At 73.8% G+C, this 57,385-nt stretch carries 51 protein-coding genes, 1 pseudogene and 1 riboswitch (1 of these 53 running past the window's edge); of the genes and pseudogenes, 17 read left to right on the top strand and 35 right to left on the bottom strand.

The features are described 5' to 3' along the window. Positions 1-29, bottom strand: partial view of an isopenicillin N synthase family dioxygenase gene (locus ACI790_RS00795; protein ID WP_456567871.1) — the 5' portion only. It extends 1,015 nt beyond the left edge of the window; 29 of the gene's 1,044 nt are visible here — the first part of the coding sequence; the start codon lies at positions 27-29; the stop codon falls past the left edge of the window. Further along, positions 26-859 carry a hypothetical protein gene (locus tag ACI790_RS00790; protein ID WP_456567870.1) on the bottom strand — a complete coding sequence of 278 codons (834 nt, stop codon included), beginning with the start codon at positions 857-859 and terminating at the stop codon, positions 26-28. Before ACI790_RS00790 ends, ACI790_RS00795 begins: the two co-directional genes overlap by 4 nt. A gap of 42 nt (positions 860-901) precedes the next feature. Next, positions 902-998, bottom strand: a riboswitch (guanidine-I (ykkC/yxkD leader). Between the two features lie 132 nt (positions 999-1,130). On the opposite strand from ACI790_RS00790, the gene ACI790_RS00785 reads away from it, so the two are divergent. The 3 genes from ACI790_RS00785 (at position 1,131) to ACI790_RS00775 (ending at position 3,159) form a co-directional block, all read left to right on the top strand. After that, entirely contained in the window at positions 1,131-1,550 is a 420-nt protein-coding gene (locus ACI790_RS00785) for a DUF1810 domain-containing protein (RefSeq protein ID WP_456567869.1), read from the top strand. Between the two features lie 86 nt (positions 1,551-1,636). Continuing rightward, complete coding sequence (locus ACI790_RS00780) at positions 1,637-2,671, top strand: glutathione S-transferase family protein (protein WP_456567868.1); 1,035 nt, start codon at positions 1,637-1,639, stop codon at positions 2,669-2,671. A 50-nt stretch (positions 2,672-2,721) separates the two neighbouring features. Continuing rightward, positions 2,722-3,159, top strand: a complete 438-nt coding sequence (locus ACI790_RS00775) for a hypothetical protein (RefSeq protein WP_456567867.1) — start codon at positions 2,722-2,724, stop codon at positions 3,157-3,159. 73 nt (positions 3,160-3,232) lie between these two features. On the opposite strand, the gene ACI790_RS00770 is transcribed toward ACI790_RS00775, so the two are convergent. Together ACI790_RS00770 and ACI790_RS00765 are read right to left on the bottom strand one after the other, a co-directional pair. Continuing rightward, positions 3,233-4,282 (bottom strand): LLM class F420-dependent oxidoreductase, encoded by a 1,050-nt coding sequence (locus tag ACI790_RS00770; RefSeq protein WP_456567866.1) that lies wholly within the window; start codon positions 4,280-4,282, stop codon positions 3,233-3,235. Positions 4,283-4,352: 70 nt separating this feature from the next. Continuing rightward, positions 4,353-5,888 carry a class I adenylate-forming enzyme family protein gene (locus ACI790_RS00765; protein WP_456567865.1) on the bottom strand — a complete coding sequence of 512 codons (1,536 nt, stop codon included), beginning with the start codon at positions 5,886-5,888 and terminating at the stop codon, positions 4,353-4,355. Positions 5,889-6,045: 157 nt separating this feature from the next. Between ACI790_RS00765 and ACI790_RS00760 the strand changes: the two genes are divergently transcribed. Together ACI790_RS00760 and ACI790_RS00755 are read left to right on the top strand one after the other, a co-directional pair. Further along, the gene (locus ACI790_RS00760) at positions 6,046-6,630 is read left to right on the top strand and encodes a hypothetical protein (RefSeq protein WP_456567864.1); all 585 of its coding nucleotides are present in this window, start codon (positions 6,046-6,048) and stop codon (positions 6,628-6,630) included. Next, complete coding sequence (locus ACI790_RS00755) at positions 6,627-7,547, top strand: hypothetical protein (protein WP_456567863.1); 921 nt, start codon at positions 6,627-6,629, stop codon at positions 7,545-7,547. The genes ACI790_RS00760 and ACI790_RS00755 overlap by 4 nt, the downstream gene beginning before the upstream one ends. A gap of 96 nt (positions 7,548-7,643) precedes the next feature. On the opposite strand, the gene ACI790_RS00750 is transcribed toward ACI790_RS00755, so the two are convergent. Genes ACI790_RS00750 through ACI790_RS00740 form a run of 3 tightly spaced genes read right to left on the bottom strand, consistent with a single transcriptional unit; the run spans position 7,644 to position 10,176 of the window. Continuing rightward, the gene (locus tag ACI790_RS00750; protein ID WP_456567862.1) at positions 7,644-8,225 is read right to left on the bottom strand and encodes a RipA family octameric membrane protein; all 582 of its coding nucleotides are present in this window, start codon (positions 8,223-8,225) and stop codon (positions 7,644-7,646) included. A gap of 17 nt (positions 8,226-8,242) precedes the next feature. Further along, positions 8,243-8,800 (bottom strand): hypothetical protein, encoded by a 558-nt coding sequence (locus ACI790_RS00745; protein ID WP_456567861.1) that lies wholly within the window; start codon positions 8,798-8,800, stop codon positions 8,243-8,245. After that, positions 8,797-10,176: a TRAFs-binding domain-containing protein gene (locus ACI790_RS00740; protein ID WP_456567860.1), complete on the bottom strand. Its 1,380-nt coding sequence runs from the start codon at positions 10,174-10,176 to the stop codon at positions 8,797-8,799. Before ACI790_RS00740 ends, ACI790_RS00745 begins: the two co-directional genes overlap by 4 nt. Positions 10,177-10,827: 651 nt before the next feature. Here ACI790_RS00740 and ACI790_RS00735 point away from each other — a divergent pair. Together ACI790_RS00735 and ACI790_RS00730 are read left to right on the top strand one after the other, a co-directional pair. Next, positions 10,828-12,198, top strand: a complete 1,371-nt coding sequence (locus tag ACI790_RS00735; RefSeq protein WP_456567859.1) for a TIR domain-containing protein — start codon at positions 10,828-10,830, stop codon at positions 12,196-12,198. A gap of 253 nt (positions 12,199-12,451) precedes the next feature. Beyond that, entirely contained in the window at positions 12,452-13,072 is a 621-nt protein-coding gene (locus ACI790_RS00730) for a hypothetical protein (protein ID WP_456567858.1), read from the top strand. 22 nt (positions 13,073-13,094) lie between these two features. Here ACI790_RS00730 and ACI790_RS00725 read toward each other — a convergent pair whose 3' ends face one another. The 7 genes and pseudogenes from ACI790_RS00725 to ACI790_RS00695 all read right to left on the bottom strand — a co-directional run bounded on the left by ACI790_RS00725 (position 13,095) and on the right by ACI790_RS00695 (position 21,802). Next, positions 13,095-14,150: a hypothetical protein gene (locus tag ACI790_RS00725; protein WP_456567857.1), complete on the bottom strand. Its 1,056-nt coding sequence runs from the start codon at positions 14,148-14,150 to the stop codon at positions 13,095-13,097. Continuing rightward, on the bottom strand, positions 14,147-15,178 hold the full coding sequence (locus tag ACI790_RS00720) for a hypothetical protein (RefSeq protein ID WP_456567856.1): 1,032 nt from the start codon (positions 15,176-15,178) through the stop codon (positions 14,147-14,149). The genes ACI790_RS00725 and ACI790_RS00720 overlap by 4 nt, the downstream gene beginning before the upstream one ends. Beyond that, positions 15,175-16,626, bottom strand: a pseudogene (locus tag ACI790_RS00715) (UGSC family (seleno)protein). Before ACI790_RS00715 ends, ACI790_RS00720 begins: the two are co-directional and overlap by 4 nt. Then, positions 16,623-17,702 carry an acyl-CoA dehydrogenase family protein gene (locus tag ACI790_RS00710; protein ID WP_456567855.1) on the bottom strand — a complete coding sequence of 360 codons (1,080 nt, stop codon included), beginning with the start codon at positions 17,700-17,702 and terminating at the stop codon, positions 16,623-16,625. Before ACI790_RS00710 ends, ACI790_RS00715 begins: the two are co-directional and overlap by 4 nt. After that, positions 17,699-18,835 carry an acyl-CoA dehydrogenase family protein gene (locus ACI790_RS00705; protein WP_456567854.1) on the bottom strand — a complete coding sequence of 379 codons (1,137 nt, stop codon included), beginning with the start codon at positions 18,833-18,835 and terminating at the stop codon, positions 17,699-17,701. The genes ACI790_RS00710 and ACI790_RS00705 overlap by 4 nt, the downstream gene beginning before the upstream one ends. A 62-nt stretch (positions 18,836-18,897) precedes the next feature. Next, complete coding sequence (locus ACI790_RS00700) at positions 18,898-19,635, bottom strand: enoyl-CoA hydratase-related protein (protein ID WP_456567853.1); 738 nt, start codon at positions 19,633-19,635, stop codon at positions 18,898-18,900. A 28-nt stretch (positions 19,636-19,663) separates the two neighbouring features. Further along, positions 19,664-21,802, bottom strand: coding sequence for an acetate--CoA ligase family protein (locus tag ACI790_RS00695; RefSeq protein WP_456568129.1), 2,139 nt, complete (start codon positions 21,800-21,802; stop codon positions 19,664-19,666). Between the two features lie 120 nt (positions 21,803-21,922). Between ACI790_RS00695 and ACI790_RS00690 the strand changes: the two genes are divergently transcribed. Continuing rightward, positions 21,923-22,645 carry a TetR/AcrR family transcriptional regulator gene (locus tag ACI790_RS00690; RefSeq protein ID WP_456567852.1) on the top strand — a complete coding sequence of 241 codons (723 nt, stop codon included), beginning with the start codon at positions 21,923-21,925 and terminating at the stop codon, positions 22,643-22,645. A gap of 9 nt (positions 22,646-22,654) precedes the next feature. Here the strand turns inward: ACI790_RS00690 and ACI790_RS00685 are convergent, their stop codons facing one another. From ACI790_RS00685 to ACI790_RS00670, 4 genes are all read right to left on the bottom strand, one after another. Beyond that, a complete protein-coding gene (locus tag ACI790_RS00685; protein ID WP_456567851.1) occupies positions 22,655-23,428 on the bottom strand; it encodes a fumarylacetoacetate hydrolase family protein in 774 nt (257 codons plus the stop codon). Further along, positions 23,428-24,216: an SDR family oxidoreductase gene (locus ACI790_RS00680; RefSeq protein ID WP_456567850.1), complete on the bottom strand. Its 789-nt coding sequence runs from the start codon at positions 24,214-24,216 to the stop codon at positions 23,428-23,430. The genes ACI790_RS00685 and ACI790_RS00680 overlap by 1 nt, the downstream gene beginning before the upstream one ends. Before the next feature lie 4 nt (positions 24,217-24,220). Next, positions 24,221-25,075 (bottom strand): fumarylacetoacetate hydrolase family protein, encoded by an 855-nt coding sequence (locus ACI790_RS00675; protein ID WP_456567849.1) that lies wholly within the window; start codon positions 25,073-25,075, stop codon positions 24,221-24,223. Between the two features lie 62 nt (positions 25,076-25,137). Beyond that, a complete protein-coding gene (locus ACI790_RS00670; RefSeq protein WP_456567848.1) occupies positions 25,138-26,028 on the bottom strand; it encodes a dihydrodipicolinate synthase family protein in 891 nt (296 codons plus the stop codon). A 135-nt stretch (positions 26,029-26,163) separates the two neighbouring features. On the opposite strand from ACI790_RS00670, the gene lhgO reads away from it, so the two are divergent. Beyond that, entirely contained in the window at positions 26,164-27,387 is a 1,224-nt protein-coding gene (gene lhgO / locus ACI790_RS00665; protein WP_456567847.1) for an L-2-hydroxyglutarate oxidase, read from the top strand. An 84-nt stretch (positions 27,388-27,471) separates the two neighbouring features. Further along, positions 27,472-28,659, top strand: a complete 1,188-nt coding sequence (locus ACI790_RS00660; RefSeq protein ID WP_456567846.1) for an MFS transporter — start codon at positions 27,472-27,474, stop codon at positions 28,657-28,659. 6 nt (positions 28,660-28,665) lie between these two features. Here ACI790_RS00660 and ACI790_RS00655 read toward each other — a convergent pair whose 3' ends face one another. The 8 genes from ACI790_RS00655 to ACI790_RS00620 are packed head-to-tail and all read right to left on the bottom strand — an operon-like array spanning position 28,666 to position 38,490. Then, entirely contained in the window at positions 28,666-29,562 is an 897-nt protein-coding gene (locus ACI790_RS00655; RefSeq protein WP_456567845.1) for a DUF1932 domain-containing protein, read from the bottom strand. After that, entirely contained in the window at positions 29,559-30,242 is a 684-nt protein-coding gene (locus ACI790_RS00650) for an RraA family protein (protein ID WP_456567844.1), read from the bottom strand. The genes ACI790_RS00655 and ACI790_RS00650 overlap by 4 nt, the downstream gene beginning before the upstream one ends. 40 nt (positions 30,243-30,282) lie before the next feature. Continuing rightward, positions 30,283-31,539 carry an MFS transporter gene (locus ACI790_RS00645; RefSeq protein WP_456567843.1) on the bottom strand — a complete coding sequence of 419 codons (1,257 nt, stop codon included), beginning with the start codon at positions 31,537-31,539 and terminating at the stop codon, positions 30,283-30,285. Beyond that, positions 31,532-33,736 (bottom strand): Ldh family oxidoreductase, encoded by a 2,205-nt coding sequence (locus ACI790_RS00640; protein ID WP_456567842.1) that lies wholly within the window; start codon positions 33,734-33,736, stop codon positions 31,532-31,534. The genes ACI790_RS00645 and ACI790_RS00640 overlap by 8 nt, the downstream gene beginning before the upstream one ends. Continuing rightward, positions 33,733-34,581 carry a DUF6282 family protein gene (locus ACI790_RS00635; protein WP_456567841.1) on the bottom strand — a complete coding sequence of 283 codons (849 nt, stop codon included), beginning with the start codon at positions 34,579-34,581 and terminating at the stop codon, positions 33,733-33,735. Before ACI790_RS00635 ends, ACI790_RS00640 begins: the two co-directional genes overlap by 4 nt. Next, positions 34,578-36,878, bottom strand: coding sequence for a TRAP transporter permease (locus ACI790_RS00630; protein ID WP_456567840.1), 2,301 nt, complete (start codon positions 36,876-36,878; stop codon positions 34,578-34,580). The genes ACI790_RS00635 and ACI790_RS00630 overlap by 4 nt, the downstream gene beginning before the upstream one ends. Beyond that, positions 36,878-37,453, bottom strand: coding sequence for a hypothetical protein (locus ACI790_RS00625; protein WP_456567839.1), 576 nt, complete (start codon positions 37,451-37,453; stop codon positions 36,878-36,880). The genes ACI790_RS00630 and ACI790_RS00625 overlap by 1 nt, the downstream gene beginning before the upstream one ends. 17 nt (positions 37,454-37,470) lie before the next feature. Continuing rightward, positions 37,471-38,490, bottom strand: a complete 1,020-nt coding sequence (locus tag ACI790_RS00620; RefSeq protein WP_456567838.1) for a TAXI family TRAP transporter solute-binding subunit — start codon at positions 38,488-38,490, stop codon at positions 37,471-37,473. A 207-nt stretch (positions 38,491-38,697) separates the two neighbouring features. Between ACI790_RS00620 and ACI790_RS00615 the strand changes: the two genes are divergently transcribed. The 3 genes from ACI790_RS00615 (at position 38,698) to ACI790_RS00605 (ending at position 41,499) form a co-directional block, all read left to right on the top strand. Beyond that, positions 38,698-39,420 (top strand): GntR family transcriptional regulator, encoded by a 723-nt coding sequence (locus ACI790_RS00615; RefSeq protein ID WP_456567837.1) that lies wholly within the window; start codon positions 38,698-38,700, stop codon positions 39,418-39,420. Between the two features lie 35 nt (positions 39,421-39,455). Beyond that, positions 39,456-40,214, top strand: coding sequence for an SDR family NAD(P)-dependent oxidoreductase (locus ACI790_RS00610; protein WP_456567836.1), 759 nt, complete (start codon positions 39,456-39,458; stop codon positions 40,212-40,214). A 70-nt stretch (positions 40,215-40,284) separates the two neighbouring features. Then, entirely contained in the window at positions 40,285-41,499 is a 1,215-nt protein-coding gene (locus ACI790_RS00605; protein WP_456567835.1) for an MFS transporter, read from the top strand. 28 nt (positions 41,500-41,527) lie between these two features. Here ACI790_RS00605 and ACI790_RS00600 read toward each other — a convergent pair whose 3' ends face one another. The 5 genes from ACI790_RS00600 to ACI790_RS00580 all read right to left on the bottom strand — a co-directional run bounded on the left by ACI790_RS00600 (position 41,528) and on the right by ACI790_RS00580 (position 47,420). After that, a complete protein-coding gene (locus ACI790_RS00600; protein ID WP_456567834.1) occupies positions 41,528-42,601 on the bottom strand; it encodes an acyl-CoA dehydrogenase family protein in 1,074 nt (357 codons plus the stop codon). Further along, on the bottom strand, positions 42,601-43,761 hold the full coding sequence (locus ACI790_RS00595) for an acyl-CoA dehydrogenase family protein (RefSeq protein WP_456567833.1): 1,161 nt from the start codon (positions 43,759-43,761) through the stop codon (positions 42,601-42,603). Before ACI790_RS00595 ends, ACI790_RS00600 begins: the two co-directional genes overlap by 1 nt. A gap of 141 nt (positions 43,762-43,902) precedes the next feature. Next, complete coding sequence (locus ACI790_RS00590; protein ID WP_456567832.1) at positions 43,903-44,208, bottom strand: hypothetical protein; 306 nt, start codon at positions 44,206-44,208, stop codon at positions 43,903-43,905. Between the two features lie 127 nt (positions 44,209-44,335). Beyond that, a complete protein-coding gene (locus ACI790_RS00585; RefSeq protein WP_456567831.1) occupies positions 44,336-46,600 on the bottom strand; it encodes a SpoIIE family protein phosphatase in 2,265 nt (754 codons plus the stop codon). Positions 46,601-46,619: 19 nt separating this feature from the next. Continuing rightward, entirely contained in the window at positions 46,620-47,420 is an 801-nt protein-coding gene (locus ACI790_RS00580; protein ID WP_456567830.1) for an alpha/beta fold hydrolase, read from the bottom strand. 263 nt (positions 47,421-47,683) lie between these two features. Between ACI790_RS00580 and ACI790_RS00575 the strand changes: the two genes are divergently transcribed. Then, the gene (locus tag ACI790_RS00575) at positions 47,684-48,457 is read left to right on the top strand and encodes a hemerythrin domain-containing protein (RefSeq protein ID WP_456567829.1); all 774 of its coding nucleotides are present in this window, start codon (positions 47,684-47,686) and stop codon (positions 48,455-48,457) included. Positions 48,458-48,763: 306 nt separating this feature from the next. Next, positions 48,764-51,085, top strand: coding sequence for an ATP-binding domain-containing protein (locus ACI790_RS00570; RefSeq protein WP_456567828.1), 2,322 nt, complete (start codon positions 48,764-48,766; stop codon positions 51,083-51,085). A gap of 110 nt (positions 51,086-51,195) precedes the next feature. On the opposite strand, the gene ACI790_RS00565 is transcribed toward ACI790_RS00570, so the two are convergent. From ACI790_RS00565 to ACI790_RS00555, 3 genes are read right to left on the bottom strand one after another with little or no spacing between them, the layout of a single operon-like run. Further along, the gene (locus ACI790_RS00565; RefSeq protein ID WP_456567827.1) at positions 51,196-52,425 is read right to left on the bottom strand and encodes a cytochrome P450; all 1,230 of its coding nucleotides are present in this window, start codon (positions 52,423-52,425) and stop codon (positions 51,196-51,198) included. A gap of 40 nt (positions 52,426-52,465) precedes the next feature. Then, positions 52,466-54,073 (bottom strand): SIR2 family protein, encoded by a 1,608-nt coding sequence (locus ACI790_RS00560; RefSeq protein ID WP_456567826.1) that lies wholly within the window; start codon positions 54,071-54,073, stop codon positions 52,466-52,468. Between the two features lie 5 nt (positions 54,074-54,078). After that, positions 54,079-54,741, bottom strand: a complete 663-nt coding sequence (locus ACI790_RS00555) for a hypothetical protein (RefSeq protein WP_456567825.1) — start codon at positions 54,739-54,741, stop codon at positions 54,079-54,081. Positions 54,742-54,857: 116 nt separating this feature from the next. Here ACI790_RS00555 and ACI790_RS00550 point away from each other — a divergent pair, with 116 nt between their 5' ends. Both ACI790_RS00550 and ACI790_RS00545 read left to right on the top strand, forming a co-directional pair. Continuing rightward, positions 54,858-55,706, top strand: coding sequence for a DUF1206 domain-containing protein (locus tag ACI790_RS00550; protein WP_456567824.1), 849 nt, complete (start codon positions 54,858-54,860; stop codon positions 55,704-55,706). Next, entirely contained in the window at positions 55,703-56,581 is an 879-nt protein-coding gene (locus ACI790_RS00545; protein ID WP_456567823.1) for a DUF1206 domain-containing protein, read from the top strand. The genes ACI790_RS00550 and ACI790_RS00545 overlap by 4 nt, the downstream gene beginning before the upstream one ends. On the opposite strand, the gene fabG is transcribed toward ACI790_RS00545, so the two are convergent. Next, positions 56,578-57,348 carry a 3-oxoacyl-ACP reductase FabG gene (gene fabG, locus ACI790_RS00540; protein ID WP_456567822.1) on the bottom strand — a complete coding sequence of 257 codons (771 nt, stop codon included), beginning with the start codon at positions 57,346-57,348 and terminating at the stop codon, positions 56,578-56,580. The two genes, ACI790_RS00545 and fabG, sit on opposite strands and share 4 nt — an antisense overlap. Positions 57,349-57,385: the final 37 nt, after the last annotated feature.

The following is a 57,385-nucleotide window of genomic DNA, read 5'->3' as shown; positions in this document are numbered from 1 at the left end:
ACCTCGGTGAAGTCGGTCAGGCTGGTCATGCCGATCTCTCCTCTGGGTGCGGGAACTGCATCGGAACTCGGGAAGGCTGCTGGACGGGGAGCGCGGCGGGGTCGCCCTCGACGGCGCGGATCCGCCAGCGGCGGCGCACCGGAGCGCCGTCGGGCGCGTGGTCGAGGGCCTGCAGGCCGTCGCCGCCGGCGCTGAGCGCGAGGGTGGCGCCGGCGCGGCCGGGCAGGCTGGAGGCGGCGAGGACGACCCGGCCGTCGGCCGCGACCGCGCCGAGGGCGACCTCGGTGTCGAAGGCGGCGAGGGTGCGGGCGCGGGACCCGGACGCGACGACGTCGGCCAGGGTGCCGCCGGGCGGCAGCTGCTCCCGGCGCCCGCGGGCCCAGCCGACGTCGTCCCCGACGCGGACGAGCAGCGCGGGCGCGCCGGTGTCGACGTCCTCCAGCTCGGCGGCGCACACGGGCTGCGCCGGCTCCCGGCGGGTGGGCTGCCACCGCTCGAGGTAGCGGGCGTGCCGGCCGGTCTCGACCAGGTCGGCGCCGTGCGGTTCGAGGAGCCCCTCGTCGGGGAAGCGCTGCGCCGGCTGGAGGTCGACGGTGCGCTCCCAGCGCGTCCACCGCCCGTCGGCGCACAGCTCGCCGGCGAACCCCTCGACGGCGGCCAGCGCGGCCAGCTCACCGGCCGCCAGGTCGCCCACCGGGCCGGCGTCGGGGATCCCGGCGGGCAGCCGCAGGTCGACGTACCGGCGGCCGGCCTGGAGCCAGACCACGGAGGTGGTGCGGTCCTCCGACCCGTCGGGGCGGATCAGCAGGCTGCGCCGCCACCGCCCGACGAGGCGGTCGTCCGGGGGAACGAGGGGCACGGGCGCTCCGGGAGTCGTCCGGACGCGGACGTCCGGAGCCAGACCTCCCGGGCTTTTGTCCCGCCGTGGAACGGAGCCGGAGCCCCGCTGCACCTCTCGGACCAGACCCGCGGACGGCGGAACCCTAGGTGCGCCCCGCCGCTGGGCGGGTCGGGAACCATGTCACCGGCCGCAGATGTCGTCGCCGGGGCCCGCCGGTGAAGATCCTGTTTCGTCTGCCGCCCCGGGGTGCCCGGGGCGGGTTCTGCCGCGGTGCGGCACCCTGGCACCGGTGAGCGATGCCTTCGACCTGCGCCGGTTCGTCGACGCCCAGGCCCAGACCTACGACCAGGCGCTGGCCGAGCTGCGCGCCGGTGAGAAGCGCACGCACTGGATGTGGTTCGTCTTCCCGCAGATCGCCGGGCTGGGGCGCAGCGGGATGGCGCAGCGGTTCGCGCTCTCCGGGCCGGCGGAGGCCCGCGCCTACCTGGAGCACCCGACGCTCGGCCGCCGGCTGGTCGAGTCCGCGCGGGCGCTCACCGCGCTGGACACCGACGACCCGGTGCGGGTCATGGGGTCGATCGACGCGCAGAAGCTGCGCTCGTCGATGACCCTGTTCGCCCACGCCGCGCCGGAGCAGCCGGTGTTCCGCGAGGTGCTCGACCACTACTTCGGCGGCGTCGAGGACGAGGCGACGACCAGCCGGCTCTGACCGCCGCCGCGTGGCGGCGAGGATGGTCACCGGAACGCAATCGACCGCGGCGTGTGAGCCCCGAGCGCGCCGGGCACGGTTCAGCGGTGAGCCAACAGAGCAGTGGATCCGGTTACGTCGAGGCGGAGTACTCGCGCGACTCCCAGTACATCTCCGACCGCATCACGTCCGACGGCACCGGCCGCTGGCCGGTCGAGGCGGGGCGGTACCGGCTGGTCGTCGCCCGGGCCTGCCCGTGGGCGAACCGCTCGGTGATCGTCCGCCGGCTGCTGGGCCTGGAGGACGCCATCTCGATGGGGATGTGCGGGCCGACCCACGACGAGCGCAGCTGGACCTTCGACCTCGACCCCGGCGGCCGCGACCCGGTGCTCGGTTACGAGCGGCTGCAGGAGGCGTTCCTCGCCCGCGACCCCGAGTACCCGCGCGGCATCACGGTGCCGGCGATTGTCGACGTCCCGAGCGGCGCCGTCGTCACCAACGACTTCCCGCAGATGACGCTGGACTTCTCCACCCAGTGGACCGCCCACCACCGCGAGGGCGCCCCCGACCTCTACCCGGAACACCTGCGGGACGAGATGGACGAGGTGATGGAGCGGGTCTACACCGAGGTGAACAACGGGGTGTACCGCTGCGGGTTCTCCGGCTCGCAGCGCGCCTACGACAAGGCCTACGACCGGCTGTTCACCGCGCTGGACTGGCTGAGCGACCGGCTGGAGCACCGGCGCTTCCTGATGGGCGGGCAGATCACCGAGGCCGACGTCCGGCTGTTCACGACCCTGGCGCGGTTCGACACCGTCTACCACGGCCACTTCAAGTGCAACCGGCAGAAGCTCAGCGAGATGCCGGTGCTGTGGGCCTACGCGCGCGACCTGTTCCAGACCCCGGGGTTCGGCGACACGATCGACTTCCCGCAGATCAAGGAGCACTACTACGTCGTCCACGCGGACATCAACCCGACGCAGATCATCCCGAAGGGGCCCGACACCTCCGGCTGGCTGATGCGGCACAACCGCGAGCAGCTCGGCGACCGGCCGTTCGGGGACGGCACCCCGCCCGGTCCCCCGCCGGCGCCGGAGCAGGTCCCGGTCGACCACGGCCCCGGGGGCATCGCGCACCGCTGACCTGTGGACAACGCCGGAGCAGCACCCGCGTAGCTGGCACGGTGACGGGCATGACGACGCCCTCGCTCGCCGACGCCCCCGTCCGCTCCGCCGGCGACCTCACCGACCGTTGGCACGCCGTGCTCGGCTCCGCCGAGTTCCGCGCCCGCAGCCTGTGGCTGACCTGGTTCGGCACCGACGGCCGCCAGCTGCCGGTGGTCGTGCCGGTCGACGACCTGCCGCGCGCCCCCGATCCCGCGGTGCTGGTCGGGCTGCGGGAGGTGCACGCGTCGGTCCTCGGCGACCAGCTCGGCGGCGCCGGCCACCTCGCGCTGGCGCTGTGCCGGCCCGGCGGGCCGGAGATCACCGCGGACGACGACGGCTGGGCCGAGGCGCTGCGGACGGTGCTCGACGACGACCGGGTGGCCGGCTCGTGGAGCCTGCACGTGGCCGCCGGGGGCAGCGTGGTCCCGCTGGTCGAGGCGCCGTCCGGCGTCTGGCCCGGCTGACGGGGCCCCCGCCGGCGGGACCGCGCACCGCTGTCCCGCCCTGGCGGCGCTGCTCCGCCCTCGGGCGGCGCGCTCAGGCCATGGCCTTCAGCTGCTCGATCGCCCGGACCCGCTGCGCGTGGTCGGCGGCGAGCGGCACGGCGTTGAGCGTGGTGACGCCGGCGTCGGCGAAGGCGGCGACCCGCTCGGCGACGTAGCCGCGCGGGCCGACCAGCGAGACGCCCCGGACGAACTCCTCGGGCAGCGCGGCGGCCGCCTCGTCCTTGCGCCCGGCGAGGTAGAGGTCCTGCACGGTGGCGGCCGCCTCGGCGTACCCGTACCGCACGGCCAGGTCGTTGTAGAAGTTCTTCCCGCGCGCACCCATGCCGCCGACGTAGAGCGCGATCTTGGCGCGCACCTGGTCCAGCGCCGCGGCCTGCTCGGCGGCGTCCTCGCTGATCAGCAGCTGGGTGTCGGCGGAGATCTCCAACGGCCCGAGCTCCGGGTCCCGCCGCGCCGTACCCTCGGCCAGCGCCTCCCCGAACGCCGTCGCGCTGCCCTCGGGCAGCATGAAGGCCGGCTGCCACGCCTCGAAGAGCTCCGCGGCGAGCGCGACGTTCTTGGGGCCGATAGCGGCCAGCAGCATCGGGATCCGCGGCCGCACCGGCTCGTTGATCAGCTTCAGCGGCTTGCCCAGCCCGCTGCCGCCGCGCTCGGGCGTGAGCGGCACGTCGACGTGCTCCCCGTGGTGGTCGACCTTCTCCCGGCGCCACACCGCGCGGCAGACCTCCACCACCTCCCGGGTCGTGGCCAGCGGGGCGGTGTAGGGCACACCGTGGAAGCCCTCCACCACCTGCGGGCCCGAGGCGCCGATGCCGAGGGTGAAGCGGCCGCCGGAGAGGAAGTCCAGGCCGGCGGCGGTCATGGCCAGCAGCGTCGGCGTGCGCGAGTAGATGTTGAGGATCCCCGACGCGATCTCCACCGTCGTCGTCTTCGCGGCGAGGTAGCCGAGGTGGCTGACGGCGTCGAAGGAGTAGGCCTCGGCGACGTAGACCGTGTCGAGACCGGCGCTCTCGTACTCGGCGATGACGGCGGTGGTCCGGTCGAACCCTCCGCTGTAGGAGATGGGCATGCCGATGCGCACGGGGAGCTCCTGCCGACGGGGACGGGTATCTGCAACAACCTAGCGAAACCCGCTGTCCTCCGTCCTGGCGTCAGCGCGGGACGGCGATCCAGCCCTCGGACTCGCGCAGCGGGTTCTTCAGCACCTTGCCGCCGGCGTTGCGCGGCAGCGGACCGTCGAGCACCCGCACGAACTGCGGGCACTTGAAGTCGGCCAGCCGCTGGCGGGCGAAGGAGCAGAGCGAGGGGACCAGCTCGTCGGCGGCCACCCCGGGCCGGGGCAGGACGACGGCGCCGACCTTCTCCCCCATCACCGGGTCGGGGACGCCGACGACGGCGACCTCGAGGACGTCGGGGTGCTCGGCGAGGGCGTTCTCGACCTCGACGCTGTACACGTTCTCGCCGCCGCGGTTGATCATGTCCTTGGCGCGGTCGACGATCCGCACGATGCCGTCGGTGATCGTCGCGAGGTCACCGGTGTGCAGCCAGCCGTCGACAAAGGTCTCCGCCGTCCGCACCGGGTCGCCCCAGTAACCGGCGACGACGTTGGGCCCGCGCACCAGCAGCTCCCCCACGCCGGTGCCCGGATCGGGCCTGTCGAGGCGGACCTCGTTCACCGGCGTCGGGAAGCCGACCGCGTCGGCGTGGGTCTCGGCGTACTCGTGCGGGAGGAAGGTGGCCAGCGCCGAGGTCTCGCTGAGGCCGAACCCGTTGCCGAGGCGGGCGGCGGGGAAGGCCTGCCGCAGCCGGTGCACCAGCTCGGGGGCGATCGGCGCGCCCCCGTAGCTGAGCGTGCGGACGGTCGAGACGTCAGTCGTGGCTAGGGCCGGGTGCCGCAGCACCAGCTCGTAGATGGTCGGGACGCTGGTGACCAGCGTGATGCCGTGCTCGGGGATCGCGGCGAGGAAGGCACCCGGCTCGAAGCGGGGCATCAGCACCGACGTGCCGCCCAGGGAGATCTGGGTGAGGAACTGCGAGTTGCAGCCGGTGACGTGGAACAGCGGGACCGAGATCAGGGTCGCGTGCCGGACGTCGGGATCGCGGCTGAGCTCGCGGCAGCGGACGACGGACTCGATGGTGCTCAGGAAGTTCTCGTGGGTGGTCATCGCCCCCTTGGGGCGGCCGGTCGTGCCGCTCGTGTAGAAGAGCGCGGCGACGTCGGTGTGCGCCGGGTCGGGCAGCTCCCCGGGCTCGCCGTCGGGCAGCGGCTCACCGGGGCGGACGACGTGGGCGGCCCCGCAGTCGGCGAGGATGTACTCCGCCTCGGCCGGGGCCAGGCGGGTGTTCATCGGGACGACGACGGCGCCGGCGAGCTGGGCGCCCCAGAAGGCGAGCACCCAGTCGACGCCGTTGCCGAGCTGGACGGCCACCCGGTCGCCGGTCTGGACTCCCGACTCGCGGAGACCGCCCGCGACGCGCATGGCCCGCTGCCAGAGGTCGGAGTAGGTGAGCTGCCCGCCGCCGAGCTCGACGATCGCGGTCCGGTCACCGCGGGTCGTCGCCTGGGCCAGGAGGAGCCGCACGAGGTTGACCGGCAGGCCGGTGTACCGCCGGATGCCGTCGGCGCCGGTCTCGATGCCGCTGGTGTCGAACGGGTGGGTCCCCGTCGCGACGTCGTCCGTGCCCATGCGTCCCCCAGTTCCGGTGAGCTGATCGCCCCGGCCTGGGATTGTGCGCCGGTGAGCCAGGTCTCGTCGGAGGGGGCGGTCACCCGATCCGGCGGTAGCGCCCGGCTGTCCACAGTTACGGAACCGGATTAGGCCGCACCCTGCGTAGTCTCCCGCTGTGCGTGATCTCCGCGGGGGCCTGATCCGGACGACGCTCGGCTGCCTGCTGGCCGGATCGATGGTGCTGACGGGTTGTGCAGCGAAGCAGGAGGCGAACACCACCCTGCCCCCGACCAGCGCCGCCCCGACCCCCGAGCTGCCTCTTCTGGGCCCGGCGGACTTCCCGGTCCCCGACGAGGCCCGCACCAAGGACGCCGCCGGCGCGGAGGCCTTCCTGCGCTACTACGTGGAACTGCTGAACCGTCAGCAGGCGCTGCCGGCCGGACAAGCCATCCGCGACCTCAGCCCGAAGTGCACCACCTGCCTCCGGATCGCTCGCGCCTTTGAGGAAGCAGCGGCCGCCGGTTGGACATACCAAGGTGGCGAGCTGACGCTCAACGACGTCATCGAGCCGCGGCTAGATGGTGATACCGCCAAGCTGATCTTCGGCGTCCGTGTTGAGGCGTTGTCCATCCTTGACTCGGCTCGGGCCCCTGTGCCGAACGGAGAGCAAGCCCTGATGCCGAACGCCGGATCCGGGATGACACTGGCCTGGTCGGACCAGGATGAATCCTGGCTTGCTGCGGGTCTCACGATCGGATGAAGCGCGCGACCGCACGACTTCTCATTCTGTGCAGCGTGCTCGCGGTGTGGTTGTGCTTGCCCGTCGTGAGTGCCTCCGCCTGCATCAGTATTACGGGATGTTCGTCCGAGACCAACGACGGCGCCGTAACTGTCACGTTCGAAGGCGCCGGAGTGGCGGAGGTCGTCGGCGCGAATGACAGCCAGGCTGCGCAGTTCGCCTGGCGACTCATCGACCGATGCCTCGCAGCCGCCGAGACGGTCAACTACTGCTCTCCGAACGACGTCCGCACTTGTCCCGAGCAACCAGATCGGATCATCAGATACCTGGTCGCCCAGTGGCGCCCCATAGTCAGCGACGACGGCACCGTTCGTGAGTCACCTGATACCGAGGACTCAGTGGCGGCACCGCTGGGTTCACAGCCCGGTTCGCCCCTTGGTGACTGGACCTTCGAAGGCGAAGGCTGTTACGACGTCACGCCGCTGAACCCGCCGCCGTCTCCAGCCGAGGTGTTCAGCTACTTCCAGCGTCTGCCGCTCCCCCAGCTCACCACTCGGCACCAGCCACCCGGCGACGGTCTGGCCGGCCTGCCGGTCATCTTCTACACCGACTCCCCCACCACCCAGACCTTCACCGTCGACATCCGCGGCTTCACCGTCGTCATCGAAGCGACCGCCGAGCAGTTCACCTGGCACACCGGCGACCCCACCGGCTCGATCACCACCACCGACCCCGGCCGGCCCTACCCCGACCAGACCATCGAGCACTCCTACCGATCCGGTAGCTACACCGCCCACCTCACCGTCACCTGGGGCGCCACCTTCACCGTCGACGGCAGCGCAGAAGCCGACGTCCCCGGCACCACCACCACCGACGGCCCGCCGGTCACCTTCGACGTCCTGCAGGCGCGGACCGTTCTTACCAACCCCTACGACTGACCGCCTGAGCAGTGACAGCAGGGGGCAATTACCGCCGGAAAGTGGGCCGGCCTCGGACGGCCAGATGTCCAGCCGCATGTCGCGCGGCTGCGTCGGTCAGGACTCCGTCACGAGGGTCGCTATAAGGGCCGTAACGAAGCCCGCGACGTAGGCACCCGCGTAGATTCCCGGAACCCACGGCTCGACGTGGGTCAGCGGCCAGTATTTGGCCCGGTCGTCTCCCCGGCCCAAGGCATGCCACTCGCCCTGCCAGGGCGACGCAGGCAATCGCTGTTCCAGTGCCGCGATGACGACGAACTTGCCCGCATTCAGCTGGCGGTACGACCGAACCAGCCAGAACCATGCCAGGCACAGTGCAAGGAGGAAGGCCAAGGGTAGGGCGAGTAGCAACACCGCCGCCTCCGGCGGTTTCCTCCAGAACACGCCGATAAGAACCAGCACCGCGGTGTTCAGGCTGAGGAAGAAGGTGTTGGCTAGAGCGCGCCGGGCGCTGATCCGGTCGGCCATCTCCACGTAGAGCCGGTACTGCTCCAGAACGGCCGCCTGGTACTTCTCGCGGTGTTGGGCGTAGCTCTCGGTCCCCACACCGGGATTCCAGAGATACGCCGCGACTTCCTCGACTGGCACAGGCTTGGCGGTACGGAAGTACCCGCCGCGCGGCCTCTTCTCGTCGGCCACTGTCCCTCCTTCCGACGTCACGTTCGAGAGAGCACGGCCGCCAGGTAGACGGCGAGTTGCTGACCGAGCGCGTGGGTTCGGCCCGCTTCGTACAGCAGCGTCTCCCGGTTGCGGACCATGAACGGCAGGTCCTCGTACCGGGTGCGGCAGATCAGCACGCTTGGTTTTCCCAGTCCGTGCGCGACCCCGAGCTCATAGAGGACGTCCGGCTCATTGGTCGAGACGTCGGCTACGACGGCAGCACAATCGCGAAGCTGCTCGTGAGTGGCGGCCACTGCGTCCCCTCCGTGCATCAACCGGTCCACACGGACGGCCGTCCCTCCGAGTCGGCTCACCGCTGCCCGGATCGCCACGAAGAACACGTCGTCGAAGTCAGGGTCGAAGGGCATCGCGGCGAACACGGTGAAATCGGGAGAGCTGGCGACCTGACCGTCGCGGCCCGATGGGTGACCGCGGTCGTCCGTGTCGACGTCCACGTCCACCACGTTGCTGGCATGCCGGACGATTCCACCCGCGCCCGTCAGCCGTGACAACCAGGAGATCCCTCGGCGGGCGCCACCCAGGGACGTGCTCATGGGTCGCCGGCGAAGAGTCGTGCGATGTAGTGGCCGAGCCACGCGGGGTCGTTCTGCCGATTCCGGTGCGCGGTCTGCAGGCGCTCGAGGTTTTCCCTCGTCGTCCGGAGCTTCCATGCCGGAACCCCGAGGGAGAGCAGGCGCCGCAAGGCGCCCCGGGCCGTCGCCTCGTCCAGATTGACGACGGCGAGCTCCAGCACCGTGGCGACGTCCCAGTAGTCGGTCGATGCGAGCCCCCCTCTCGCCGCGACCGCGAAGGCCACGACTGGGGACAGCTCCCGCGCACGCTGATACGCCTCGTCCGTGCCCTTGAGCATCAGCAACGTGACGGCATTGACGCCCGGGTAATAGTCCCGCATGTCGGCCTGGAAGCCTCGTTCATAGGCGGCGATCGCGTCGTCCAACGCCTGTCCCGCGAGGAACGGATCCTGCTCGGAGAGCCGCTTGTGCCGGTCCTTGTGCCATCGACCGAGCAGACCGAGTGTCTCCGGGTCGGGACCCCGCTCGTCCAGGAGCGCCTGGAGCATCTCGATGGCACGGCGGTCATCTCCTGGTTCGTTGCGCCGAGTAAGCGCAAAGGCCCCCACCTGCTGGACCGCGGGGTGCCGAGCCACCTCATCGGGCAACTGCTCGAAGAGGCCAATCATCTCGTCGTACGCATCGACGTCGCGGTAACCGAGCAAGAGGTCGACGAGCAGGTCGGTGGGCACCCCCGCGGAGCGGCCCAACCGCGTTTCGATGTCCTTCAGCGCCGCGACCGCCGTCGATGCCGGTGTCAGCCTCGACGCCGAGCGAATCTCGTTGCTCAGCGCGGTGATCTGCCGTACGCGGTCTTGGAACGACTCGGTGACATCGTGCGGCAGGGTGACCCCGGGGTAGCTTTTGATCAGCTGAAACAGTGGGCTGTCCGCGGCCGTGTCCGTCAGTGCGGCATGGAGCTTGCCCACCAGCTGGTCGACGAGTTCAGCGCGCGCCTCCGGCCCGAGCCGGCCGCGCCGGTCGAGTTGGTACGGGACCGCGCGGATCGGCGCCAAGTCGAAGGGCAGCGCGCCGACGCGGGCGAAGACCGAGATGGTGGCGCGCGGCCTCGTGGCATGCCGGATCCCCAGTTCGTACATGACGTTGGGGCTGGCCAATGTGAGGTCGGCCAGGACCACTTCCGCCAAGAGCAGTCGTTCGAACATCGCCAGCTGGACGAATCCGCCGACGCGTTCCTCGTCGGCGCGGATCGCCTCGAGGCCCGCTTGCTCCGCCGCCGGACGGAACGCGCTGTTCCACACGTCGTCGAAGTCGATCTCGAGGCGACTGGCGGGATCCTTCTTCCGGCCGTAGGGCATGACAACAAAAACCGTAGAGAACCGCGCCTCGTCGCTCATCGTTCCCCCGCCTCCCCTGGCGCATCATGCCGCCCTCTCACGCGTCAGACACCTCGCCACACGCAGCAAATGGGCGATCCCCAGCCAAGCGGTCGTCGCATCCCCCGGGGTAATGACGCTGCGTTCTCAGCGGTTAACTCGCGGCTCCGCCACGCCGCTAGCTGCTTCTTGCCGTTGCTACATCTGCGTGCCCCCTATGCAATCCCTGCAGAGCCGCTCGCACAGTGACGGACAATGGGAAGTGCCCGGGGCGAACGGGGGCGTCGGTGTCCGAGACGTTGCTGACGGCCTTCAGCGTCGGTGGAGCCCTCGGGAGCTACCTTGGTTACCACGTAGGCGTCTGGCGGGCAGCCAGGCGGGCCGCTCGTGCCACCTACCGCACGCAGCGTGGACTCCGCTGAACCTTGGTGACATACCCCTGCGTTTCGTCTGGAGCCGGACGCTGCAATCTGAATACAGCAGCTGACATGCGCGTCGGCCATGGGAGTCGCCGCAATCCCCATCGAAGCCTCAGCCAGCCACGCGACAGACCGTCGGCCGTAGGCAGGCAGACCTGTGCAGTTCCCTGCGCCCGTCAGACGATCCGGCATGGACAACAACAGCTCACCGGGAGGAGCCTGTTGGCCCGGCGGCAGAGTGAGAGGCCTCCCAATGCCCGACAGCGACGCCAGCGGTGGGCGCATCTTCGTGAGCCACACAGGCTCCGATAAGCGTCTCGCCACGGCACTCGAGCACGCCATCGAAAGCCTCTGCACGGGAAGGATCCGGGTATGCCACTCGAGCCGTAAGGACAGCGCCGGCGGCGTGCCTACCGGGGTCGACTGGTTCGTCTGGATAGGGGAACAGGTCCGCGAGGCCGACCTGACCATCGCCGTGCTAACGCCAGCTTCGCTCGCCAAGCCCTGGCTGCTCTGGGAGACCGGAGCGGTCTATGGCGCCACCTACGCCGCCTCGGACGGTCGCGCCGAGCGTCCGCTGTGGCCGCTGCTGTTTAAGGTGGCTCCGGGACAGTTGCCCGGCCCGCTGGGGGCCATGAATCGACAAGCTCGAAGGGGAGACGACCCGCAGGAGATTAGACAGCTTCTGGAGGACATCATCGACTTCCTGCACGATCGAGGAAGACTTAGCTCCTCCGATCTTCGACAAGCAACTCGTCGCGTGGACGACACGCTGGACAACTACCTCTCGGCTATCCAGAGCGCGCTTCGCGACCTACCCATCGCACCGACCGAAGCGGCCATCCAGGAATGGTGCGCCCGCTTAGACCACCTGGCGGCCAAGAGTCGATTTTCGGAAGTCGACCACCTTAGGGACTGGCTAGACATCGCGTTCGGACGGGATGAAAACGATCGTGGACGACCTCTCGACTCACGTATCCATCGACGACTCGGCGAGCTATACCTGGCATGCGGCAAGTACAAGCAGGCGGCTGAACAACTGCGACTGACCTGGGATCTCGCGCCTCGCGACGTGTACGTGCTCCGGACACTGGGAGAGGCTGCGCTGAAGGATACGGATCTCGAGGCTACTGGCAGTTACATCGAGGAAATTGAGCGGCTCGATCGCCAGGCCTTCCAGCGCAATGCCGATTGTGCCGCCTTGAAGGGCAAGCTGCTGCGCCTTAAGGCGGACTTGCCAGGTGCGCGCGAGGTCTACGCCGCTGCGCTCAAGCAGAACCAAGACAGCTACTACCTCTACGACCTACTCGGACAGGTGGAGTTGCAACGAGGAGACATGCCGGCCGCCACGAAGGCGTACCGAGAAGCGCTGAACGCTGTAGGAAGGCTGGACGAACGATCGATGTGGGCGAGTGCGACTGCCGCGACCGCGTCACTTGTTCTCGGACAACAGGCTGCCATGACTCAGCATCTCGCTGCATTCGCACGCACCAGGCCGTCTCTCGACAGCGTCCGCGCCTTGGAAGGAGCGCTCGCTGCCTGCAACGATCACCTCCCGCCTTCTCTACAGGTGTCGCGAGACGCCTTACGAGTCCCTGGGCGTGAGGCGCTGCAGCCAGGATGACCAGCTACGTGCGCTCTTCATCTCGCAGCCACCACGGATTGCTGACAACCACAGCCGGGCAGACCATCCGAACGTGGATCCGGTGGAACCGGCCCTGTTTTTCATGCCTGTGCCGCCGGTGACGGATGTGCCAGACGGCTGCGCCGGCGTAACCGGTGCTTCCGGAACCGTTCCCAACCGGCATCAGCGGGAGGAGAGTAGGCATGGCGGCGACGCCGTCCGGGGCTCGCCTGCTCGCGAGAGGAACCGTCGCATGCACGCGCGCTCGACCACGATCTCCGGCACGCCAGCGAACATCGACAAGGGCCTGGTCTACGTCCGCGACCGCGTGCTCCCCGCCGTCATGGGGATGGACGGCTTCATCGGGCTGTCCATGCTCGCCGACCGGCACTCCGGCCGGTGCATCGTCACCTCCGCCTGGGAGGACAGCGCCGCCCTGAACAACAGCGCCGGCCAGGTGAAGGCGATGCGCGCCCGCGCCGCCGAGATCCTGGGCGGGCCGGCGGTCGTGGAGAACTGGTCGATCGCCCTGCTGCACCGCTCCCGCCCCGCACCGGAGGGCGCCTGCGCCCGCGTGACCTGGACCCGCGGCCGGCCCGAGGCGCTGGACCGGATGACCGACGCCTTCGGCGTGAGCATCGTCCCGCGGCTGGAGGACCTGCCCGGCTTCTGCTCGGTGAGCATGCTTGTCGACCCCGTCGACGGCCGCACCACCACCACCGTCACCTACGACAGCCGCGAGGCGATGCACGAGGCGCTGGACCGCGCCACCCAGCTGCGCCAGGACTTCACCCGCTACATGTCCGCGCAGGTGGTCGAGGTCGCCACCTTCGACCTGGCCGTCGCCCAGCTCCGGGTGCCCGAGACGGTGTGACGTGGGGGCAGCGGTGCGGTGATCAACCCGCTCCGCTGCCGACCGGCAGCACCGGCGCGGTCACCGATCGGGAGCCGCCCATCCACGTCGGCAGCAGCAGCATCTTGACCCCGGCTCCACCCGTCACGACGACGTGCACGTCGGCCGGTGACCCGGCCACGGTCAGTCCCTCCACGGCATAAGCGGGTACCCCGGCACGGAAGGCCAGCGACGCCGCCGTCTCCTGCAGCAACGCGCTGCCCTGCTCGAAGAGGAACTCCCCGATCCGCTCGTGCCCCCAGCCGTGCATCGCCAGGAGCTCCGCCGGCTCCGGCGGCAGCAGCAGGAACTGCTCACCGAGCGCCCCCCGCGCCGGTTCCCCCGACGCGAGCACGACACCGGCCATCGCCGCCGCGGCCGGCCCCAGCACCGACGGGGGCTGCCGGTAGTTCTCCCCCGGCAGGACCTCCACCGTGGCGCCGGCCCCGATCACCGTCACCGCGTCGACGTCCACCCCCCACCCGCGGCGCTGCGCGAGCGACGGCAGCGGCCGTGCGGCCTCCGCCGTGCAGCAGGTGTACTTCGCCGGCGAGCCGATCGTCGCCATGTCGGTCAGCCCGGCGGTCGCGCCCCCGATCCCGGCGAGCGCCATCGACACCGCCCGCCCGATGCAGGCGTTGGCCCGGTTCCCCGTGCCCAGGCCACCGGCTCCCGACGTCATCCCCAGCCGGGCGGCGACCGGGCCGTGCACGAGCACCGCCACCGCCGGCGCACCCGTCGTCGTCGAGATGCCGAGCAGGTTGAACGAGTCGTCCAGCGCCGCCCGGCAGGCGGACACCACCACCGGCAGCTCCGCCGGCCGGCACCCGGCGAGCACCGCGTACCAGGCCACCGCCCGCACCGTCAGCGCCCCGAACAGCGGCGGCACCAGACCCAGCTCCGCATCCGGCGCCCCGACGCCGGCCAGCATCTCCCGCAGCCGGCTCGCGGTCGGCGGGACGACCGGAAGACCGTCCCCGTGCCCCGCCGCCAGCAGGTCGGCCAACACCGCAGCCTGGTCGGCGTCGGCGTCGACCAGCGGCAGGTCCGGCCCGGTCACCGGGGAGCCGGCACCGCGCGCGACACGGCGGCCGTCGCCCCGAACGACGGGATCCACGCCGAGTGCTTGCCGGCGCCGCCGGCCACGAGGACGTGCAGCATGTCCGGTCCGGTGCTGACCGTGAAGAAGTCGCCGTCGGGCTGCACGCCCCAGTCCTCGAACTGGCGGTGGTTCTCCTCCGACACCTTCGACACCGGGATCCGCGCCTGCTCCCAGAGGCGTTCCCGCAGCGCCTCGACCGTCCAGCCGTCGCGGTGCAGCGTCGCCGCGTGCTCCGGTCCGAGCACCAGGAAGTGCGGACCCTTCACGTAGAGGTTGTTCGACCCCGTCTGTGCCATCGTCCCGGCGATGGTCATGAGCAGCCCCTCGGCGGTCGTGCTGCCGTGGTCGTTGATGTTGTGCGGGCCCTCGCACGCCGCCACGGTCACCGCCGACTCCCCCGGCTCGAACCCGCGGCGCACCGAGAACGGCTCGAACGGGCTCTCCTCCTCGTTCTCGCCGAAGCACCACGTGTACTTCGCCGGTCCGCCCTGCGTCGACCGGTCCATCGACCCCGGCCGGGCACCGCCGATGTGCGTGGTCACCAGCTGCACGGCCCGGCCGATCACCGCGTTGGCCCGTGTGCCCTGGCCGAAGCAGTTCGTGCCGCAGTTGATCCCCAGCGAGGTCCGCGCCGGGCCGTTCACCACGACCAGCGGTGCGCACGGGTGCGTCGTGGCCAGCACGCCGTGCAGGTTGTACTCCGGCGCCAGCAGGGCCCGGACCGCCGCCAGCACCACCGGCAGGTCGGCCGGCCGGCAGCCGGCCATCACCGCGTTCGCCGCGAAGCTCTCCCGGGTCGGCACCAGCCCGGACGGCGGCACCGGCCCCAGCTCCAGGTCGACGCCGTCGATCGCGGCGAGCGCCGCCGCCACCCGCTGCGGCGTCGGTGGCACCGTCGGCAGTCCGTCGCCCCAGCCGCGCTCCCAGGCGACCTCGTGCCAGTTCTCCTCGGTCACCCCGGGGAGCTCGACCACCTCCGCGCTCATCCGTTCCCCCGCGCATCGTCGGCCAGCGGCAGCAGCGCCCCGGCGGCGGCGTCGATCCGCTCCGCCAGCTCCCCCTCGTTCAGCCCGCCCACCGGGTGCGGCACCACGATGACGCGCGGCGTGACCCGCCGCGCCTTCGCCTGCGCCTCCACCAGCGGCAGGAACGTCGAGGTCACCAGCAGGGGTGCCACGACGCCACGCTTCTCCAGTTCCACCGAGTCGTGGAGACTCCACGACGAGCACGAGCCCTAGTCACCGACCGCCACCAGCACCATCTTGTAGCGCTGGGAAAGCCAGTCGATGACGTCCTTGTCGGCTGCGGCCGAGGCGTTGGGCTTGCTGGCGAAGCCCAGCTCGGGCAGTTGCCAGTGGGCCTGCAACCGGTCCCCCACCCCGCGCAGCAGCTCGGTGGCGTTCGGCTTGGAGTTGGAGAACAGCGCGACCTCGGTCCAGTCCGCGGTGCCGCCCGCCGGCGCGGTCGCCTCCCCTTCATCCGCGGGCACGCCGAACGTCGGGTCGACGACCCGCAGCCCCGAGGACCCGCCCGGCGCCCGCAGCGCGGCCACGACCGCCTGCCCCGCGGAGGCCCCGTCGTCGGCGGCCGACGGCATCGACCCGGCGGCGCCCGAACGGGCGTCACCGGCCACGACGACCGTCTCGACGGCGGTACGCACGCCGTCCGCGGTCTGCAGCCGACCGGTCCCGTCGGCCGGCACGCCCTCGACCAGGTCGGCCGGCCCGCGCCGTCCGACGTAGGGGAACAGCCCGTTCACCGCCAGCTCCCGCTCACCGCCGGGCGTGGCGACGACGACGCCGGAGAGCACGCCCTCGCCCTGCAGGGCGGTGACCGACGCCCCGGTCAGCACCTCGACGCGGTCTGCGGCGGCCAGCCGCTGCGCGCGGTCCGCGCTCCAGCGCGGCTCCCCGGGCACCAGCACGGTGACCGCGGACGCCACCGCGGCCAGCTCCAGCGCCTCCTCGGCGGTCCACTCGTCGTCGCCGACGACCGCGACCGCCCGCCCCCGGAACAGCGGTCCGTCGCATCCGGCGCAGGTGGAGATCCCGCGGCCGACGAGCAGCTCCTCGCCGGGCAGGCCCAGCCGTCCGGCGCTCAGCCCGGTGGCGACGACGACCGCGCGTGCGGTCACCGGGCCCTCCGTCGTCTCCACCCGGACCGGGTGCCCCGCCTGCAGCCGCGTGACCTCGGCGAAGCCCATCGTGACCCCGGCAGCCTCCGCGTCGGCCACCAGCCGGGACAACAGCCCGCCCGACTCCACCACCTCGCCCGGCTCCGGGTAGTCGTGCACGGCGGTCAGGTTGACCAGTTGCCCGCCCGGGGCCATCCGGTCGTAGGCCACCACCCGCAGCCCCGCCTCGGCCGCCACCCGGGCCGCGGTCAGCCCGGCGATGCCCGCGCCGACGACGGCGACGTCCCAGTCGGTGCTCATGAGCTCACCAACCCGGTCGAGATCCGCGGCCACAGCTGGTCGGCGCCGGCATCGGCCATCCGCCGCCCGAGCTGCCGGCTCCAGAACCGCTCGCTGCCGAACTCGTCGCGCCAGGACCACAGCCTCCGCGTCACCTGGCCCAGCTCGTACTCCTTGGTCATGCCGATCGCGCCGTGCGCCTGGTGCGCGGCCCGGGAGGCGACGGTCGCCGCCTCGCTCGCGGCCGCCTTGGCCGCGGCCACGTCGAAGAAGCCCGGGTCCGGGCGCGCGTTGAGGGCCGCCACCTCGGTGGCCAGCCCGGCGAGCTGCGCCTCCTCGGCGATGGTCACCAGGTGCGCCTGCACCGCCTGAAAGCGGGCCACCGCCCGGCCGAACTGGTGCCGCTCGTTGGTGTAGCGGATGGTCAGCTCGCTCACCCGCGCCAGCGCTCCGGCGATCAGCGCCGCCCGGCCCAGCGCCCCGCGCAGCCGCAGCGCATCGACGTCCACGCCCTCCGGAGCGGGGGCCACGTCGTCGTCGGAGAGCGGGACGTCGTGCCACGTCAGCGTGTCGCGCGGCTCCAGGGCGAGGTTGCGGCCCGGGGTCACCTCCGCCGCGGCGGTGGGAGCGGAGACGACGGAGCGCCCGCCGCCGACGGCGGGCAGCAGCACCACCCGGGTGCTCCGCCCGCCCCACGGCACGCGCTGCACCCGGGCGCTCAGCCGCCAGGACCCCGGCCCACCGGACAGCTCCACCACGTCATCCGGGCGGCCGACCGCCACCGACAGCGGCCCCGCGGGTAGTTCCAGCCCGGCCGCGGCGAGCGCCCAGCCGCCGAGCAACCCCGCCTCGGCGAGCGGCACCGGCGCCGAGAACCGGCCGGCCGCCGCCAGCAGCGCGCACGCGTCGGCGACGTCCCCGCCCGACCCGCCGGCCGCCTCGGGCACGGACACGTACGGGAAGCCGGCCTCCACCAGGGCGGACCACAGCCGCTCGCTCCAGCCGGTGCCCTCCGCGGCGACGACGTCCTCGGGCGTGGACAGGTCGCGGAACAGCCCCGTCGCGACCTCGGTGAGCATCGTCCGGTCCTCGCTCATGAACCCAGTCCCTTCGCGGCCACGGAACGCAGGATCTCGGTCGTGCCGCCGCGCAGCGTGTACCCCGGCGAGTTGAGCACCGCCTCGGCCAGCAGACGCTGGAAGAGCGACCCCGACTCCTGGTCGACCTCCACCTCGGCCGCGGTGCGCAGCGCCTCCACCAGGTCCTGCTCGAACCGGGTGCCGATCTCCTTCACCAGCGCGGCCTCCACCGCGGGCGCCTCGCCGGCGTCCAGGGAGCGGGCCACCGACAGCGACAGCTGCCGGATCGCCCAGAAGCGGGCGGCGAACCGTCCGACCACCGTCGCGTCGCCGTCGTCGACGGTCCCGCCGGCCTCCCGCAGGAACTCGCGGAGCACGGGGAACGTCGACAGCCAGCGGTCGGGCCCGCTGCGCTCGTAGGCCAGCTCGCTGGTCACCTGCTCCCAGCCCGACCCCACCTCGCCGAGCACCATGTCGTCCGGCACGAACACCTCCTCGAGGGAGACCTCGTTGAAGTGGTGGGAGCCGTCGATGAAGGGGATCGGCGAGACCGTCACGCCGGGCCCGCGCAGGTCGACGATCAGCTGGGAGAGGCCGACGTGCTTCTTGCCCTCCTCCATCGGCGAGGTCCGGCACAGGACGGCGAAGTAGTGGTTCAGGTGCGCCTCGCCGGTCCAGACCTTGGTGCCGGTGACGCTCCAGCCACCCTCGACCTTGGTCGCGCGGGTGCGCACGGAGGCGAGGTCGGAGCCCGAGTCGGGCTCGCTCATGCCGAGGGAGAAGAAGATCTCGGCCGCCGAGATGCCCGGGAGGAACTTCCGCCGCTGCTCCTCGGTGCCGTACTGCAGCAGGGCCGGGCCGGTCTGCCGGTCGGCCACGAAGTGCGCGCCGATCGGGGCCCCGGCCGCCAGCAGCTCCTCGGCCACGATGAACCGCTCCACCGCGCTGCGCCCGTGCCCGCCGTACTCCGGTGGGATCGCCATCCCCACCCAGCCGCGGGCGGCGAGCTTGCGGGAGAACCCGGGGTCGTGCCGGGCGGCGAAGCCCAGCGCCGGGAAGTGGTCGGCGGGCAGCTCCGCGGCCAGGAACTCGCGCACCTCGGCGCGCAGCGACTCCTCGGCGGGGCTGAGAGTGGTGGCGCCGAAGTGCACGGCGGGCCTCCTGGGTCGGGGGTGCCCGCCGGGCCGTCCGGTCGGACGGCCCGGCGGGAGGGTCAGGCGGTCTCGCGCCGCCGCTGGGACCACATCTGGGTGGCCCGCTCGAAGTGCAGGGCGGCCTCCCAGCCGATCCCGGGCGGGCCGGCCTCGGTGCGGAAGGAGCGCACCGCCTCGCGGGCGAGCTCGGGGTCCTTGGCGGCGCGGCCGGCGAGCTCCAGCGCCAGGTCCTCCACCTCGTCGTCGGGCACGGCCTTCCACGCCAGCCCGATCTCGGCGGCACGGACGCCGTCGATCTCCTCGCTGAACAGCCCCATCGCGGCGGTGGCCTCGCGGCCGGCCGTCCGGGAGCTGATCGTGAAGTAGCCCCCGCCGGGGTGCAGGCCGATCCGCAGGAAGCCGGCCAGCAGCCGCGCGCGCTCCGACACGACCCGCAGGTCGGTGGCCAGGGCCAGGTTCATGCCGGCGCCCACCGCGGCTCCCCGGACGGCGGCGATCGTCGGGACCTGCAGCACGCCCACCCGGCGGAACGCCTCGTAGACGGCACCGAGCTCCTTGTAGGTCTTGTCCTCGGCCTGGTCGGAACCCGCCGTCCAGCGGCGGCGGTCGGCACCGGAGCAGAACATGCCGTCCTTGCCCCGGACGACGGCGGCACCGATCGCCGGGTCGCGGTCGATGTCCTCGCACAGCTCCGACAGCTGCATGCCCATCTCGGGCGTCAGGCCGTTCTTGACCTCGACGTTGTCGACGGTCAGGACGGCGACGCCGCCCTGCTTCTCCAGGTGTACCTGTCCCACGGGGCAGTCCTGCCTCTCTGTTGTGCGGCTATTCGCCGAGCGGGGCGCGCTGTCCGGTGGTGCGGACGAGGACGTCGACGGCGGTCGCCCCGCCCCCGCGCGCCCCGACGATGAGCGGGTTGATCTCGAGCTCCACCAGCCGGTCCCCGGCGGTGGCCGCGGCCTGCGACAACCGCACCACCGCGTCCACGGCGGCGGCGACGTCGGCGGGCGGCGCGCCGCGGAAACCGGCCAGCAGCGGCCACGCGCGCAGGCTGCGCAGCATCGACCAGGCCCGCTCGGGGGTCAGCGGGGCCAGCCCGGACGCGATGTCGCGGTAGAGCTCGGTGGTCACCCCACCGAGCCCGACGGTGACCACCGGGGGGAAACCGTCGCGCCCGGCGGTCGCCGCCAGGATGAGCTCGGTGCCCGGTGGGATCAGCTCCTGCACGAGCACCCCCTCCACCCCGGGGACGTGGTGTCGGCGGGCCGCCTCGACCAGCTCGGTGAAGACCCCGGCGGCCTCCTCGGCCGGGACGCCGACCCGCACCCCGCCGACCTCGCTCTTGTGCGCCAGGTCCGCGGCGGCCAGCTTGAGCACGCCCGGACCCGGCAGCGCGGCGACCGCCTCGCGGGCCGCCTCGGGAGTGGTCACGAGCGTGGACGAGGGCTGGCCGATGCCGATCGCGCGCAGCAGCCCGGCGCCGTCCACCACATCGGTCCCGAGCAGCTCCCGGACCCGCGCCGCGGGCACCTCGGCGGCCGGTGGCAGCGCCGGTGCGGTGCCGCGGTGCGCCGGCGGGGCCATGCGGGCGGCGGCCCGGGCGACGTCGCCGACCGAGCCGAACACCGGGATGCCGGCGTCGCGGAACACCCGGCGCCCCTCGGTGGTGAGCTCCTGGCCGGCGATCCAGCCGACCAGCAGGGGCACCGGCAGTTTGCTCGCGGTGGTGACCAGGTCCTCGGCCAGCCGCGCGCCGGCGTCGCCGACCACCATGGTGACGAACACGGCGATGGCGTCCACCGAGGGGTCGTCGGCGACGATCCGGCAGACGTCGCCGAACGCGTGCGCGCCGCGGTTGAACAGCTGGGCGGTGACGTCGACGGGGTTGGCCAGGGCGCCGAAGGCGGGGATCAGGGGGCGCAGCCGGTCCTGGGTGCCCGCGGAGAGCTCCGGCATCTCCAGCCCCAGGTCGTCGCACTGGTCGGCGGCCAGGCTGCCGGCGCCGCCGGAGGTCGTGACGACGGCGACCCGCCGGCCCTCCGACCGCTTGCCGGTGGCCAGCAGCGCGGCGACGGAGAGCAGCTCGTCGATGTCGTGCACCAGCACGACGCCGTGCTCCTCCGAGGTGAGCACGAACGCGACGTCGTCCCCGAGCATCGAGCCGGTGTGGCTGGCGACCGCACGGCGCCCGGCGCTGGAGCGGCCGGACCGCAGCACGACCAGGTGCTTGCCCGCCTCGCGCGCCCGGCGGGCGAGCGCGGCGTAGCCCTGCCCGTCGTCCGTCGCCTCCACGTAGAGCATCAGCACCCGGATGGCCGGATCGACCAGCAGCTCCTCCGACACCTGGACCAGGTCGAGGTCGGCCTGGTTGCCGGTGCTGGCCCAGGCGGCCAGCCCGAGCCCCATGTCGGTGGCCAGGTCGAGGACCGAGCCGCCGACCGCGCCGCTCTGCCCGACGTACGCGACGCCGCTGTCGTGCGCCAGCGGTCGGTCGGCGGCCGCGGTGAACGTGGCGACGACGCCGGTCGGCGCGTAGAGGAATCCCTGGCAGTTGGGACCCAGCACGCGGACACCGGTCTCCCGGGCCACGGCGGCCAGCCGCTGCTGCAGGGCCATCCCCTCCGGCCCGACCTCGGCGAACCCGGACGCGTAGACCACCGCGGCGGAGGCGCCGACGGCCGCGGCCTGCCGGATGGCGTCCTCCACCCGGTCGGCGGCGACGAGCACGAGCACCAGGTCGACCGGGCCCGGGACGTCGGCGAGGGTCGGGTAGCACTTCTGCCCGACGAGTTCGTCGTAGTTCGGGTTGACCGGGTAGATCCCGCCCTCGTACCCGTGCTCCACCAGGTAGCGCAGCGGGCGGGACATGAGGTTCTCGGCGCGCCCGGAGATGCCGAGCAGGGCGATGCCCCGGGGGCGCAGGAGCGCGCGCAGCCCGTCGGGGCGGGCGTCGGTCGACGGCACTGTCAACGGATGCCCCTTCCGGGAGGGCGACGGGGGCGGGTACCGAGAGCTAAGTTGACGTCGACGTCAGTGTCAACACGCGCCCGGTGCCGTGGGTCCGGCGCACGGAGGGGGGCCGCGGTGCCCGATCGACGCCTCGCGGACGGGCCCACCCGGGCGCTGCCGGTACCCGCCGGCCAGGGCCCGCCGACCTCCGCCGACGGCGCAGCGGCGGCACCCCTCCCGACCACCGAGCGCGGCCGGCAGATGCGTGCCCGGCTGCTGGTCGCCGCCCGCGAGGTGTTCGAGCGCGACGGCTTCCTCGACGCCCGGGTCACCGACATCTCCGCGGCGGCCGGCGTCGCGCACGGCAGCTTCTACACCTACTTCCGGTCGAAGACCGACGTGTTCCGGGCCCTGGTCGCCGGCACGATGGACGAGCTCTACGCCTCGCTGGGTGGCGCCGCCCCGGAACACGGGCGGCGCGCCCCCGACCGGCTGCGCGAGGCCGTGCAGGGCATCGAGCGGGCGAACCGGCGGTTCGTCGCCATGTACCGGGAGAACACCGCGCTGATGGCGCTGTTCGAGCAGGTGACCACCTTCGACCCCGAGGTCCGCGGCGTCCGGCTGGCCGCGCGGGAGCGGATGGTCGGCCGCGTCCGGCACAGCATCGAGCAGTTCCAGGCCGAGGGACTGGTCGCCGCGGACCTGGACGCCGAGTACAGCGCCCACGCGCTCGTCGCCATGGTCAACGGCCTGGTGCACTACTGGCTGGTCCTGGGTGCCGACTTCGACCAGGACCGCCTGGTGGAGACGATGACCCGGCTGTGGGCGCAGGCGCTCGGCCTGCCCGTCCGGCCCTGAGCCCCCGCGTCAGCCCGTGATGCGGGTGGCCAGGGTGCCGATCCCCTCGATGGTCACCTCGATGTGGTCACCGCGCTGCAGCGACCCCACCCCGGCGGGGGTGCCGGTGAGCACCACGTCGCCGGGGAGCAGCGTCATCGCCTGGCTCACCCACGACACGCACTCCGCCACGTCGCGCAGCATGTCGGCGGTCGTCCCGTCCTGGCGCAGCTCCCCGTTGACGGTGGACCGGAGCCACAGCGCCGAGGGGTCCAGCTCGGTCTCCACCCAGGGCCCCAGCGGACAGGCCCCGTCGAAGCCCTTGCCGCGGGTCCACTGCCCCTCGGACTTCTGGACGTCGCGCATCGTGAGGTCGTTGGCCACGGTGTAGCCGAGCACGACGCCCGGGACGTCCGTGGCGTCGACGGCCTTGCACCGGCGGCCGATGACGACGGCCAGCTCCCCCTCGTAGTGCAGGTCGGAGGTCAGCGCCGGGTACTCGACCTCGGCTCCCGGGCCGACCACGGAGGTGGAGGGCTTGAGGAAGACGATCGGGATCTCGGGCACCTCGTTGCCGAGCTCCTTGGCGTGCTCGGCGTAGTTGCGCCCGAAGGCGACGACCTTGGTCGGCTCGACCGGCGCCAGCAGGGTGACCTCGGCCAGCGGCGTGCGCTCGTCGGTCCGCCGGACGCCGTCGAACGGCGCTTCCTCGAGCCGGACGACGGCGGCGGCCTCGCCGTCCCCGTCGACCACGCCGTAGGCGGGCGTGCCGTTCCCAGCAGGGGTGTAGCGGACGATGCGCATCAGATGGCCCGCACCATGCCGCCGTCGACGAGCAGGTTCTGCCCGGTCTGGTAGGTGTTCGCGCCGGAGACGAGGAACGCCGCCACCCGGCCGAACTCCTCGGCGGTGCCGTACCGCCCCATGGGGATGCCCTTCTCCGACTGGGCCCGCACCTCCTCCACCGACTGGCCGGTCTGCTTGGCCCGGTTGGCATCCAGGGAGGCCACCCGGTCGGTGGCGATCCGCCCCGGGCCCACGGTGTTGACCAGCACGCCCTCGGACGCGAACTCGATGGCCAGCGACTTGGCCAGGCCGACCACGGCGACCCGGTAGGTGTTGGACAGCAGCAGGTTCTCGATCGGCTGCTTGACCGACGACGACGTGACGACGGCGATGCGGCCCCACTTCTGCCGGCGCATGTGCGGCAGCACACCGCGGATCAGCCGCACCGTGCTCATCAGGTTCAGGTCGTGCGCCTGGTACCACTTCGCGTCGTCGACCGCGTCGAACCCACCCGGCGGCGGGCCACCGGCGTTGGCGACCAGCACGTCCACCCCACCCAGGCGCCGCTGGGTCTCCTCCAGCAGGCGGGCGACGTCGGCGGCATCGGCGACGTCGGCGGCGCAGTACTCGACCTGCGCGCCGGTGGCCTCGGCGATCTCGGCGGCGGTCTTCGCCAGCTGCTCCTCGCCGCGGCTGGAGATCATCACCCGGGCCCCCTCGGCGGCGAGCTGGGTGGCGGTGGCCCGCCCGAGGCCCTTGCTGGCGGCGGTGACGAGCGCGACCTTGCCGGTCAGTTCCAGGTCCATCGGTTCACTCCACGGGGTTGATGAGGTCACGGAAGCCGGCGATCGAGCAGCCGGCGGTGTCGCCGGGCCGGATGTGCACCGCGCCGGGGGTGCCGGTGGAGATGATGTCGCCGGGCAGCAGCGTCATCACCCGGGAGTGGAAGGCCACCAGCCACCACGGGCGGAAGGTCATGTTCGACACCACGTTGCGCCGGTGGACCTCGCCGTTGTGCAACGTCGAGACCTCCAGCGTGTCCACGTCGGGCACCTCGTCGACGGTCACGAACTCCGGGCCGAAGCTGAAGAACGTGTCGAAGCTCTTGGACCGGGTGAGGTAGCGCGGGTTCTTCTCGAGGATGTCCTCGGCGGTCATGTCCACGATCGTGGTGAAGCCGGCGACCACGCCGGGCGCGTCGGCCTCGTCGACGTCCCGGCACTTCCGCCCGATGACGAGGCCGAGCTCCCCCTCCGCCGTCGTCCGGTCCGACTGGGGCGGGATCCGGATCGCCTCACCGGGGCCGATGATGGCGGTGTCGGGCTTGAGGAATGAGGCGGGCTCGGTCGAGGGTGCCTTCTCCTTCAGGTCCGCCGCGTGCTCCACGTAGTTCAGCCCGATCCCCCAGATCTTGCGGGGACGGCGGTAGAGCGGCGCGTAGGACAGCTGGTCCTGCGGGATCGCCAGCTCGTCCAGCATCCCGGCCGGGGCGCCGCCGACCCACTGGCGGAGCGCGTCGACCTCGCCCTTCTCCAGCAGCTCCTGCACGGTGCCCGACCAGGTGGTGCCGAGCGCCTCGTTCACGGCGCTGAGCAGCACGGCGCCGGACGGCCGGACCAGCGCCGCTGGTTCGGCGCCGTCGATCCGCAGGGACGTCAGTCGCACAGGGTCCTACCTCTCTCGGGGGCGAGCGATGGGTGGGGAGAGCTGGTCCGGCGGCGGTGCCGTCAGAGCCCGACGGCGGAGATCAGGTCGTCGAGCTCGGCGAGCGTGATGTCGTCCACGGGCGGCGCCGGGAACCGGGCGTGCGGCGAGCTGATCGCGCCGCGCCGGGCGAACACCTGCTTGCGGATGGTGACCCCGCCGACGCCCAGCTGGGCCTCGTAGCGGATCAGCGGGAGGTGCCGGAAGAAGTACTCCTGCGCCTCCTTGCGCCGGCCGTCGACGAACCGCTCGTAGGTGCCGACCAGCACCTGCGGGAAACCGAAGCCGGTCATGATCCCGTCGGCGCCGCGGAGCAGCTCCTCGTACAGGTAGACCCCGCCGAGGCCGCCGAAGATGCCCACTGGTGCGGAGACCTTCTCCCGCACCGCCGTGATCTTCGGCAGCGTGGGGGTCTCCTCCAGCTTGAGGTACCGGCAGTTCTCGATCTCGTCGAGCAGCCGCACCAGGAAGGCGGCGGGCATGGTGACGCCGGTATTCACCGGCTCGTCCTGCACGACCACCGGCACCGACACCGCGTCGGCGACCATCCGGAAGTGCTGGAAGACCAGCTCCAGGTTCTTGGTGTTGTCCGGTGGCGCGAGCATCACCGCCGCGACGCCGGCGTCCTCGGCCCGGCGGGCGTAGTCGAGGGCCATCCGCGTCGCCCGCGCCGACACCCCGGCCACGACGGGCACCCGGCCGGCGGTCGCCTGCACGTAGCGCCGGAGCACGCGTTCCCGCTCCTCGTCGAGGAGCTTGGCGGCCTCGCCCATGATCCCGAGGATGGTGAGCCCGTGCGAGCCCGCGCCGAGGTAGTCCTCGACCAGCGTGTCGATGCTGCCCTCGTCGACGGCGCCGTCCTCGGTGAACGGGGTGAGTGTGATGGGGAGCACACCCCGGAGCTCGCCGCTCACCGGCGGATACCCTTCGGGCGCGGTCTACTGGACCAGCCGGAACATCTGGTGATTGCAATCACAGGAGCACCGTAGCGGCTACCGCGCCGGGCCTCAGGCCCGGACCCTCCGGGGTGGCCCGGGATCGGAGGACGGATGACCCGCTCACGCTTCGCCGTCGTCGGTGGCGGCATCATCGGGACAGCGGTCGCCCGCCGGATCCTCGAGCTGCGCCCCGACGCCCAGGTCACCCTGCTGGAGAAGGAGGAGCGGCTCGCCGCCCACCAGACCGGCCGCAACAGCGGCGTGGTCCACGCCGGGCTGTACTACGAGCCCGGCTCGCTCAAGGCCCTGCTGTGCCGCCGCGGCGTGGGACTGCTCAAGGAGTTCTGCGCCGAGAAGGGGCTGGGCTACCAGGAGGTCGGCAAGGTACTCGTCGCCCTGGATGCCGCCGAGCAGCACCGGCTCGACGCGATCGCCGACCGCGCCCGCGCCAACGGGGTGCCCGGCATCCGGATCATCGACCGCGCCGAGCTGCAGGAGCTGGAGCCGCACGTCACGGGCATCGCCGGCCTGCACTCCCCCACCACCGCGATCGTCGACTACGCCGGGATCACCCGGGCGCTGGCCGCCGACGCCGAGGCCCGGGGCGCGACCGTGCGCACCGGGTTCACCGTCACCGGTCTGCAGCACACCTCCGGCGGCCCGTCCGAGGAGGTCGTCGTCCGCGGTGGCAGCGGCGAGGAGATCGTCGTCGACCAGGTGGTGCTCTGCGCGGGGCTGCAGGTCGACCGCCTCGCCGCACTGGCCGGCGACGTCGACGCACCGCGGATCGTGCCGTTCCGCGGCGAGTACTTCGCGCTCGTGCCCGAGAAGCGGTCGCTGGTCAACGGCCTGGTCTACCCGGTGCCCGATCCGCGCTACCCGTTCCTCGGCGTGCACCTGACCCCGAGGTTCGACGGCGAGGTGCTGGTCGGCCCCAACGCCGTCCTGGCCCTGGCCCGCGAGGGCTACCGCCGGCGTGACGTCAGCCCGCGGGAGCTCGCCGAGATCGTCCGCTACGCCGGGTTCCGCCGGTTCGCCGCGCAGCACTGGCGGACGGGCCTGGCGGAGATGCGGGGATCGCTGAGCAAGCGCACCTTCACCGCCGCCGCCCAGCGGTACGTCCCCGAGCTGACCGCCGCCGACCTCGTCCCGGTCGCCGCGGGCATCCGGGCGCAGGCCCTGGAGGCCGACGGCAGCCTGGTCGACGACTTCCGCATCACCCAGAACGGCGCGGTGGTCGCCGTCCGCAACGCCCCCTCCCCGGCCGCCACCTCGTCGCTGGCCATCGCCGAGCACATCACCGACGCCCTGCTCGGTCGCGGCCCGGGGTCCTGAGCCGGTGGCCCCCGGCGCCACCCCGCCTCCGGCCTGACCGGCATGCGCGTGCCCGGCAGGAACCGTGGCCCGGCGAGCTCGCGCGTGGCGGCCACCGCCGCGGTCAGCGTCACGACGGTCGGGGTCCTGCCGGTCTACATGGTCGGCGTGCTGTGGGTGCAGCTGCGCGCGGACCTCGGCGTCGGGCCCTCGCTGCTCGGCGTCCTGGTGGCCTGCTTCTTCTCCGTCTCCGCGGTCTCGGCCCTGACCGCCGGCATGGTCGTGCACCGCTTCGGCTCCGCACCGGTGGTCCGGCTCTCCGCGCTGGTCGGCGCCGCCTCCCTGCTGCTGATCGCGCTGGCCGGTCACCACACCGCCGTGCTCGTCGGGGCGCTGGTCCTCGCGGGCTTGGGCAACGGGATCGGGCAGCCGGCGAGCAACGACCTCATCGCCCGGGCGGTGAGCCCCGACCGGCACGGCCTGGCCTACGGCACCAAGCAGGCTGCCATCCCGCTGTCGACGATGATCTCGGGCATCGCGGTCCCGCTGGTCGCCATCCCGCTGGGCTGGCGGCCCGCGTTCGCGATCGGGGCCGGCCTCGCCCTGGTCGTCATGGTCACCGTGCCCAGCGGCAGCCGGCTCCGCCCGCCGGGGTCCGCCGGGGCGTCGGAGGCGGCCGGCCCCTTCCGTCGGGCGGCGTTGTTCGTGCTCGCCGTCGGGATCATGCTGGGTGCGGCCACCGGCAACGCGCTGGGCTCCTTCTTCGTCGCCACCGCCGTCGACTCCGGGATCTCGCCGGGCACCGCCGGCGTGCTCGCGGCCGTCGCTAGCGGCGCGGGCGCGCTCGCCCGGATCGCCTTCGGCTGGCTCGCCGACCGGGTGCGCAGCAGGTGGCTGCTCGTCGTCGCCGCTCAGATGGCGATCGGAGGCCTCTCCTACGCCCTGCTCGGCACCGGCGTCGAGGTCCTCATCGCCGCGGGCGCGGTGATCGGCTACTGCACCGGCTGGGCCTGGGCGGGGTTGTCCACCTACTCGGTCGCGCGGATGCACCCGGGCATGGCCGCCCGCGCCACCTCGATCACCCAGGGCGGGATGGGCGCCGGCGCGGCGCTGGGACCACTGGTGTTCGGCGTCGTCGTGGCGGCGACGTCGTACGCGGTCGCCTGGTACGCCACCGCGGCGGTCTCGGTGCTCGCGGGGGCGGTCATCCTCCAGGGCCGCCGGATGCTGCTGCACGACCGGCCCGGGCTGGTGGCCGCGCAGCGGCTGCGCCGGCGGACCCGGCACGCCTGACCCGGCTCAGCCCGGCGCCTCCTCGGGCGGGAGCGCCCGCAGGATGTCCAGCGCTTCGGCCAGCGAGGGCGGCACGACGCCGGGTTCGTGGCCGGCCGCGGCCAGCCCCCGAGCGCTGAGCTCGTGCCGCCGCACCAGCCCGCTGGACAGCAGCGGCGGGACCCCGGTCCCGGCAACCGTGTCCCGGGCCATGCGCACCTCCACGGACCGGCGGCCGGCGTGGGCGACGTGCGTGGCGACCAGCATCGTGGCGAACTCCCGGGTCGAGTAGCGGTCCAGCGTCTCCTCGACCATCGCCATCAGCGGCTCGACGACGTCGAGTTCACGCGCGGCGAGCATCGCCTCCACCCAGAGCCCCTCCATGCCCTTGACGACGACGCTGCGCAGCATCTTCAGCGCCGCCGCGGCACCGATCTCGCTCCCGACCACCGCGGCGTTGAACCCGGCACCGGTCAGCAGCCCGGCCGCCTCGGCCGCGTCCGGGCCGGCCAGCGAGATGGGGATCCGGGCGCCGTCCAGCGTGATGCCGCCCCCGGTCATCACCCCGTCGACGACCCGCACGCCGGTCAGCGTCGCGGCCACCTCGTGCTTGGTCGCGGGCTCCGTGGAGTTCAGGTCGACGTAGAGGACCCCGGCCGCCGCGTGCGGGGCGAACCCGGCCGCCGCGGCCACCGCGGTTCCGGGCGTGACCAGCGAGAGCACGACTTCCCGGTCGGCGAGGCCCGCCGGGTCGTCGACCGGGGTGGCCCCGGCCGACCCGATCGCCGCCCGGACCGCCGGCCCGCGGGCGGCGTCCAGCAGCACCCGGTCGTGCACCGCCAGGTCCACGCCGGCCGCGGCGACCGCACCGCCGATGACCCGGCCGGCCTCCCCGAAGCCGATCAGCCCCCAGCGGCCGGTCACCGGGCGTCCTCGCCGGCCACGTGCTCCTCCGCGAGCGCGGCCAGCACCCAGGAGCGGTCGAGGGTGCCCGCGGCGATGGCGGCGAACTGCTCCTCCTCGGCGCGCAGCCGCTCCTCGCCGCGGCCCACCACCTCGACGGCCTGCTCGTGCGGCAGCACCACCACCCCGTCGGCGTCGCCGACCACGACGTCACCGGAGCGCACGACCGTGCCCCCCGCCTGGACCGGTCCGTGCACCTCGCCCGGCCCGTCCTTGTACGGCCCGAGGTGGTTGATGCCCAGCGCGAACACCGGCACCGGGCCGGCGGCCAGGCCCTCGGCGTCCCGGACGGCGCCGTCGACCACCACGGCGGCCACCCCGCGGGTGGCGGCGTAGCGGGCCATGATCTCGCCGAGCACGGCTCTCTCCAGCGAACCCGCGCCGTCGACCACGAGCACGTCGCCGGGCTCCGCGAGGTCCAGCGCCCGGTGGATGACCAGGTTGTCCCCGGCCCGGGTGCGGACGGTCAGGGCCGGGCCGGCCACCCGCGGCCAGTCCCCGCCGGGGACCCGGTGCACCCCCCGGACGCCGCCGGTCCGCTCCATGCTGTCGGACAGGATGCTGGTCGGCAGCGCCCGGCAGCGCTCCAGCAGGGCGGGGTCCGGGCGCGGGCCCCGGGGATGGCGTCGGCAGGTGCTCATGTCGTCCTCTTCCTCGTGCTGCGGTCGGGGGACTTCCTGGTCACGTCGGGACCTGGGCGTGCGCGCCGTCCTTGTGCCGGCGCAGGTGCAGCGCGGCCACGGGCAGACCTCGGGAGCGGCGGACCATGCGCCGGGCGACCCGGATCGTCAGGGCGGCGAGCAGGCTGAGGGCCGCCGCCACCGACCAGGCCGCGGCGTAGGAGAACGTCTGCGCGACGACGCCGAAGACCAGCGGCCCGCTGGCCGCGCCCAGGGAGAGGCCGGTCTGCACGAAGCCGGTGACCGACGCCGCGGCGGCCCGGTTGTCGCGGATGACCGCGAAGTGGAAGAGCCCGGTCCACCCCCAGCCGAGGCCGTAGGCCATGGCGGAGCCGATGAGGAACGGCACCGTCCGCCCGGTGGCCAGCAGCGCGTAGCCGACCGCCCCGCTGGCCAGCAGGTTGGCGATGAACAGGTAGCGGCTGCGGTCCGGGTGCCGGTCGGCCAGCCAGCCGAAGCCGACCCGGTTGACCAGGCCGAGCACGGAGCAGGCGGCAAAGAGCAGCCCCGCCGCCGCCGGCGACGTGCCCGCGGCCACCGCCGAGTCGACGAGGAAGACCCCGGTCGAGGTGGCGGCCGAGGAGCCCAGGAAGCCGCCGAGGGTGAGCACGAGGAGGCCGCCCCGCGGCAGGCCCTTGTCCGTGCCGGCCGGCGCCCGGGCCGCCGGCGCGTGCACCCGCGCGTCACGCCCGCTGACCTGCGACCAGACCAGGATCGACACGGCCAGCGCGACCCCGGCCACCGCCGCCCACCGCCAGCCGAAGACCAGCGCGATGCCCGGCACGGCCAGCCCGCCCAGCAGGGTCGCCGCGGGGATCGCGGCCTGCTTCATGCCGAAGGCCAGCCCCAGCCGCCGCTCGGTGACCAGCTCGGAGATCCCCAGGTTGGCCGCGGGCTGCGCCACCGCGTTGCCCAGCCCGCCGACGGCCAGTGCCAGCATCAACCACACCGGCGACTGGGCGAGCGCCACCGCGGTCAGCGAGCCGATGGCCAGGCAGGCGGCCAGCGCGGTGCCCCGCCCCGAGCCGAGCCGCTGCACCAGCCGGCCGGCGGGCCGCGCGCACAGCCCGGACACCGCGAACAGCGTCGCGGCGGCGAAGCCGAACAGCCCCAGGCCGACGTCGAGGTCGGCGCGGATCTGCACCGCCAGCGCGCCGACCAGGAAGGCCGGCAGCACGCCGAGGACGGAGACGGCGACCGCCTGCAGGGTGGCCCGCGTCGTCGACCGCGGCGCGGCGTCCGGGGGTGGATCAGCCACGGACCGGGGTGCCGAGGGGCCGGCCGACGCGGTCGGCCAGCTCCAGGAGCGCGGCGTGCGTCCCGGCGTCCAGCGGGACGCCCCGCTCCCGGCGCAGCGCCCGTTCGGCCGCCGACCGTTGGCCGGGGGTGCGGACGGCGACCCCCTCGTCGACCGGTGCGAGGTCGCGCAGCTCGGTCAGCAGCCGGCGGGTGCGTTCCTGCATCGTCCCGGGCTCCCCCAGCCGGGCCGGGTCGAGGACGACGACGAGGTGGCTGGTGTCCGGGGGGCGGGCGCCGGACCGGAAGGTCAGGTTGCCGACGCCGGGGCCGAACGGTCCCCCCGCCAGGACGGCGGTCAGGAGCTCGACGAGCAGCCCGAGGCCGTACCCCTTGTGGCTGGACCGCTCGCGGTCGCTGCCGAGCGGGAGCAGCGCCCCCTTCCCGGGGTAGACGGCCGCCGGGTCGGTGGTGTCCTGGCCGTCGGGGGTCAGCCCCCACCCCGAGGGCACCGACCTGCCGGTGCGCAGCGCGATCTCGAACTTGCCCCCGGCGACGGCCGAGGTGGCCATGTCGAAGACCATCGGCTCCTCGCCGGCGACCGGCATGCCCAGCGCCAGTGGGTTGGTGCCGAGGTAGGGCCGGTACGCGCCGGCGGGCGCGACCACCGGGCCGGTGTTGGTGGCGACCAGGCAGACCAGCCCCTGCCGCGCCGCGTCGTAGGCGTAGGAGCCGCTGGCCCCGTGGTGGCTGCTGCGGCGCACGTTCACCCACCCAACCCCGGACCGCCGGGCCCGCTCCACCGCCTCGGCCAGCGCCACCTCGGTCACCGGGTGGCCGAGCAGGCCGTGCCCGTCGACCAGGGCGACCGCCCCGCCGTCGGAGTGCACGGTCGGCTCGCCGTCCGCGGCGATCGAGCCGTTGCCGATCATCGTGACGTAGGCCGGCAGCCGGGCGATGCCGTGCGAGTCGATGCCCGACAGGTCGGCGTAGCCGAGCACGTGGGCGACCGCGCGGGCGTACCGGGGCCGCACGCCGACGGCTTCCAGCACGTCGGCGGTCCACGCCTCCAACGCGGCGGCCGGCACCCGCACCACCGGTTCCTCGACGGCCGCCGGGCCGGCGGCGGGTCTCCCCGCGGCCGGCGCCCCGTCCGGGGCATCGGCCTCGAACGCGGCGAGCACGGCGTCGGCGACCTCCGACGTGGCGGCCGGCGCCACCCCGTCCGGTGCGAGGTCGTAGGTCCAGGGTCCCTCCCGCAGCACGGTGCGGGTCGCCCTCCGCAGCCGCTCGCCGATCGGCCGGGTCTCGTCGAAGTGCTCGAGGAGGGACACGAGGGCGAGGAACCCGCCCAGCGGGTCGGCCTGGTCCAGGCCGGCGCGGCGGGGCGCCGAGCCGTGGGCCGGCTCGAACAGGCCCTGGCACCGGCCGCGGAGCGGCGCGCCCGGGTGGATGGAGGCCGATCCGCACAGCGCGGGGGAGCCCGCCCGGCCGGCCGCGAGGTCGCTCAGGATGTCCCCGAGCAGCCCCTCGGTGACCATCACGTCCGGGACGGCGGCGCCCGACCCGAGCTCGAACGCGGCGCGGTCGACGTAGCGGTGCTCCACCGGGACGCCGCGGGCGTCCGCGACCTCCGTGGCGGTCTGCCGCCAGAGCCGGCCGGTGGCGTACAGGTTCGCCTTGTCGACCGAGACGAGGCGGCCCGGGCGTCCGGTCGCGGCGGCCCGCTGCTCGAGCACGTCGACGGCGAGGTGCACCACCTCGGCCACCCGCTCGGGCGTCAGCCGGAGGACGTCGGCGGCCTCCCCGCCGTCGGTGCTGAACGTGCGGTCCGCGGCGCCGCCGTAGGAGCCGCCGATGAGGTTGCGGACGACGGTGAGGGTGCTCTCCTCGTCGACGGGGACCTCCCGCACCGAGATCCGCAGGTCGTACCGCTCGCGGAGCCGGTGCAGGGCCACCTCGGGACGGGGGCACACCTCCGGCGGCACGCGCGGGTCCTCCCCCACGGCGCCGAGCAGCAGGGCGTCCGCGGCGTCACAGGCCTCGAGGGTCGCCTCCGGCAGCACGGACCCCTCGTCCGCCGCGGCCCGCGCCCCCACCGGCCAGGGACCGGTCACCTCGACCGCGCCCTCCTCGGCGAGCCGGCGCAGCAGCCGGGACGGCCCGTCGAGCACCTCTGCCCCGACGCCGTCGCCGGGGAGCAGCGCGATGCGGATCACCGCTGCACCAGCCGGCGGCCCACCGTGGTCATGATCAGCTCCGTGCCGGACTCCCCGACCGATCGCTCGAGGTCGGCGAGCCAGCCCGGCAGCGCCTCCTGCATCGTCGGGTAGTGGGCGTGGCCGAGGTCGCCGCCGAAGGCGAGCATGTCGTGCGGGTAGACCTCGCCGAGGGTCGTCGACGGCGGCCCGTCCGTGGTCAGGATGTCGGGCAGGATCCCCAGCTCGAGCACGACGCCGAGCCGGGCGAACTCCGGCGCGGCGGCATCGTCCCACTCGAGGAACGGCATCCGCGGGTGGTTCAGGAGCATCCGGGTGACCCCGGCCGCCTTCGCCGCGCGGAAGAGGACCAGGGCCTGCGCACAGGTGAGGTGGCCCGAGGCGAGCACCAGGTCGTGCGCCGCGACGACGTCGAGGACGTCGTGCCAGCCCGGCAGCAGGTCGCCCGCGTCGTCGAGGACGTCGACCTGCCGGAAGGCCAGGTTGCGGTGGACCGACAGCTCCGGGCTCGACACCGAGGCGATGTGCGCGGGGGCGGAGACCGTGGGCATCCAGACCACGCGCCCGCCGAGCCGTGCGGCGACCTCGACCGCATCCGGGTTGGCGCCTCCCACCGGGGAGTTGAGCACGATGCCGCCGACCACCTCCACCCCCGCGGCGGCCTCGCGACCGGCGGCGAGCACCGCCCGCTCCACCGTCGACCCCTCGTGCGCCTTGAGCACCGCGAAGTCGATCCCGACGTCCCCGTGCGCGCCCAGCACCTCGTGGTCGAGCCCGTGCCGCTCCACCAGACTGGGTGCGCCGTGGACGTGCAGGTCCGCGACCCCGCCGATGAGCGTCGTCACGGAGCCACTCCGCCCGTGCCACCGCTCCCGCGGGTGTCGCTGCCGGTCGTGCTCGACGGTGCGGTGGTCGTCGCTCCGGAGCCGGCCGGCGCACCGGACGCCTTCGGCGCCTCCGCGGGTTCGCTGTCCTCACCCGGCAGCATCGCGCCGAGCGGCCCGCCCACGGAGTGCCCGGCGCGCCGGCGCAGGAACAGGTGCACCAGGGTGCCGACGAAGCCGAGTGCGAGGCCCACGCCGATCCACAGCGGCTCCATCACCAGCAGCGCGAGCGCCGCGCCCAGGAAGAACACCCGCTCCGGCCAGCCGGCCGGGCCGACCAGCCACTTGCCGGTGACCACGGCGAGCGCGCCGACGGCGAGCGCGGAGGCGACGAAGGCGATGGCGACCGTGGCAGCGCCGCCCTCGAAGAGCAGCCCGACCCCGTTGGGCGACAGCACGAAGATGAACGGCACGAGGAAGGCCGGCAGCGTGTACTTCCAGGTGAGCCACATGGTGGGCACCGGTTTGCCACCGGTGATCGCGGCCGCGGCGAACGGCGAGAGGGCCGTCGGCGGCGAGACCTCGCTGAGCACCGCGTAGTAGAAGATGAACATCGCGGCGGCGAACGGCTCGACGCCCACCTGCTGCAGAGCCGGCGAGATGATCACGAACGAGATGATGAAGCTCGCCGTGACCGGTACCGCCAGCCCGAGCAGCACGACGACGATGGCCGAGAACAGCGCGGTCAGCGCCAGGCTGCCGCCGGCGAAGTCGACGATGATGCCCGCGAGCCGCAGCGCCAGACCGGTGAGCGTCATGACGCCGACGATGATCCCGGCGACCGCCATGACGGGGATGACCGAGAGGGCGCCGACTGCGCCCTGGCCGAGCGCGTGCCAGATCCGCTTCGGCGTCATCCAGTGCTCGCGGTCCAGGAAGCTCAGCAGGAAGGCCAGCGCGGTGGCGTACACGACGGCGCGGAAGGGCGTGTAGCCCAGAGCCAGGAAGAAGACGATCGCGGCCAGCGAGCTGAAGTGGTATCCGAACCGGAACAGCAGCCGCCACGCCGACTTCTCCTCCACCTCGACCTGGTGCGTGCCGTGCCGGCGGGCGTCGAACTCGATCGCCAGGATGATCCCGAGGTAGTACAGGATCGTCGGGATCGTCGCCCAGATCAGCACCTCGAGGTAGGAGACGTTGAGCAGCTCGGCGATGATGAACGCCGCGGCGCCGAGGGTGGGCGGCGACATGATCGCGCCGATACCGGCCGCGGCGAGCACACCGCCGCCGGCCTCCGACGAGTAGCCGGCCTTGCGCAGCAGCGGCCAGCCGAAGCCACCGAGGGTCACCGTCGTCGCCACGCCGGAGCCCGACACCGTGCCGAGCAGGAAGCCGGACAGGGTGACCGTGCGGCCGGGACCGGCCGCCGACTGGCCGAAGGCGGCGAACGACAGGTCGATGAAGAACTTCGTCGCGCCCGAGGCCGCCAGCACCGCCCCGTAGATGGTGAACAGGATGATGTAGGTCGCGGCGACGTCGAGCGGTACGCCGAAGATGCCCTGGGTCCCCATGACGTTGTGCCCGATGAGCCGCGGCCACTGGAAGTCCGCGGTGGTGAACGGGCTCGGCATGGAGGTACCGAAGTAGGCCATGGCCAGGAAGGCGGCCACCACGATCGGGACCAGCAGGCCCACCGTGCGCCGGGCCGCCTCCAGCACCAGGACGACGAGCAGGGTGCCGATGATGAGGTCGGTGTCGGTCGGGACGATGGCCCGGCGGAAGAAGCCCTGCCAGTCCCGCACCATGTAGATGGCCGGCACCAGCGACGCCAGGGCGAGGAGCCAGTCGAGGACGTTCGGGTGGTCGGCCTTGCCCTTCAGCTTGTCCTTGTCCGACCGGCCCCACCCGCGGTAGGTCAGGAAGGTCAGGAACAACCCGATGCTGAGGAACGTCGGGAGGTACACCTGCCGCGGCATGGGGTTGAACACCCAGTAGAGGGCGAAGAGGGCCAGCCCCACGCCCACGACCGCGACGACGTGCCCCGGGATGCCGGTGAGGTGCCGCGCCGGCTTCTCCGCCTCGAACTCGGCGAGCAGCGCCTCCTCGTCGATCGTGTCCGGATCGACGTCCCGGTCGCCGCCGGGGCTCTTGTCGATGGTGGAGGCGTCCTCGACCCCCTCGCGCGCGCCCGCGCTGGACGGCGGTGCCCCCGGGACGTCGTCCCGGTCGGTGCCGGGGCGGCCGGCCACCGCGGTCGCGCCGCCGCCGTCGGCCGGCTCGGGCCCGGCCTGCTTCTGCGTCCAGCGTCGGAGATTCATCAGCTCTCCTCGATGTCGAGTATCACGGAGGGGTCTTCGGTGACGACGCGCTGCCAGATCGGGACCGGCTCGGAGCCGGGCACGAACAGTGTGCGCTCCCCGAGGTCGGTCGCGGCGATGCGGAGCTGCTCGAAAACAGCCGGTCGGCTCGGGTCGGGGTCCACCACGAACGGGAGCCGGTCGCCCGGCGGTGACGGTCGCGGGGCGCCCGGGACGGCGTAGTACTCCTCGAGGACCGCGACCTGCTCGGCCGCCAGCTCGACCAGCTCGAACCGGCCATCCGGGAGCACCCGGTAACGCTCCTCGGCGAGCGTCCGGTAGATGCTGTTGCGGTACCCGACGGCGAAGGTGTCGCCGGCGAGCGGGACCTGCGCGATGAGCTTCCCGTCCGGCCCGCGCACGACGACCGCCTGCTGCGCGTCACCCCGCGCGGCGATCGCTGCGACGCCGCCGGCTCCGGCGAGCACCGCGAGCACGGCGAGCACGGCGAGCAGCAGGCGGCGGCGCATGATCGGCGGGCGGGACGCCCCGCGGCTGCCGGGGCCGGACGACGGTCCGGCGCCCGGCAGCAGCACGGGGTTTCGGGAAGGGGTCAGCCGACCGAGTCGAAGTAGGCCTGCGCGCCGGGGCAGGTCTCGATGAACTCGACGTCGTCAGCCGTCTCCGCGTTCAGCTCCTCGGCCGCGGGGTGCACGGTGATCAGCTGCTCCTCGTTCTCGAAGATGGTGCGGGTGATGGCCTCCTGGAGGGCCTCGTCCATGTCGGTGCGGACGACGAGGATGTTCGGCGACACCACGTTCGGCACGGCCTCGTCCTGGCCTTCGTAGGTGCCGGCCGGGATGTCCTCGGCGAAGTAGTAGTCGCCGTACTCCTCGGAGAGCGGCTCGGCGTACTGACCGGTCGGGATGAGCACCAGGTCACTGGTGCTCGCGAGGTCGACGATCGCGCCGGTGGGCAGGCCACCGGACCAGGCGCCGGCGTCCACCGTGCCGTCCTGGATCGCGGCGACCGTCTCGGCCACGCCCAGCTGGACGCGCTCGATGTCGGCCTGCGGGTCGACGCCGGCAGCCTGCATGATCCGGTCGGCGGTGACCTCCGACGCCGAGCCCACGGCGCCGGGCGAGACGCGCTTGCCCGCCAGGTCCTCGATCGAGGTGATGCCGGTGTCGGCGGTCGTGAAGAAGTGCACGAAGTTGTTGTAGGTGTTGCCCAGCGAGCAGATGTCCAGCGGCTCGCTGAAGGTGTTCTCCCCGTTCGCGGCGTCGGACACGACGTCGCCGAGGGCCAGGGCCATCTGCGCCTGGTTGGTGTCCAGCAGCTGCATGTTGTCGACCGACGCGTTGGTCTCCTGGACGGTGACCGTGAGGCCGGGGATCTCGGAGCTCAGGAGGTTGGCCATACCACCGCCGTAGGGGTAGTAGACGCCGCCGGTGCCACCGGTGGCGAAGGTCAACTGCTCGTTGAACTCCTGGCCGGCCTCGCCACCGCCACCGGCGGCCGGCTCCTCGGCGTCGTCACCTCCGCACGCGGCGAGGGCGAGGGTCGTCACGACCCCGAGGGAGAGGAGCAAGCGGGAGCGCTTGCCGGAGGAGGTACCGAGGGTCGTGGTCATCAGTGGCCTTCCTGTCGGATGCGGATGGAGTCGGGCTGGAGGGCCGACGGCAGGAACCGCATGACGGCCCCACCGCACCCGAGTGGCACGTGCCCGTGCAGTGGAGCAGGTCACACAGGAGTGAACCAGTTCACAAAACGGCTGTCTACTGTTTACATTGTCACGGGACGATGACGATTCCCCCACGTCGCGCGGAGGTGCGGTCCGGTGCAGCAGGAACGACCGATCGCGACGCTGCCGCTCCGTGAGCACGTGTACGAGCGGCTGCAGGAACTGCTGATCAGCCGCAGTCTGGCGCCCGGCGACCACCTGGTCGAGGAACGGCTGGCCTCGCAGCTGGGCGTGAGCCGGGGCCCGGTCCGCGAGGCGCTGCAGCGGTTGCACCGGGACGGCTGGATCACGATCCGCCCGCGGTACGGGGCCTTCGTCAACCAGCCGACGGCCCAGGAGGTGCACGAGTTCTTCGAGGCCCGGGAGTTCGTGGAGCGTGAGGCCGCGCGCCTGGCCGCCGAGCGCTGCACCGCCGCGGACGCCGTGCGGTTGCTGGAGATCTGCGACCAGGCCGACGCCGACTGGGCGCTGGGTGCCCCGGCCCAGGAGATGGCCGCCCACACCGCCCGGTTCCACCGCGCCGTGCTGGAGTGCGCCCGCAACCACATCCTCCTGGAGTTCGGCGAGCAGCTCTCCCACCGCAGCCGCTGGTTCTTCGCCCCCCTGGTGTCCTCGATCGCGCCGCGCGCCTGGGCGGAGCACCGTCGGGTGGCCGAGCTCATCGCCGCGGGCGAGGCCCACCGCGCCGCGGAGGCGATGCACAGCCACATCGCACTGTCCCGCGACTCCTACCTCGACATCCACCCCGACGGCGACACCTACGCGTGCCTCGATCCCGTGGCCTCCCCGTCCCCGCGGGCACTGGGCTCCGGCCGGTGACCGCACCTCCCATCCCCGACCGGAAGAAGCGACCCATGGCCCACCCCCCCGTCGTCCTGGTCACCGGCGCATCGAGCGGCATCGGCCGCGCCTGCGTCGATGCCTTCCTCGCCCAGGGTGCGCGTGTCGTCGCCGCCGCCCGCCGCACCGACCGGCTCGAGGAGCTCGCGGCGCAGCACGACGGGGCCGTGCTCCCCCTGGCGCTCGACGTGCGCGACCGGGCTGCGGTGAACGCCGCGCTCGGGTCCCTGCCCGAGGACTTCTCGCCGATCGACGTGCTGGTCAACAACGCCGGGCTCGCCCGCGGCAGGACCCCTCTGCACAAGGACGACCCGGACGACTGGGACCAGATGCTCGACACGAACGTGCGCGGCCTGCTCAACGTGTCGGGCGCGGTGCTCCCCGGCATGGTCGAGCGCGGCTCGGGTCACGTCATCAACGTCGGATCGAACGCCGGCCGCGAGGTCTACCCCGGCGGCACCGTCTACTGCGCCACCAAGGCCGCCGTCGAGCGGATCACCCGCGGCATGCGGATGGACGTCCTCGGCAGCGGCGTCAAGGTCAGCGAGGTCGATCCGGGGATGGTCGAGACCGAGTTCTCCGTCGTCCGTTTCCACGGCGACCAGCAGGCGGCCGACGCCGTCTACGAGGGCGTCACCCCGCTGGCGCCGCAGGACATCGCGAACGTCGTCACCTGGATCGCCGGGCAGCCGCCGCACGTGGTGATCGCCGACGTCCTCGTCTACCCGCTGGACCAGGCGGGCTCCGGGAAGATCGCCCGCAGGAAGGGATGACCGTCCCCTGACGGCCGGGGCGGGCACCGGCACGGGAACCGGGCGGCGGCGGGACTTCCCGGGCTGGCGAATGGTCTGGGCGCTCTCGGTCACCGAGACCGTCTCCTACGGCGTCCTCTACTACTCCTTCGCCGTCTTCCTCGTGCCGATGCGCGAGGAGCTGGGTGCCTCGACCGCCCAGCTCTCCGGCGCGCTCACCCTCGCCCTGGCCCTGACCGGGATCGGCGGGGTGGTCGTGGGCCGGTGGCTGGACCGCTCCGGTCCCCGCTGGATCATGACCGCCGGCAGCCTGCTGGGGGGCGCCTCGGTGCTGGCGTGGTCGCAGGCGGAGGGACTCCTCGGCCTGTACCTGGCCTTCACGGGCATCGGGTTGGCCAGCGCCGCGGTGCTCTACGAGCCGGCGTACGCGGTGATCAACACCTGGTTCCGCCGCGATCGGGCGAAGGCGCTGCTGACCCTGACCGTGGTGGCCGGGTTCGCCTCGACGATCTTCCTGCCGACGTCGCAGTTCCTCATCGAGCTGCTCGGCTGGCGATCGGCGCTGGTCGTGCTCGCCGCGGTCGTAGCGGCGTGCGCCGTGCCGCACGCGCTGCTGCTGCGCCGGGCACCCGCCGACCTGGGCCTGGCGCCCGACGGCCGCCCCGATCCCGGACCGCCGCCGGGGGCCGGCGCGGGCGCGCCGGACGCCACGACGGTTCCCGACCTCGCTCCCTACCGGGGCACCGGCGCGGCCTGGCGACGGCCCGCGGTGCGCTGGCTGACCCTGGCCACGGCGTTGCAGATGGTGGCGAACGCGGTGGTCGTGGTCTTCCTGGTGGCCTACCTGCTCGAGGCCGGGGCACCACCCGGGCTCGCCGCGCTGGCGGCCGGCGCGCTCGGCGCGCTCTCGGTGACCGGGCGGGTGGTCCTCACCGTGCTCGCCGCCCGGCTGGGCATCGGCAACGTCACCGCCGCGATGGTCGCCGGGCAGGCGCTCGGGGTGATGCTGCTGTTCCTGCTCCCCCAGCCGGCGGCCACCGTCGTGTTCGTGCTCCTGTTCGGCGTGGGCTTCGGGGTCCTCAACATCGCCCGCCCGGCACTCCTCGGGCAGTACGTGCCCGGGGTGGTGTTCGCGACGGTGTCCGGCCAGCAGGCCCTGGTCGGCCAGTTCGGCCGGGTGGTGGCACCGATCGCCGGCGGCGCGCTGATCACCGCCTCCGGCTACGGCGCCGGGTTCACCGTGGTCGCCGGCTGCGCGCTCGCGGCGGCCACCCTGCTGGTGCTCTCCGAGCGCGCCGCTCGCTGACTCAGGCGCCGGGCCCGGAGGGCACGGCTCAGACCACGCGGGTCAACGCCGGCCAGAGACCGTCCGGCCCGTCGGCGAGCACCCCGGCACCGAGCACGCGGGACCACGCCAGCTCGCTGCCGGCCTCGTCCCGCCACGACCACAGCCGCCGCGTCAGGTGGTGCAGCTTGTGCTCCTGGGTGAAGCCGATCGCCCCGTGCACCTGGTGCGCCAGCCGGGCCACGACCTCGACGGCGGCGCCGGCCCGCACCTTCGCGGCCGCGGCGGCCAGGACGACGTTCTCGCCCCGGTCCAGCGCCTGCACCGCGGCGTCGGTCAGCGCCGTCACCGCGGTCACCTCGCCGGCCATCTCGGCCAGCTCCATCTGGATCGCTTGGAACTTGCCCAGCGGCCGGCCGAACTGCTGGCGCTCGCCCGCGTACTGCACCGTCCACGCCAGCACCTGCTCCAGCGCCGCGGCGAGCTGCACCGCACGCGCCAACGCGTAGCGGGCCCGCACCTCGTCCGCCTGCGCCGTCGTGAGCAGCGCCCCGGACGCACCGACCTGGTCCAGCACCAGCGCCCCGCGCGGCTCGCCGGCCAGGTTGAACGCGTCGGTCGCCGGCAGCGACGAGGCGTCGACCAGCGCCAGGACGGATCCCGTCATCCCCGCCGGCGCCGGCACGAGGACGACGACGGACGTCGCCGCCCCCGCCCACGCGACGTCGGGAACCGTGCCCGACAGCGTGAACCGGCCCGGCCCGTCCCCGTTGTCCACCGGGTGCACCGTCACCGCGTCGGCGATCGCGACGGTCGTCGGCTGCTCGGGCGAGGGCAGCTCGAGGTCCGCCGCCACCAGCGCGGGCCCAGCCACCAGCAGCTGCTCGGCCACCGGCACCGCCGCGGCACCGGCCGCCAGCGTCCGGACGATCGCCACCGCGTCGGCCAGCTCACCGCCGGAGCCACCGGCCTCCTCGGGCAGCCCGACGCCGGTCAGCCCGGCCTCGGCCAGCGCCGCCCACAGCCGCTCGTCCCAGCGCCGGTCGGCGGTCAGCACGAACGGCTCGTGCGAGCCGAGGATGTCCCGGACCGTCTCGACCACCAGGTCCTGGTCGGTTGCCATCAGCGCAGCCCCAATCCACGAGCGACGATCCCGCGCAGGATCTCGTTGGTACCGCCGCGCAGGGTGAAGCCCGGCTGGTGCAACTGCGCCTCGGCGAGTGACCGGGCCAGCGGATCCGGCGAGTCGAGCGACGGCGTCACGTCGACGACCTTGCGGATCTCCTCGATGATGTCGGCCTCGAACGTCGTCCCGACGTCCTTCACCAGCGCCGCCGGGATGTTCGGCAGCTCGCCGCGGTCCAGCGCCGCCGCGATGCGCAGCGACATCTGGCGCAGCGCCAGCACCCGCGACGACAGCCGCCCGAGGACGGCGAGCTGCGCGGGATCGCCCGTCTCGGCGACCCGGCGGCCGAACTCGGCGACAAGGGGATACGTCGACAGGAACCGCTCCGGGCCGGACCGCTCGAAGGCCAGCTCGGCGGTCACCTGGTGCCAGCCGTTGCCCTCCTCGCCCAGCAGCATGTCGCCGGGGACGACGACGTCCTCGAACACCACCTCGTTGAAGTGGTGGCCGCCGTCGAGGATGCGGATCGGGTTGATCGTGATGCCCGGCAGCGACAGGTCGACCAGCAGCTGCGACATGCCCGCGTGCCGGTTCGCCGGGTCCGACGGCGAGGTGCGCACCAGCACGATCCCGTAGTGGGAGTGGTGCGCGTTCGACGTCCACACCTTCGCGCCGTTGACCACCCAGTCGCCGTCGCCGTTGCGGGTGGCCTTCGTGCGGATCGAGGCCAGGTCGGAGCCGGAGTCCGGCTCGCTCATCCCGATGACGAAGTAGCACTCCCCCGCGACGATGCGCGGCAGGATCTCCTGCCGCTGCTTCTCGGTGCCGTAGGTGAGCAGGTTGGGGCCCGACTGCCGGTCGGCGATCCAGTGCGCGGCCACCGGGGCGCCCGCGGCCAGCAGCTCCTCGGTGACGGCGTAGCGCTCCATCGCCGAGCGCTCGTGCCCGCCGTACTTCTTCGGCCAGGTCATCCCGAGCCAGCCGCGCTCGCCCAGCTTCTTCGAGAAGGCCGGGTCGACGCCGGACAGCCAGGTGTCCACGTGCGTGCGGAACGTGCCGGCGGCCAGCTCGGCGGCGAGGAAGTCGCGCACCTCCGCCCGGACCTGCTCCGCCGCCTCGGACCGCGGTGCGGGTGCCAGTGTCAACGAGTTGCTCATGCGACTCCCCAGGTGTGGTCGTGCCCACTGCGGTTCTACAGGGCCCGGAAACCGCACTGTCCGCCGGGCCCCGTCACCGGGTGCGCGGGCCCCGGTTCCCGCCGCGGCGGCCTGCGCCAACGGCGCGGCCCGCGGAGGGCGTCATCGCTCCGGCTCGTCCTCCGAGGACGCCCCGCGGGTCAGCTGGCGCAGCTCGGTGACGACGTCGGTGGCCACCGTGCCCAGCGACGTCAGCGCCTCCGACACCAGCCGGCGGACGCCCGGCACGTCGAGGCCCAGTGCCGCCCCGACGCCGGATCCGGGGTCCAGCCCGCCGAGCTCCCCGGTGGCCGGCGCCCGCTCGGCCAGCTCCGGTGACCAGCGCATCGCGTCCCCGGACAACGACCAGTCACCGGTCGCACCGTCGATCGCCTCGGTGACCGGGTTCGAACGAGCCGACGAGTCCATGACCGCCTCCTGCCGGGTCACTCCATGGTGACGCGAAACGGCGGCGGCCGGAAGTGGTCGGGACATTCGGAGTTGCGGCCCCTGGAGCGGGGCCCCGGGTCCGGCTACTGGAATACGGCCCCCGGAGTCACGGCGCCGGGCGGCGGGTCAGCGCCAGCAGCGCGATGTCGTCGGCCCGGTGCACCCCGGTCAGCTCCGCGAGCAGCCGGTCGCACAGCTCCTCCGGGTCCGCCGTGCAGGAGCGCGCCGCCACCTCCAGCAGCCGGTCCAGCCCCTCGTCGATGTCGGCGCCGCGGCTCTCCACCAGCCCGTCGGTGAACAGCAGCAGCGTCGCCCCCACCGGCAGCACGCCGGTCCACTCCTCCGCGGGCGCCGGGGGTGCGCCCAGCATGCGGGTCGGCCGCACCGGCAGGTACTCCGCCGTCCCCGGCGTGCACAGCAGCGGCGGCAGGTGCCCGGCCGAGGCGATCCGCAGCTCGCCCGTCGCCGGGTCCAGCGTCGCGAACAGCGCCGTCGCCATCCGCTGCAGCTCGAACAGGTCCCAGTTGTGCTGCAGCCGGTCGATCAGCACGGCGGGCGTCGGCCGGTCGGCCGACATCGCCCGGGTCACGCTGCGCAGCTGCCCCATCGTCGCGGCGGCCGTGATGTCGTGGCCGACGACGTCCCCCACCACCAGCGCGACCTGGTCCCCGGGCAGCCGGACGACGTCGTAGAAGTCGCCGCCGACGTCGACGCCCTGCGTCGCCGCGACGTACCGCACCGCCGTCGTGAGGGACGGCAGCTGCGGGGGCGACGGCGGCAGCAGGCTGGCCTGCAGCGTGTGCGACGTCCGTTCCTCGAACTCGAACCGCTGCACCTTGTCCACGACCTGGGCCAGCTGCAGCGCCAGCTGCTCGGCCACGTCCACGTCGGCGGCGGTGAACGGCGGCCGCCGCCGGTCCACGGCTAGCGTGACCACACCGAGCCGGCGGCCGTCGACGATCATCGGGACGCTGACCAGCCCGGTCAGCTCCAGCCGCCGGGCGGCGTGGAGCAGCGCGCTGTCGACGGTGACCGCCTCGAACAGGTCCCGGGCCTCCGCGACGTCGCGCACCCACTGCGTCCGGCCCTCGCGGAGCGCCCGGGCCACCGGGTGCACCGGGGAGTGCTGCGCCAGCTGGCTCTCCCGCAGCCGGTCCAGCCACGGCTGGCGCGCCGGGTCGCGGTGCCGGGCGATGGGGCGGGTCATCCCCTGCTCGGTGACCAGGTCGATCACGCAGACGTCGGCCAGCCCGGAGACCACCAGCCCGGACAGCCGCTCGACGGTCTCGGCGACGTCCGCCGCATCGGCCATGAGCCGCGAGGCCTCCAGCAGGAAGGCCGATCGCTCCCCCTGCTGACGGGTCTGCTCGTACAGCCGCACCCGCTCGAGCGCCTGGCCGGCCTGCCGGCCCAGCGTCCACAGCAGGTCCACCTCCGCCGGGCTCAGCGGCTGGTGCTCCCCGGGCTCCTCCAGGCTGATGAGGTCGCCGCGGGCCGACGTCCCCCGCGCCAGCACCAGCACCCCCAGCCGCTTGGAGTCGGCCGAGACCGGCACGATCACCAGGTCGGTCAGCCCGTCGGCCGCCATCGTCTCCGCCAGCTTCGGCTGGTCGGCGCGGAGCCGGACATCGAGGACGATCGACCGCAGCCCCTGCGCCAGCTCCAGCGCCAGCCGGCTCCCGGCCGCCTCGCGCAGCCGGCGCAGCAGCTCGCGCGACAGCCCCTCGGCGCGGACCGGCCGCAGCGCGGGCAGCTCCCGCGGGTCGTCGGCCTCGCCGTCGACCATCACCAGGGCCGCCCCACCGGCCCGCATCGCCGCCCGCCCGCGCTGCACGATCACCGTCGCGACGTCCTCCGGTGTCATCGCGGCGGCCAGGTCGAACACGACCTTCTGCACCACCCGTGACCGGGCCTCCGACTCCTCGGCCAGCCGCTGCGCCGCCAGCAGCTCGCGCTCGTAGCGGCGCCGCGCGGTCGCCTCGAACAGCGTCGCGCGGACCAGCAGCGGCGCGCCGTCGTCGTCGCGCACCTCGACGGCGTTGAGCAGGCACGGCAGCAGCGTGCCGTCGATCCGGGTGATGTCGATGGCGATCTCGCGCACCGCGCCCTGCATGCGCAGCAGCGGGACCAGGTGCGTCTCGTAGAACACCCGCCCGCCCACGCTGAGCAGGTCGTGGATCCGGCTGTCGAGCAGGTCCTGCGGCAGCCGGCCGGTCCAGGCGCAGAACGTCCGGTTGGCCTTCACGATCCGGCCGTCGGGCAGCGTGGACAGGTAGCCCATCGGCGCGTTCTCGTAAAGGTCGGCCGGGTCCTCGTCCAGCAGCCGGTTCAGCCGGCTCGCCGGGTCGCGCGCGTCCTCCGGGCCGGTCACGACCCGCCGCCCCGGGGGGTCACGGCGTCAGGAACGCGCGGATGGCGGCCGTCGTCTCCTCCGGCGCGGACAGCTGGGGTACGTGCCCGCTGGCCCGCATGCGCACCAGCACGCTGCCGGCGATCGCGCGGTGCACGTACTCGCCCACCACGTCCGGCGCGATCGCGTCGGCACTGCACTGCAGCACCAGCGTGGGCACGTCGATCCCGCACAGGTCGGCCCGGTTGTCCGACAGGAACGTCACCCGCGCGAACTGGCGGGCGATGTGCGGCGCGGTCCGGCAGAAGCTGTTGGTGAGCTCCTCGGCCAGCTCCGGCCGCTCCGGGTTGCCCATGATCACCGGTGCCATCTGCGCCGACCAGCCGAGGTGGTTGCTGTCCAGCGCGTCGAGCAGCCCCACGATGTCGCTGCGGCTGAACCCGCCGACGTAGTCGCCCTCGTCGATGTAGCGCGGGCTCGGGCCCACCATCACCAGCGCACCGAACAGCTCCGGCGCCCGGTGGTAGGCCAGCACCCCGATCATCGCGCTGACCGAGTGCCCCACGAAGACGACGTCGGAGAGCTCCAGCTCGCGGCAGATCTCGACGACGTCGGCCGCGTACCCCCGCAGCGACCCGTACTTCTCGGGGTCGTAGGCCGACAGGTCCGACTGCCCGGAGCCGACGTGGTCGAACAGCACCACCCGGTGGTCGACGGCGAAGTCCGGGGCGACCAGGCGCCACAGGCTCTGGTCGCAGCCGAATCCGTGGGCGAACACCATCGGCCGCCCCTCCGGGGGTCCGATGACGGTCACCCGGTTGCGTGCCACGACGCTGCCCACGCAGCCGACCGTAGTCGAGTTGGAGCCCGGTGTCGTCGATCTCCGCGCTCCGCGCGGAACCGGACCGCGCAGGTTCTCCCGGCACGCTCACCGTCGGTGAGCCCCGGACGACGGACCGCCGCGCGCCGCCGGGACGCGACCCGGACGCGTCACCGGGCCCGGACAACCGCTGTCGGGCGGGGCCCGGGTGCCCCTACGCTCCGCGGCATTCCGCTCCGGCCCGCCCGGAGCACCGGCCCGAGCCGCCGAACGAGGTGCGTGCCATGACCGCTGTCGCGGTCCGTTTCCCCGCCATCCCCTCCCCCCGGTCCGCGGCCGAGCCCACGCCGGCCGACGGAGTCGTCCCGGCCGCCGCACCGCCCAGGCCTTCCGGCCGGGCCGCCGCCTACCAGCGCGTGCTGCACCAGCTCGTGCGCCGGGAGCTGCGCACCCTGGCCGACGTCGCCACCTGGGCACCCGACGGCGAGTGCGCCCGCACCGGGATGCTCGCCTGCCACGCCGAGCTGCTCGCCCGGGTGCTGCTGCACCACCACGCCGTGGAACGGGAGTCCGTCTGGCCGGCCCTGCTGCGGGCCGCCCCGGAGGCCGACCGCCCCGCCGCCGAGGCCGCCGTCGCCGCCTGGACCCTGGCCTGCTCGCACATCGACGCCGCGCTCCGCGACCTGGACACCACCGCCCGGCAGTGGGTCGTGTGCGGCAGCGGACGCGCCCGGGACGGCTTCGCCCGGGCCTGCCGGCGCCTCGCCGAGGACGTCGCCGCGCAGACCGCCGAGGAGGAGGCGACCCTCCTCCCGCTGCTCGACCGGCACCTCACCGACGCCGACTGGACGGCGACCATCCGGACCGCACGGTGCGGGCTCTCCGGTCGCCAGCAGCTGCTGGTGCTCGGGCTCGCGCTGGAGGACTCCTGCGCCGGTGACCGCGCCCGCCTGCTCAGCGGGGTGCCGCGCTCGACCCGGCTGGCCTGGCGCCTGTACGGCGGCGGCCGCTACCGCGCCGCTGTGGTGCGGCTGCGCGGCGCCCCGCCCGCCGTCTGAGCGCCCGCCACCGGCAGGTGCCCGGCCGGGCTCAGTAGCGGGACGTCCCGCACTCCCGGCAGCGCTTGCGCGGGGTGACCGCCTGCCCGCGGCAGTTGTCGCAGACCCAGGTCGTCCGCTCCTCGGTCGTCGTCGTGCTCATGGCTGCCCCCTCCGAGTGTGTGTCCCCGACGGTAGGCAGCCGGGATGTCCTCGGGATGACGCCGAGGTTGCCTTTGGGCGGAGGCTCACAGCCCGCCTGCCGTGCCTCGGGAGGCCGCGCGGACGATAGTTGTCCGCCGGAACTGACGACGGAAGCGACGGGCATTGACGACAGCACGACAGGCAGCGACGCAGGACGCCGACCTCGCGGCGGAGCAGGGCTACGTCACCGGCCTGCACCAGCGGCTCGACGAGGTCCGGGCGCGCACCGTCACCCGGCTCCAGGAAGCGCTGGCCACCGTGCCGCACAACCCGCAGGCGATCGGTGAGCGCGAGGCCGCCGTCGAACTGCACTCCCAGCGGATCGTCGCCCTCGACGCCGCCGACAGCGGGCTGTGCTTCGGCCGGCTCGACCGGCACGACAGCGAGGTCGCGCGCTACGTCGGCCGGATCGGGCTGAACGCCGACGACGGCCGCGACGAGCCGCTGCTCGTCGACTGGCGCGCCCCGGCGGCCCAGCCCTTCTACACGGCCACGCCGCTGCACGACCTCGGCGTCCGGCGCCGCCGACACATCCGCACCCGCGGCCGCACGGTCGTGAGCCTCACCGACGAGACCCTCGACCTCACCGATCCCGAGCTCGTCCAGCGGTCGGGTATGGCCGGCGAGTCGGTGCTGCTGGCGGCGCTCAACGCCACCCGCACCGGCCGGATGAACGACATCGTGCGCACCATCCAGGCCGAGCAGGACCGGATCATCCGCGCCGACCACCGCGGTGTCCTGGTCGTGCAGGGTGGCCCCGGAACCGGGAAGACGGCGGTCGCCCTGCACCGCGCCGCCTACCTGCTCTACACGCACCGGGAGCGGCTGGCCCGCAGCGGCCTGCTGATCGTCGGCCCCTCCCCGACCTTCCTCAGCTACATCGCCGACGTGCTGCCCTCCCTGGGGGAGACGGGCGTGGTGCTCGCCGACCTCGGTGGGCTGCGCCCCGGCCTGCAGGCGCACGCCCCCGAGCGGCCGGAGGTGGCCGTGGTGAAGGGACGGCTGGCGATGGTCGACGTCGTCACCGCCGCGCTCCGCGGCCGGCAGGCCGTGCTCGACAAGCCGGTGGCCCTCACCATCGACGGGACGCCGCTGCGCTTCACCAAGGCCGACGCCGCGCGGTGCCGCAGCCGCGCCCGGGCCGTCTCCCGGCTGCACAACGAGGCCCGGCCGGCGTTCGTGCGCGCCGTTCTCGACCTGATCGCCCGCAAGTACGCCGACAAGCTGGGTGAGAACGTGCTGGGCGGCGGCAATCTGCTCGGTGAGGGCGACGTCGCCGCGCTGCGCCGGGAGGTGGCCGCCGAGCCCGCCGTCCACGCGCTCGTCGACCGGCTGTGGCCCCGGCTCACCGCCGAGAAGCTGCTGCGCGACCTGTTCGCGTCGCGCCCGCGGCTGGAGGCGGCGACCCGCGGCTGGTCCGATGCCGACCGCGCGCTGCTGCTCCGGCCGCCGTCCGCGCCGTGGACCCCCGCCGACGTCCCGCTGCTGGAGGAGGTCGACGAGCTGCTCGGCGTCGACGACAGCGCCGAGCGCGCCGAGGCCCACCGGGAGCGGCAGCGCCGGCTGCAGCACGCCCAGGAGACCCTCGACCTGCTGCACGGCTCCCGCTCCACCGACTGGGAGACCGAGGACGAGTCCGAGGAGCTCTCTGCCGGTGACCTGCTCGACGCCGAGGGCCTGGCCGAGCGGCAGGAGGTCACCGACCACCGCTCGACGGCCCAGCGCGCGGCCACCGACCGCACCTGGACCTACGGGCACGTCATGGTCGACGAGGCGCAGGAACTCTCGGCCATGGCCTGGCGGGTGCTGCTGCGCCGCTGCCCCACCCGGTCGATGACGCTGGTCGGCGACGTCGCCCAGACCGGCTCGGCCGCCGGCGCCTCCAGCTGGGCAGAGGTGCTCGAGCCGGCGCTCGGCCCGCGGGACATGCGCGGCTGGCGCCTGGAGGAGCTGACCGTCAACTACCGCACGCCCGCGGAGATCATGGACGTCGCCGCCGAGGTGCTCGCCGCGGGCGGGGCGGCCACGTCGGCGGCCCGGTCGGTGCGCTCCACCGGCGAGCGGCCGTGGGCCCGCCAGGTGCCCGAGGACGAGCTGGTCGCCGCGGTGGCGGACGCGGCCGCCGAGCTCGACGCCGCCGAGGGGACGCTCGCCGTCATCGTCCCGCGCAGCCGCGTCGACGCGGTGACCGCAGCCGTGCGCGCGGCCCTCCCGTCGGCCTCGGCCGACGGCGACCTCACCGCCGGCCCGGTCGTCCTCACCCCCGAGGGGAGCAAGGGCCTGGAGTTCGACTCGGTGCTGGTCGCCGACCCCGTCGGCGTCCTCACCGAGGGCGTGCGCGGCCACAACGACCTCTACGTCGCGCTCACCCGTGCCACCCAGCGGCTCGGCGTCGTCCACCCCGGCGAGCTGCCCCCCGAGCTGAAGGGCCTCGACCCGCGCTGAGCGGGGGTGTGCTCAGGCCCTGATGCCGGCCCGGCACGACCGAGGTCTGCCGACAGTCCGTCTCTGCCCAGCCCTCGTGGGCAGAGACGGACTGTCCCGGGAGGAGTACCTCAGCCCCGGCCGCGCACCCGCAGCACCACGCCGCTGGCCGGCCGGGCCGGGATCCGGTGCAGCGCGATGGTGAGGTCCTGCTCGGGCACCTCGTAGTCGAGCCGGGCCAGCTCCACCGCCAGCCCCGCCAGCAGCCCGACGGTGAGCTGCTCGCCCGGGCAGCGGTGGCCGGTTCGCGGGTCGCCGGCGCCCTGGGGCACCAGCTCGAAGGCGCCGATGTCCCGGCCGAGGAACCGCTCGGGACGGAACGCGTACGGATCGCCCCACAGCTCGGGGTCGTGGTTCTGCCCGTACAGGTCGAGCAGCACCATCGCGTTCTCCGGGATCGTCACCCCGTCGAACTCCACCTCGCGCGGCGCCCGGCCGCCGATGAACGGCGCGAACGGGTAGAACCGGCGCACCTCGTGGGCCCACGCCTCGGCGAACGCCGGATCCCCGCTCGCCAGCCGCTCGCGGTGCTCCGGCCAGCGCACCAGCGCGTGCCCGGAGAAGGCCAGGAACCAGGCGACCGCCGTCGTCGGCCGGATGATGTTGAGCAGCTCGACGGCGGCCACGTGCGGCGGCAGCTGCGTGCCGTCGGCGTCCCGGTGCCGGCACACCACGTCGACCGCCGTCCCCTCCTCGACGACGGCCTGGCCGCTGCGCACGTCGCAGACCAGCTGCGACAGCCACTTCTCCCGGCGGCCGCGCGCCCGGCGGGCCCGCACGTGCCGCGGCCCGCCGGTGGCGAACCCGTCGACCAACGCGACCAGGTCCCGGGCCAGGTCCGGCACCTCCTCGTCGGGCAGCGGGATCCCGGCCCAGCGGGTGACCGAGCCGGCGATCACCCGGCTGGCCTCGTCGAAGACGACGATCTGCGGCCGGTGCGCCCACTCCCGGGACGCCTCGCCCCAGGCCGTGGTCGCCTGCTCCACCAGGGAGGCGATGCCGTCCTCGCGCATCAGCAGCGCGACGAACATCGCCTTGCGGACCCGGTGCATCTCGCCGTCGAGGCTGTGCACCGCTCCCTTGCCGAAGAGCGTGCCCTGCACCGGCTCCGGGATGGCGTGCGACCGGCGCACGTGGTCCTCGTCGTAGAGGAACCGCGCGGCCTCGGGGCCCTCGATGCCGTACGCCGGCATCCCGCCCAGCCGGGTGGCGACCGTGCGGCCGCTCGCCCGGCGCCGCTCGTCGGGCAGCCACGCGTAGCCCTTCGCCAGCAACTTCAGGCCGTTCTCGAGTCGAGGCATACGTCTCTGCCTGCCCAGCAGACGCCCCGGACAACCGTGTTCAGGCCGGCCGCTGCTCCGGCGTGCGGTCGTCGGGGGGCCGGCCGGCGGCGTCCGGGGGTGGAGCCTCGCCGTCGGCGGCGGAGCTGCCGTGCCCCAGCCGGCGGAGCAGCGCGGCGACCTCCAGCGCGGCCGTGGACGACGCGTCCTCGGGCAGCGCGTCCGCGACGCAGCGCAGCGCCCCGGCCAGCGCCCGCTCCTCGTCGTTGAGCAGGCCGCGGTAGGCCGGGTCCAGCAGGTAGCCGGTCGGTGGCGTGGACACGCAGCCGATCAGGTCCAGCAGCACCTCCAGCCGGCGCGCGGCCTCGGCCGGCTCGCCGTCGGCCGGGCTCATCGCCACCGTCTCGACGTCCTGCTCCCACAGCCGGGCGCGGGCCGCGTCCTCCCGCAGGGCCAGCACCGTGCCGGTGCGCCGGGCGGTGCCCGACCCCTGGGTCTGCAGCGCGGTGCGCACCTGGTGGGCGATCCGGATCAGGTCGTCGTCCAGCATCGAGGTGCCGACGAACAGCACGTGGCGGGTCAGCAGCAGCGAGTGCAGCACCCCGGCCAGCGCCGCGCCCTGCGCGCCGAACTGCAGGTACTCCTCGCGGGTCAGCACCACGCTCTCCGGGTGCCCGGCGTCCCCGTGCAGCTTCAGCAGCCACGGCGCCCCGGGGCGGGCCTCCTCGTACGGCAGCACCGTCACCTGCCGGCCGATGTCGGCGGCGGCCAGCTCCACCAGCGGGTCGTAGTTGGTGGTCACGAACTCCTGCACCGGGAGGTCGGCGATCAGCGCGTGCGCCAGCGCGTACGACCCGGGGCCGAACCGGTCGGCGACGAACGCCTCGAGCTCCGCCGTTCCCAGCTCCCGCGCCAGCAGCGCGGCCGAGTCCTGCGGGGGCAGCCGGGACAGCCCCTCGCGGAGGTCGTCGTCCAGCCCGGAGCGGGTGGCCAGCTCGTCGACCAGCTCCGGCCACGTCGGCAGCCCCGCCGCCGCGCTCACGCCGGCGCCGATGAACAGCGCCAGCTGACCGCGGCGGGCCCGCTCCCCCAGGTCCTCGGCGAGCTCGCGGAGATGCCCGGGGAGGTCCCAGCCGCCGTCCTCGCCGCGGCGCACCCGCTGGGCGGCGGCCAGGTCGCTGGGCCCGCGCAGCACCAGGGCGACGTCGAAGCCGTGCTCCTCGGCGGCCTCCCGGAGCACCGGCAGCAGCTGCTGCAGCAGCGCTCCGCGCTGTCCGGCGGCGCCGCCCCAGCCGGTACCCAGCGCGGGCAGCCCCACCAGCCGCCGCGCCCGCCCGTGCGCCGGCTCGGTCACCCGGCGCCGGGCGACGGCGGCCAGCGCCTCGCGGGCGCCGTCGAGCAGCCAGGGCAGCCCGCGGCCGCCGTCGTCCACGGTGTCGACCAGCCAGGCCCGCCGGGAGCCGTCCCCGGGGACCTCGAGCACCCGCTCGTCGCCGGACCAGGCCATGCCGAGGCAGTCACCCTCCGCCTGCTGGTCGGTGATCAGCTCGTCGGGGAACAGCGGACGCCAGCTCCGGGCCACCCGCAGGGAGCGGTCGGTGGGCACCAGCACGTCGTCGCAGGAGAGCCGGGTGAGGTCCGCGCCGACGACGAAGACGTGTCCACTCACGCCGGTCAGGACCCGCAGCCACCGGCGCCGCAGGCGCAACCACCGCAGCCCGAGCGCACCGGCTCCGGCGCGGGTGCGGCGGCGACCGTCCGCAGGTTCGCCGCGCCGATCAGCAGCGGGATCCCGAGGACGGCGACGGCCAGCGCGGCCACGACGGTCGCCACGTCGGCGGCCCGTTCCCAGCCCTGCGCCAGCCCGGTGACGACGAGCAGCCCGGTGACCAGCACCGACCAGACCAGCAGCGCCTGGCCGCCGCGCCGGGCGGTGCCCCCGCGGCCCAGCAGACCCGCCGAGGTGGCCAGCAGCGCCACCGGGACGCCGATGAGCAGCACCGTCGCCGACAGCGCGCCCGAGGCGACCGCCACGACCAGCCCGGCGGCACCGGTCGCGACGGCGACCGTGCCCAGCGACCGCGCCCGGCCGGCCAGCTCGCCGTCGACCGCACCCGAGCGGGCGCCGCGCAGCAGCGCCGTCCCCCGCACGGCCAGGAAGGCGCCCAGCGCACCGAGCAGCAGCCGGGCACCGGCCGCGTCCCACACGACCGCGAGCACCGCGACGACGACCATCGCCACGCCCAGGGCCAGCCATCGCGGCCACGTGCGCCGCGCCACCTCGGGGGTCGCCATGCCCACCGTGCCGGCCGAGAGGATTCCGGTTCCGTTCGCCACGACGACCAGTGTCCCTCACCGCCGCCACCGTCCGGGAGGCACCGGAGCGGTGGCCGTGCCACGCTGATCATCTCCGCGCTCCACGCGGCCAGGACGTAGGTCAGGAAGGCACGGACATGAGCGTGCAGGGCAGCGCCCGGTCGGCCGCCGGGGCGGCCGGACGGGCCGGGAACAGCGACGGCCTCGAGCACCTGGCCCGCATCGGGCTGATCGCCTACGGGCTGGTGCACCTGCTCATCGCCTGGCTGGCGCTCCAGCTCGCGTGGGGGCGCGCCGGGCAGGAGGCCGACCAGTCGGGCGCGCTGGCCACGCTCGCCCAGCAGCCGCTGGGCGAGCCGCTGCTGTGGGTGCTCGCGGTCGGGCTGCTCGCGCTGGCGCTGTGGCAGGCCGCCGAGATCCTCCGGTGGCGGCACGGCTGGTCGGCGTCGGGCGAGGCCCGCAAGCAGGCGGTGGAGAAGACGGTGAAGGCGGCGGCCAAGGCGGTGGTCTACATCGCGCTCGCCGTGCTGGCGATCCGGTTCGCCACCGGAGGCGGGCAGTCCGGCGGCGGATCCCAGCAGCAGGCCGCCGCCGGCGTCTTCGGCTGGCCCGCAGGGCGCTGGCTGGTCGGCGCCGCGGGGCTGGTCGTCGTGGGCGTCGCGGTCTACCTGGTGCACAAGGGCGTCACGAAGCGGTTCCTCAAGGAGATCGACCTCACCGGCTGCTCCTCCTCGGCCAGGAAGCTGGTCACCCGACTGGGCCAGGTGGGCTTCCCCGCCAAGGGGGTCGCGCTCGGGCTCGTCGGCGGGCTGCTCGTGTGGGCGGCGGTCACCTTCGACGCCGAGAAGGCCGCCGGCCTGGACGGCGCCCTGCAGACCGTGCTCACCGCACCCGCCGGGCCGGTGCTGCTGACGCTCATCGCCGTCGGGATCGCCGCCTTCGGCGCCTACTGCTTCGTCCGCGCCCGGTACCCCGAGCGCACGTGAGCCCTCCGGCGCCCTCGGTCCGGGCCCTGACGCACCGGCTGCACGACCTCGTCGACCGGGTCCGCCGGGTCACCGACTCCCCGGTGCTCACCCACCTCGCGCGCGCCGGCCTCATCGCCTACGGGGCGATGCACCTGCTCATCGGGGTGCTGGCGGTGCGCATGGCGATGGGGCTGCGCGGCGCGGACGCCGACCAGACCGGCGCGCTGCACACCGTCGCCGCCGGGCCCGGCGGTCGGCTGCTGCTGGTCCTCATCGGGCTGGGCATGCTGTCGCTGGCCGTCTGGCAGGCGGCCGAGGTGCTGCTCTGGTGGCACGGGCTGCTCGACCGGGCCCACCGGGTGCGCACCGCCGTCGTCTGCACCAAGTGCCTGGCCAAGGGAGCCGTCTACGGGGTCCTCGGGGTCACTGCCCTGCTGTTCTCGATCGGCCTGGAGTACGAGGCCGACGAGCGGCTGCGCGAGCTCACCGAGGAGACGCTGCTGGTCCCCGGCGGAGCGCTGCTCATCGGCACGGTCGCCGCCGGGGTGGTCACGGTCGGGATCTACACGTTCGCGCGCGGCTGCACCGGTGGCTTCATGCGCGACATCGACCTGCCCGCAGCCCCCGACCGCTGGGAGCCGGCGATCGAGGTCCTCGGGCGGATCGGCTACCTGGCGAAGGGGATCGCCTTCGGCCTGGTCGGCGTCCTGCTGTGGCGCGCGGCCACCTCCTCCGACGTCTCCACCGCCACCGGCCTGGACGGCGCGATGACGGCGATCGCCGGGGTGAGCGGCGGGCCGTGGCTGCTCACCGGGGTCGCGGCCGGGTTCGGCGCGTTCGGGGTCTACGCCCTCGCCCGCGCGCGGTATCCCGACCGCGACCCGTCGTCCTAGGTGCGCGGGCCGCCGGCGACGTAGATGACCTGGCCGGAGACGAACCCTGCGCCCTCGCTGACGAGGAACGACACGGTGTGCGCGATGTCCTCCGGCTCGCCGGCGCGGGCGACCGGGATCGCCGCCGCGCGCGCGGCCACGTAGGGCTCCCACTCCTGCCCGATCCGCGCGGCGGTCGCCTTCGTCATGTCGGTGACGATGAACCCCGGGGCGATCGCGTTGGCGGTGACCCCGAACTTGCCCAGCTCGATGGCGACGGTCTTGGTGAAGCCCTGCAGGCCGGCCTTCGCCGTGGCGTAGTTGGCCTGCCCCCGGTTGCCCAGGGCGGAGGTGCTCGACAGGTTGACGATGCGCCCCCACCCGGCGTCGATCATGTGCTTCTGGGCGGCGCGGGTCATGAGGAACGAGCCGCGCAGGTGCACGTGCATGACGATGTCCCAGTCGGCGTCGCTCATCTTGAACAGCATGTTGTCGCGGGTGACGCCGGCGTTGTTCACGAGCACCACCGGCGGGCCCAGCTCCGCGGCGATGCGGTCGACGGCCGCCTGCACCTGCTCGGCGTCGCCGACGTCGGCCCCGACGGCCAGCGCCCGGCCGCCGGCGGACTCGATCGCCTCGACCGTGCCGCGGGCGTCGTCCTCCTTCAGGTCGATCACCGCGACGGCGAAGCCGTCGGCGGCCAGCCGCTGGGCGGTGGCGGCGCCGATGCCGCGGGCGGCACCGGTGACGATCGCGACGCGGGGGGAACCGTTCGGGGACGTGGACATGCGGCAGTGCTCCTCGGCTCGTTCGGGACGGTCGGAC

It is taken from the genome of Blastococcus sp. SYSU DS0539, from assembly GCF_054050855.1.
The sequence above is the reverse complement of the archived record's forward strand: the minus strand, read 5'-3'. Positions and strand labels throughout refer to the sequence as shown.

Coding starts and splice junctions, on each gene's coding strand:
- ACI790_RS00575 (WP_456567829.1), top strand. CDS start 47,684: ATGACCGCTGTCGCGGTCCGTTTCCCCGCCATCCCCTCCCCCCGGTCC.
- ACI790_RS00775 (WP_456567867.1), top strand. CDS start 2,722: ATGACGACGCCCTCGCTCGCCGACGCCCCCGTCCGCTCCGCCGGCGAC.
- ACI790_RS00590 (WP_456567832.1), bottom strand. CDS start 44,208: ATGGACTCGTCGGCTCGTTCGAACCCGGTCACCGAGGCGATCGACGGT.
- ACI790_RS00685 (WP_456567851.1), bottom strand. CDS start 23,428: ATGCGCATCGTCCGCTACACCCCTGCTGGGAACGGCACGCCCGCCTAC.
- ACI790_RS00735 (WP_456567859.1), top strand. CDS start 10,828: ATGCCCGACAGCGACGCCAGCGGTGGGCGCATCTTCGTGAGCCACACA.
- ACI790_RS00630 (WP_456567840.1), bottom strand. CDS start 36,878: ATGAATCTCCGACGCTGGACGCAGAAGCAGGCCGGGCCCGAGCCGGCC.
- fabG (WP_456567822.1), bottom strand. CDS start 57,348: ATGTCCACGTCCCCGAACGGTTCCCCCCGCGTCGCGATCGTCACCGGT.
- ACI790_RS00765 (WP_456567865.1), bottom strand. CDS start 5,888: ATGGGCACGGACGACGTCGCGACGGGGACCCACCCGTTCGACACCAGC.
- ACI790_RS00720 (WP_456567856.1), bottom strand. CDS start 15,178: ATGAGCGCGGAGGTGGTCGAGCTCCCCGGGGTGACCGAGGAGAACTGG.
- ACI790_RS00740 (WP_456567860.1), bottom strand. CDS start 10,176: ATGAGCGACGAGGCGCGGTTCTCTACGGTTTTTGTTGTCATGCCCTAC.
- ACI790_RS00595 (WP_456567833.1), bottom strand. CDS start 43,761: ATGAGCAACTCGTTGACACTGGCACCCGCACCGCGGTCCGAGGCGGCG.
- ACI790_RS00565 (WP_456567827.1), bottom strand. CDS start 52,425: ATGCCTCGACTCGAGAACGGCCTGAAGTTGCTGGCGAAGGGCTACGCG.
- ACI790_RS00605 (WP_456567835.1), top strand. CDS start 40,285: ATGGTCTGGGCGCTCTCGGTCACCGAGACCGTCTCCTACGGCGTCCTC.
- ACI790_RS00550 (WP_456567824.1), top strand. CDS start 54,858: ATGAGCGTGCAGGGCAGCGCCCGGTCGGCCGCCGGGGCGGCCGGACGG.
- ACI790_RS00620 (WP_456567838.1), bottom strand. CDS start 38,490: ATGACCACGACCCTCGGTACCTCCTCCGGCAAGCGCTCCCGCTTGCTC.
- ACI790_RS00755 (WP_456567863.1), top strand. CDS start 6,627: ATGAAGCGCGCGACCGCACGACTTCTCATTCTGTGCAGCGTGCTCGCG.
- ACI790_RS00710 (WP_456567855.1), bottom strand. CDS start 17,702: ATGAGCGAGGACCGGACGATGCTCACCGAGGTCGCGACGGGGCTGTTC.
- ACI790_RS00610 (WP_456567836.1), top strand. CDS start 39,456: ATGGCCCACCCCCCCGTCGTCCTGGTCACCGGCGCATCGAGCGGCATC.
- lhgO (WP_456567847.1), top strand. CDS start 26,164: ATGACCCGCTCACGCTTCGCCGTCGTCGGTGGCGGCATCATCGGGACA.
- ACI790_RS00730 (WP_456567858.1), top strand. CDS start 12,452: ATGCACGCGCGCTCGACCACGATCTCCGGCACGCCAGCGAACATCGAC.
- ACI790_RS00650 (WP_456567844.1), bottom strand. CDS start 30,242: ATGAGCACCTGCCGACGCCATCCCCGGGGCCCGCGCCCGGACCCCGCC.
- ACI790_RS00600 (WP_456567834.1), bottom strand. CDS start 42,601: ATGGCAACCGACCAGGACCTGGTGGTCGAGACGGTCCGGGACATCCTC.
- ACI790_RS00745 (WP_456567861.1), bottom strand. CDS start 8,800: ATGAGCACGTCCCTGGGTGGCGCCCGCCGAGGGATCTCCTGGTTGTCA.
- ACI790_RS00680 (WP_456567850.1), bottom strand. CDS start 24,216: ATGGACCTGGAACTGACCGGCAAGGTCGCGCTCGTCACCGCCGCCAGC.